Genomic DNA, 50,056 nt, shown 5'->3' with positions numbered 1-50,056 from the left:
ATTAAGCAATGATCTTGGCCACGACGCCAGCGCCCACGGTACGGCCGCCTTCGCGGATAGCGAAGCGCAGACCTTCTTCCATGGCGATGGGGTTGATCAGCTTCACAGTGATCGACACGTTGTCACCAGGCATGACCATTTCCTTGTCGGCTGGCAGCTCGATGGCGCCAGTCACGTCGGTCGTGCGGAAGTAGAACTGGGGACGGTAGTTGTTGAAGAAAGGAGTGTGGCGACCGCCTTCGTCCTTGCTCAGCACATACACCTCAGCCGTGAAGTGGGTGTGGGGCTTGATCGAGCCGGGCTTGCACAGCACTTGGCCACGCTCCACGTCTTCGCGCTTGGTACCGCGCAGCAGCAGGCCGACGTTGTCGCCAGCTTGGCCTTGGTCCAGCAGCTTGCGGAACATTTCCACACCGGTGCAGGTGGTCTTTTGCGTGTCGCGGATACCCACGATTTCGATTTCTTCGCCGACCTTGATGATGCCGCGTTCCACGCGACCGGTCACCACGGTGCCACGGCCGGAGATGGAGAACACGTCCTCCACAGGCATCAGGAAGGCACCGTCCACAGCGCGCTCTGGCGTGGGGATGTAGGTGTCCAGGGCTTCGGCCAGCTTCATGATGGCTTCTTCACCCAGCTTGCCCTTGTCGCCTTCCAGGGCGAGCTTGGCAGAGCCACGGATGATGGGGGTGTCGTCGCCTGGGAAGTCGTACTTGTCCAGGAGTTCGCGCACTTCCATTTCGACGAGTTCCAGGAGTTCTTCGTCGTCCACCATGTCGCACTTGTTCAGGAACACGATGATGTAAGGCACGCCCACTTGGCGAGCCAGCAGGATGTGCTCGCGGGTCTGGGGCATGGGGCCGTCAGCAGCGGAGCAGACCAGGATAGCGCCGTCCATCTGGGCAGCGCCGGTGATCATGTTCTTCACATAGTCGGCGTGGCCGGGGCAGTCCACGTGAGCGTAGTGGCGGTTGGCCGTTTCGTATTCCACGTGGGCGGTGTTGATCGTGATACCGCGGGCCTTTTCTTCGGGCGCAGCGTCGATCTGGTCGTAGGCCTTGGCTTCGCCGCCGAACTTGGCGGACAACACGGTAGCGATCGCTGCCGTCAGCGTCGTCTTGCCATGGTCCACGTGACCGATCGTGCCCACGTTCACGTGGGGCTTGGTCCCGAACTTGGCGGACAACACGGTAGCGATCGCTGCCGTCAGCGTCGTCTTGCCATGGTCCACGTGACCGATCGTGCCCACGTTCACGTGGGGCTTGGTGCGTTCAAACTTACCTTTTGCCATTTCAATTCTCCAAAGAGCAATCCCTGTGTAGTGGTTTTACGTCTGCATCTGGTTGCTGATTCACTCCGCACAGGGAACAGAGTGGCACCGGATCGCAGACAAAACAAAGCCCGGACCACAAGGGCCCGGGCGAAGTGCTTACTTACTTGGCGCGCGCTGCCATGATGGCTTCAGACACGTTGCGAGGTGCTTCGCTGTAGTGCTTGAATTCCATCGTGTAGGTGGCACGGCCTTGCGACATGGAGCGCAGGGTCGTGGAGTAGCCGAACATTTCGGACAGGGGTACTTCGGCCTTGATGGCCTTACCGCCACCGACCATGTCGTCCATGCCCTGCACCATGCCGCGACGGCTGGACAGGTCGCCCATCACGTTACCGGCGTAGTCTTCAGGCGTTTCCACTTCCACGGCCATCATGGGTTCCAGAATGACCGGACCGGCCTTCTTGCAACCTTCCTTGAAGCCGAAGATGGCAGCCATCTTGAACGCCAGTTCGTTCGAGTCCACATCGTGGTACGAACCGAAGTGCAGCGTGACCTTGACGTCCACCACGGGGTAACCAGCCAGCACGCCTTGCGTCACAGCTTCGTTGATACCCTTTTCCACGGCCGGGATGAATTCGCGAGGCACCACACCGCCCTTGATCGCGTCCACGAACTCGATGCCCTTGCCGGCTTCGTTGGGTTCGATCTTGAGCACGACGTGGCCGTACTGACCCTTACCACCGGACTGGCGCACGAACTTGCCTTCGGCTTCTTCCACCGTCTTGCGGATGGTTTCGCGGTAAGCCACCTGGGGCTTGCCCACGTTGGCTTCCACGCCGAATTCACGCTTCATGCGGTCCACGATGATTTCGAGGTGCAACTCGCCCATGCCGCCAATGATGGTCTGGCCGGACTCTTCGTCGGTCTGCACGCGGAACGATGGATCTTCAGCGGCCAGGCGCGACAGGGCGATACCCATCTTTTCCTGGTCGGCCTTGGACTTGGGTTCCACAGCCTGACGGATCACAGGCTCAGGGAACACCATGCGCTCCAGCGTCACCACGGCGGCTGGATCGCACAGGGTTTCACCGGTCGTCACGTCCTTCAGACCCACGCAGGCAGCGATGTCACCGGCGCGGATTTCGTCCACTTCCTGGCGCTCGTTGGCGTGCATCTGCACGATACGGCCGATACGTTCCTTCTTGCCACGCACTGGGTTGTACACGGTGTCGCCCTTGGAGAGCACGCCGGAGTACACACGCACGAACGTCAGCTGGCCCACGAACGGGTCGGTCATCAGCTTGAATGCCAGGGCGGAGAACTTCTCGTTGTCGTCCGCCTTGCGAGTGACTTCCTTGTCGTCTTCGTCGAAGCCAGGCACTGGAGGCACGTCCAGCGGCGAAGGCATGAGTTCGATCACGGCGTCCAGCATGCGCTGCACACCCTTGTTCTTGAACGCAGTGCCGCACAGCATGGGCTGGATTTCACCAGCGATGGTGCGAGTACGCAGGCCTTGGGTGATCTCTTCTTCCGACAGATCGCCCTCTTCCAGGTACTTGTTCATCAGGTCTTCAGAGGCTTCAGCAGCGGCTTCGACCATCTTCTCGCGCCATTCAGTGGCAGTTGCCACCAGATCGGCCGGGATTTCTTCGAAGTTGAACTTCATGCCCTGGGAGGCTTCGTCCCAGATGATGGCCTTCATCTTGCGCAGGTCGACCACGCCCTTGAAGTTTTCTTCGGCACCGATCGGGATCACGATTGGCACAGGGTTGGCCTTCAGGCGCAGCTTCATCTGGTCCACGACCTTGAAGAAGTTGGCACCGGTGCGGTCCATCTTGTTCACAAAGGCCAGACGTGGCACCTTGTACTTGTTGGCCTGGCGCCAGACGGTTTCCGACTGGGGCTGCACGCCACCCACGGCGCAGTACACCATGCAGGCACCGTCCAGCACGCGCATGGAACGCTCCACTTCAATCGTGAAGTCCACGTGGCCGGGGGTGTCGATGATGTTGATGCGGTGCTCTGGGAAGGACATGTCCATGCCCTTCCAGAAGCAGGTCGTCGCAGCCGAGGTGATCGTGATGCCACGCTCTTGCTCTTGCTCCATCCAGTCCATGGTGGCCGCGCCGTCGTGCACTTCACCAATCTTGTGGTTCACGCCGGTGTAGAAAAGAATACGCTCGGTCGTGGTGGTCTTGCCAGCGTCAATGTGGGCCGAGATACCGATATTGCGGTAACGCTCGAGGGGGGTCTTGCGAGCCATGGTGGATCCTTGGATGGGTCGTGTTATTCGGGGGCGGGCCCAGCATTCTGGCGCTGCAACCCGTCAATTTTGTGACTGCCTGAAATCGACACAAGGCTGCAGGCAAAACGCCAGCAGCCTTGGGCCTATATCAGGGCAAATCCGCGTTTTAGAAGCGGAAGTGGCTGAATGCCTTGTTGGCTTCGGCCATACGGTGCACTTCGTCACGCTTCTTCATGGCGCCGCCACGGCCTTCGGTGGCTTCCAGCAGTTCGTTGGCCAGGCGTTGGGCCATCGACTTTTCACCGCGCTTGCGGGCGGCTTCCTTGATCCAGCGCATGGACAGGGCCAGACGACGGACAGGGCGCACTTCCACGGGCACCTGGTAGTTGGCACCGCCCACGCGGCGGGACTTCACTTCCACCATGGGCTTCACGTTGTTGATGGCAACGGTGAAGGCTTCCAGAGGGTCTTTATCGGGGTGCTTCTTCTCGATCAGTTCCAGGGCGCCGTAAATGATGCGCTCTGCAACTGCCTTCTTGCCGCCTTCCATGATCACGTTCATGAATTTGGACAGCTCTACATTGCCGAACTTGGGATCCGGCAGGATTTCACGTTTGGGGACTTCGCGACGACGTGGCATTTTTTACCTCTATCTTTGCTTCAGTTGGCATCTTTTCAGACACCGCGAGAGCCAATCTCTGGACTCCCACTTACTCGACCCGCGCAGAACACCTGCGTTTGGGGCCACTACGCTGCACCTCCGCGCCACGCGGAAAAACAGCACCGAAAATTCTTCAGACCGAAAGGGCCAGGGCTTACTTGGCCTTTGGCTTCTTCGCGCCGTACTTGGAGCGGGCTTGCTTGCGGTCTTTCACGCCTTGCAAGTCCAGCGAACCACGCACGATGTGGTAACGCACACCGGGCAAGTCCTTCACACGACCGCCGCGAACCAGCACCACGCTGTGTTCCTGCAGGTTGTGGCCTTCACCGCCGATGTAGGAGATCACCTCAAAACCGTTGGTCAGGCGCACCTTGGCGACCTTACGCAGAGCGGAGTTAGGCTTCTTAGGCGTCGTGGTGTACACACGAGTGCACACACCACGGCGCTGTGGAGAGTTTTCCATCGCAGGGCTCTTGGACTTGGTCTTTTCGACCTCGCGCCCCTGACGGACCAGTTGATTAATGGTTGGCATGAAATACGTCCCTAAACGTGAATTTGCTTCGTGAAAGCGAAAACGTGAATCCCTTCGGAAATTCCGAAAAGCCTTCTAATGTAGCAGGATGCCCCCTGAAAGGCAAGCCCACTGCGGCTTGCAGCAGTTTCTGGCACCTGCAGCCATCCCGGTGATCTGACAGGAACTGGCTGCAAAAGGAGCGAAAAACAGGCCCGGCATACGCCGGACCTGCGCAGCCAGCTATGATTTCAGAAGTGGTTCGCTACCTTCTGCGACGCAGGGTCACTTGATCCAGAGGCGGATGGCATCCCAGGCACGGCCCAGGATGCCGGCCTGTTCCACCGCCTCCAGCGCCACCAGGGGCACTTCGCCGATGGACTGGTCGCCCAGCATGACCTTGAGGGTGCCAATGGCCTGACCCTTGGTGTAAGGCGCCACCAACGGGTCGGGGCGGGCGATCTGGGTGGTGACCTTGCCAGCGCTGCCGGCGGGCACGGCGACCACGATGGCCTCCTCGCGGCCGATCTTCAGCACGCTGTCCTTGCCCTTCCAGACGGCAGGGGTCGCCACCGGCTTGCCTGCGTCAAACAACTTGACCGCCTCGAACGCGGTGTAACCCCAGTTCAGCAGCTTCTGGCTTTCGTTCGCGCGCGCGTTTTCGCTCGCGGCACCCAGCACGATGGACAGCAGTCGGCGCTGGCCCACGCCGGGGAATTCACGCTTGGACGTGGCCACCAGGCAGTAGCCCGCCGCAGCGGTGTGGCCGGTCTTGAGGCCATCGACCGTGGGATCGCGGAACAGCAGCGAATTGCGGTTGCTGCCGTTCGATGCCGGAGTACCCGGGTAGCTGTACTGCTTGGTGGAGTAATAGTGCATGTACTCCGGGAAGTCCTTCATCAGCCGCATGGCCAGCACGGAGAGGTCGCGCGCCGTGGTGGTGTGGCCGGGCTCCGTCAGGCCTTCGGGGTTCTTGTAGCTCGTGCCCTTCATACCCAGCGCCTGCGCCTGGTCGTTCATGAGCTTGACGAAGTTCTCAGCCGTGCCGCCCACGCCTTCGGCCAGGGCCATGGTGGCGTCGTTGCCGGACTGCACGATCATGCCCTTGATGAGGTCTTCGACCGGCACCTGCATCTTGGGGTCGATGAACATGCGCGAGCCGGGCATCTTCCAGGCGCGCACGCTCACGGGCAGCTTCTGGTCCAGCGCGATCTTCTTGGAGCGCAGCGCATCAAACACCAGGTAGCCCGTCATGAGCTTGGTGAGCGAGGCCTGCTCCACCGGCGCGTCGATGTCCTTGGCGGCCAGCACCTGGTTGGCGGTGACATCCACCAGCAGGTAGGTGCGCGCGGCGATTTCGGGGGGCTGGGGTGCCTGGGCCAGGGCGCCAAAGGCAGCCGGGGCCACCGCAGCAAAGACGGCCAGGGATCGCAACGCAGACAGGATTCGTTTCATGGGGCAGGAGGGGGCTGGAGAGGCTCGAAAAAAGGGTGGGAGAGTGGGCGGGAGAGGGAAGACGACGGACGGCCGGAGCCGGTCCGGGCGGCACCCCTCAGGCGCCCGATTGCAGGTGGCGGACCACCAGGTTCTTCAGAAGCGGTAATTGTCCGTGAAAGAAATGCCCCCCCGCGGGGACGACTGTGACAGGCAGTATCTGGGGCCGGGCCCAGTCCATCACGGCGGACAGCGGCACGGTGTCGTCCTGCTCGCCGTGCACGACCAGCGTGCGCAGGTGGGCATCGGGCGGCACCGGGGCCACCGTGAAGCGGCTGGCGGCCGTGCCGACCAGCACGACCTTCTCCACGCGCTGCGTGGGCCACAGTGCCTCCAGCGCATGGCTGGTGACAAATGCACCGAAAGAAAACCCCGCCAGCGCCAGGGGTTGCCCCTCGGCGGCGGGAGCCACCTGCTCCACCACCGCCAGCAGGTCCTGCAACTCACCCCGTCCTTCGTCGTACACGCCGGCCGTGGCGCCCACGCCGCGGAAGTTGAAGCGCACCGCCGTCCAGCCACACTGCACAAACGCGCGCGCCAGGGTCTGCACCACCTTGTTGTCCATGGTGCCGCCAAACAGCGGATGCGGGTGGGCGATGATGGCGACGCCACGGGGCGCCGCGCCATCGGCCAGGGTGGCGCTGTCGCGCACGGCCTCGATGGCGCCTGCGGGGCCGGACAGGGTCAGGCGTTCGGTCTGGGCATTCACGGATTTGCTACTCAATCAATAGCAACAGGGGCATGATCCACTAGCGCCTGCTGCCAAAATCGTTCCAAGACAGGGATGGAGCCGCGCTCAGCGGCCAAGTTCCGCTGGCGTGACCAGACGCTCCACCACCTGGCCGTTCTTGAGGTGCGATTCGACGATTTCGTCGATGTCCGCCGCATCCACATAGGTGTACCAGGTGCCCTCGGGGTAGACCACCGCCACGGGGCCACCCGCGCAACGGTCCAGGCAACCGGCCTTGTTCACACGCACCTTGCCGGCACCCGCCAGCCCGGCGGCCTTGACCTGGGCCTTGCAGCGGTCAAAACCCGCCTGTGCGTTGTGGTGCGCGCAGCTGTCTTCCCCGTTGGTGCGCTCGTTGAGGCAGAAGAAGATGTGGCGCTGGTAATAACCGGGCGCTGCGGCCGGTGCGGAAGGGGTGTCGCTCATCCCTGCATTTTAAGGACCCCTGCCTCTCCCAGCGGGCGAGGCCACGCCCCAAGCGCCTGCCCGGCCACACAGAAAGCCGGAGGCCATCGCACTGCGACTCAGGCCCCGCCCTCTCGCCGCGACACCCGAAACACCACATACAGCAGCGTCAGGTAGGGCCACAGCCAGCCCAGCCACTGTCCCAGACCATAAAAGCGGATGAAACGGCCCTGCTCCCAGATCTGCAGCGTCTGGGCAAAGTAGGCACTGGTGGGCGCCTGGTTCAGCAGTGCCAGATGCCAGGTGAGCGCCAGCAGCAGCACGGCAGCGCAGGCACGGCGCGGCAGGGCCAGCATCAGCAGGGCCAACGCCAGCGCCGCCCACACGCCCACGCGCACGGGCAGATCCATCCACTCCCAGGCGTGCACGGGGCCCCAGCTGAGTGCGGCGGACAGCGCGGTCAGCACAATGCCCACCCCCACCACCGCCAGCGCAAACAGGGCGCGCCGCCCCATCTGGCGGATCACGCAATACCCCAGCAGGCAGGGGATAAGCAGCCCCAGGGTGACGCACAGCAGCTCACCACTGGGTGACAGCGGGTCCAGCTCGGTCTCGCGCAGAGGCAGCCACTCCAGGAACGGCGTATCGGCCAGCAGATCGATGAGCGCGGCCTCCAGCCGTTCCAGCACCTGGCCCAGGCCAAAGGGCACCGCGGCCGGAAACAGCAGCGCCAGCGGCCACAGCGCCAGCAGCACCATGCCGCCCGAGGCGTCGGACACAAACCAGCGCGCCCGGAAGTCGCTCCAGCGGTCCAGCGCCCCCAGCCGCTCCAGCAGCGCGGCGCTCAGCGCACCGGCCAGCGTGCCCAGCGCGTTGAGCGCCAGGTCCAGGTTGGAGGGCACGCGCCGGGGCAGGTAGATCTGCAGAAACTCCATGCACAGCGACAGCAGCGTGCCCACCAGCGTGGCCAGCGCCACCGCCCACAGCACACGCCGCCAGCCCGATCGCAACAGGCCCAGCACCAGCAGGAAGCCCAGGGGCGCGTAGCCCACGAGGTTGGTGACCACGTCAAACCCCGTCCAGTACGGCGGGGGCAACCGGGCCAGCAGGAAGACCAGGGGGTCGATGCCCTGCTCGCGCCACCCGTCAAACGGGAACAGGCTGGCAAAAACGATCAGCGCCGTGTACGTTAGCGCGAGCGGCCAAGCAGAGGTTTTGTGCATGCGCCCTCTGCGTCTCCGTCAAAAGGGTTTGACCACCACCAGCACCACGGCCACCAGCAGCAGCAGCACCGGTGCTTCGTTGAACCAGCGGAACCACACATGGCTGCGGCGGCTGGTGCCGTCGGCCAGCTTGCGCAGCAGCACGCTGCACGCGTGGTGGTAGCCGATGACCAGCACCACCACGGCCAGCTTGGCGTGCATCCAGCCATTGCCCGGGCCCCGGCCAATGCCGTAGCCCAGCCACAGCCACAGCCCCAGCGCAATGGCGGGCACAGCCAGCAGGGTGGTAAAGCGCATCAGCTTGCGCGCCATGAGCAGCAGGCGGTCGCGCTCGGCGGCCGAGCCGGGCGCCACCATCGCCAGGTTGACGAAGATGCGCGGCAGATAGAACAGGCCCGCAAACCAGCTGGCCACGAAAACGATGTGAAAGGCTTTGACCCAGAGCATGGGGGCAGTTTACGGGCCTACGCCACTCCGACGGGACAACCCCAAAAAAAAGCCCGGCAGATCCGCCGGGCCGGGAAAGCCTGTGCCGCATCGCTGCAGCCCAGGTCCCGCTCAGGGAGGAAAAGCGGGGGGCGGCAAGCCGCCCGGCACCAATCTAGCACTGGGCCTGGGCGGTTACAAGCGGCTTTTCCACAGCGCGCCCGAAGCGCCAACCACCGCCGCACGTCCCCCTGCCACCGGGGCGCGAGCCGGGACACAGCGCCACAGGGAGGGCTTCATAATCCGATGATGCATCTCCAAAGCCCTGCCCCCTTCCCCCAGAACCGCCCGCGCCGCCTGCGCCGCGATGCCTTCACCCGCCGCCTGGTGCGCGAGAACGTGGTCACCGCGGACGACCTGATCTACCCTGTGTTCGTGCACGAGGGCACGAACCGCAGCGAGGCCGTGACCTCCATGCCCGGCGTGGACCGCCTGAGCCTGGACCTGCTGCTGCCCGTGGCCGCGGACTGCGTGAAGCTGGGCATCCCGGTGCTGGCGCTGTTCCCGGCGATTGACCCGTCGCTCAAGACGCCCGACGGCAAGGAAGCCCTGAACCCCGACGGCCTGATCCCGCGCGTGGTGCGCGCACTGAAGAAGGAGTTTCCCGACCTGGGCGTGATGACCGACGTGGCGCTGGACCCCTACACCAGCCACGGCCAGGACGGCGTGCTGGACGAGACCGGCTACATCATCAACGACGAGACGGTGGAGATCCTCACTGGCCAGGCGCTCACGCATGCCGAGGCAGGCGTGGACATCGTCGCCCCCAGCGACATGATGGACGGCCGCATTGGCGCGATCCGCGAGGCGCTGGAGGTGCAGGGCCACATCCACACCCGCATCATGGCCTACAGCGCCAAATACGCCAGCGCCTTCTACGGCCCGTTCCGCGACGCGGTGGGCACGCGCGGCGCCCTGGGCAAGGCCGACAAGAACGTGTACCAGATGGACCCCGGCAACAGCGACGAGGCCCTGCGCGAAGTGGCCATCGACATCGCCGAAGGCGCCGACATGGTGATGGTGAAACCCGGCATGCCCTACCTGGACATCGTGCGCCGCGTGAAGGACGAGTTCCACGTGCCCACCTTTGCCTACCAGGTGAGCGGCGAGTACGCCATGATCAAGGCCGCTGCCGCCAACGGCTGGCTGGACCACGACGCCGTGATGATGGAAAGCCTGCTGGCCTTCAAGCGCGCAGGCGCCGACGGCGTGCTGACCTACTTTGCGCGCGACGTGGCACGCAAGCTACAAAAATAATAGCTGTCAGCGCATATTCCACTAGCGCTACCGGCGCTTTTGACTGAAACCACGGTGTCCATGCGCATCTTTCACATCCACAGCAGCGGCGTGCAGGAGCTCACCGCCCTGCCCGCCCAGATGCCGGCGCAGGGTTTCCTCTGGATCGCCTGCGCGCGTCCGGCCTTTCAGGCGCGGCTCGCCGAGATCCAGGGCCGCCTGCAGGCGCTGATCGGGCTGCAGCTGGTGGACCTGCATGTGTCCGACCTGCTCAACGCCCAGCTGCCCTCGCACTACGACTACACCTCGCAGTACGACCTGCTGGTGTTCCGCCGCCTGGCCACGGTGCAGGGCGATGCTGCGCAGGCCGGGCAGCCCGGGCCTGCTGCCCCCGCCACACCGGCCGTTGCCGCCGAGCCCGACAACAACCCCAACGCCCCGGTCAAGCGCAGCGGCCCGCCCGTGCTGCGGCGCATCGACACCAGCCCCGTGGGATTTGCGGTGTTCGACCAGCTGCTGCTGACCGTGCACCCCACCGACTGCGCAGTGCGCGATGCCTACGCGACGCGGCTGCTGGCGGCCACCCCGGCCAATGGCAACGGCAATAGCAATGGCACCAACGCCACCGCCAGCCATGCTGCCGCCCACGGCAACGCCCACGCCAGCCCCGGCATGGGCGAGGGCCGCAGCAGCCCGATCTCGGGCGCACGCCTGCCCACCAGTCCCGCCGACCTGATGCTGCGCGTGGTCAACCAGATGGTGGACGGCTACCTGGACCTGCGCCGCGAGCTCACCCGCCAGCTGGACCACTGGCAGACCGAACTGCTCAAGCCCCGCGCGCGGTACGTGAACTGGACCTCGCTGCTCGAAGCGCGCCTGTCGCTGCACATGCTCGACGAGATCTGCGAAGACCAGCGCACCGCCGTGCAGGACTGGATCGACGCGCTGGAAACCTGGGCCCTGCCCGACACGCCGGCGGGCCTGCGCGAGCTGGACCTGCTCAAGGTGCGCAGCCGCGACGTGCTGGAGCACATCGAGCGCGTGGTGCACCACGTGCGGCGCCTGGAGCAGAGCACCGAAACCGCCGTGCAGATGCACTTTTCGGTGCAGAGCAACCGCACCAACGACATCATGCGCACCCTCACGGCGCTCACGGCCGTGTTTTTGCCGCTGAACCTGATTGCGGGCATTTTCGGAATGAACTTCGAGTTCATTCCACTGGTGCACAAGGCCGACGGCTTCTGGTGGGCCATGGGGTCGATGGTGTTCATCGCGCTGTCGCTGGTGCTGCTGTTCTGGCGCAAGCGGTATCTGGCGAGGACAAGATAGGAACATCCCCCTGAGGCCCTTCGGGCCTTCCCCCTTCTCTCGGCTTCGCCGGGAAGGGGGACGATGCCCTCGCTGCGGGGCGGCCCTTGCTTGGCATCCCTGGCTTGGGTCAGCGCCCGTATCAGCGTGCGTCACCCAAAAACAGGAAGGGTCATGCGTTCCAGTGCCTTATGGCCGGGCCACCCCAAACAACCCCGCCGCGTTGTCCCAAGCCACCTTGCGCGCCACATCGGCGGGCAGGCCGCCCAGCCACTGGCGGTAGCCCTGCATCAGGCTTTCGTAGTGCTGCCAGCGCTGGTTGACCCAGGTGTCCGAGCCGATCACGAAGCGCGTGGGGTACTTGAGCAGCAGCGCGCGCCAGGCGGGGCACAGCTGGTTGTCGTCGCAGACCAGGCCGGGGCGGTACGAGAGTTCGCCCACCAGGCCCGGGTAGCGGGCCATCAGGGCGTCCACCCGCTCCACAGGCGCGCCGCCAATGCCGGTGTGGGCCCAGATCAGCCGGGCCTTCTGACCTTGGGACGGGGTGTTAGCCATCAGCAGGTCGATGGCGGTGTCGTCCACATGGGCCAGCACCACCAGGTCACGCTGTTCGGCCAGGGCCATGAGCTTTTTGGCCACGGGGCCGTTGGCGTTGGCGCTGTCGTACAGGTGGAATTCGCCCAGGCCCCGGTACGGGCCGGCCGGCGTGCCTCGGGCCAGTTCGGTCTGCACCATGTCGTAGATGGTGTCGTCGGCAAACCAGCCGGTGTAGTCGGCGCGGTTGCGGTACAGCCGCACAAACGGCACCACCGTCACACCGGCCTCGCGGGTCTGCGGCAGGCCCGCCAGGGCGAGCGACCCGGCATTGGGCCGCGAGTTGGCCACGATGGCGCGCACGCCGCTGGCCTTCATGCGTGCCAGCACATCGGCGGGTGGGTGCGGGCCTGAGCGGCCGTCCCAGGCTTCCTCGTTGTAGTGCAGGTGGGCGTCGAACAGGGGGCCGGTGTAATCGGCCGCGTGGGTGGTGGCGCATAGCGCTATCAAAATAGTAGCTGCCAGCACATGACGGAATAGCGCTTGAGGCCGAAATTGCCTGAAATCCGCCATGACCACCCCCGTTGGTTGTTCGCAATCGTGTCGCCGTCTCTGTTACTGGGGCGGTTCAGCCCAGGTGCTTGGCAAAGAAGGCCAGGGTGCGCTCGCGGGCCGTGTTGGCGGCGGCCTCGTCGTAGCTGCCGCGCTGGTCGCAGTTGAAGCCGTGGTCGGCGGCGTACACATGCACTTCGACCTCTGGGTGGGCCTTGCCGAAGGCCTGCACGCTGTCCAGTGGGATCCAGTGGTCGCGCTCGCCAAAGTGGGCCAGCACCGGCACCTTGGGCGTGCGGGCCACTTCTTCCGGCGTGGTCACGCCACCGCCGTAGTACGGCACGGCGGCCGACAGGCCCTGCAGCAGGCAGGCCGAGCGCCAGGTCAGCAGGCCGCCCCAGCAGTAGCCCACGATGCCCACCTTGCCGCCGCTTTGCTGCGCGGCGTAGTCGATGGCGGCCTGGATGTCGGGCAACACGCCCGGCGCGGGCAGGGCCTCGACCGCAGCCTTCAGGCCCATGCCGGCCTGCATGTCGTCACCGGTGTAGCCCAGCTCCACCCCTTGCTTGACGCGGTGAAAGGTGGATGGCGCCACGGCCAGGTAGCCGCTGGCGGCGTAGCGGTCGGCCACCGAACGGATGTGCGAGTTCACGCCAAAAATTTCTTGCAGCACCACCACAGCGCCACGGGGCGTGCCCTCGGGCCTGGCGACCCAGGCGGGGGCCACAAAACCGTCACTCGACGTCAGATCGACAAACTGTCCCATGCTGAATGCTCCTTGGATTTGGTACGTATGGTGCGCAGAGGGTCCGCGCTATGGGTGCGGGCGCTGCGCTGCGGGGGGCAGAACCTGTTCCAATGCGCCATTCTTGCAGGAGACCCCACCCCATGGAGAAGATCGCACTAATCACTGGCGCCAGCCGGGGCATTGGCGCCGCCACCGCACGGCTGGCCGCAAAACATGGCTGGGCCGTGGCCGTCAACTACCTCGCCAACGAGGCCGCTGCGCAGAGCGTGGTCGATGCCATCCGTGCAGAAGGCGGCACCGCCATCGCGGTGCAGGGTGACGTGGCGAGCGAGGCCGACATCCTGGCCATGTTCCAGGCCGTGGACACCCAGCTGGGCCGCATCAGCGCCCTGGTCAACAACGCCGGGGTGGTGGACGTGACCGCCAGGGTGGACGAAATGAGCACCGAACGCCTGCGCCGCATGTTCGACACCAACGTGATCGGCAGCATCGTCTGCGCCCGCGAGGCCGTGCGGCGCATGAGCACGCGCCACGGCGGCAGCGGCGGTGCCATCGTCAATGTGTCCAGCGCCGCCTCGCGCCTGGGCTCGGCCCATCAGTATGTGGACTACGCGGCCGCCAAGGGCGCCATCGACACCTTCACCATCGGCCTGGCGCGCGAAGTGGCGGCCGAGGGCATCAGCGTGAACGCCGTGCGCCCGGGCCTGATCGAGACCGACATCCACGCCAGCGGCGGCCTGCCCGACCGGGTGCGCGACCTCTCGCACCAGGTGCCCATGCAGCGCGGCGGCACGGCCGATGAGGTGGCCGAGGCCATCGTCTGGCTGATGTCCCCTGCAGCGAGCTACACCACAGCCACCTTGATGGATGTATCGGGCGGACGCTAGGGCGCGCAGGGCATCGCACAACCCAGTAGCAAGCACGCTGCAGCGCAGCATGCCCGACCGCCAAACGGTGCAGAAAACACCGCATACTCGCGCACAGCCCGGGCTGCGCCACCTTCATCTGCCGTTGGCCTGAGCCCCCCGAAGAACCACCCTGCCCACTTGCCCTTGGGAGCGCCTTGATGGACCTCAAACCCCTGATCACCCTGCTGGCCATCGTGAACCCGCTGGCCATCGTGCCGTTCTTCATCCACTACACGCAGGGCTTTTCGTACCCGCAGCGGCGACGCACCATACAGGTGGCCAGCTTCAGCGTGTTCTGCGTGATTGCAGCCTGTGCGCTGCTGGGCCTGCAGATCCTCGACTTCTTCAACATCTCGCTGCAGAGCTTCCAGGTGGGCGGCGGCATGCTGCTGCTCATCAGCGCGATGAACATGCTCAACGCCCAGCCCGCCGAGGCAAAGCCCAGCACAAACGAATACGAAGAAGGCGCCGAAAAGGCCGCCGCCGGCAGCAGCATTGCCGTGGTGCCGCTCACCATTCCGCTGCTCACCGGCCCGGCCAGCATGTCCACCGTGGTGATTTATGCCGACCGCGCCCAGACCTTCTGGCAGCACGCCGCGCTGGTGGGCTACGGCGTGGTCATCGCGCTGGCCACGGCCGTGTGCTTTGCGCTGGCCGACCCGATTGCGCGCGTGCTGGGCAAGACCGGCATCAATGTGATGACCCGCCTGATGGGCCTGATCCTGGCCGCGCTGGCGGTGGAGGTGATGGCGGACGGGCTGGGCAAAATCTTCCCGGTGTTGATCGCCCGCTGAGCCGCCTCAAGAACCTCATGCCACGTTTTGCCTGGTTTTTGATAGCGCTCATTTCGCTTCAACCGGCCTCCCCCCTCATGGCCGCAGAAAGCCAGTGCTACGGCACAGTGAGCAACGGCCGTTTGGAAGGGGGCGTAAAGCTTCCTAGCCAAGGGCCAAACTTCACCTCTTACAGTGTCTTGGGTGCAACTGCGGGTCGAACGTACGTTCACTCCACAGTTGCAAAGATCATCATTTCTTCCTACGCAGCACTGGCCAAAGAAACACCTTCCAATCGGTATGTCTATGGAGAGACTGGGTGGTCTTCGGGAGGCCGCATTCGTCCACATCGCACCCACCAGAACGGCCTGTCAGTGGATTTTTTTGTTCCGGTTCGAGATGCCGCAGGGAAATCTGTGCCACTTCCTACACGCGTTTCCAACAAGCTTGGCTACGACATAGAGTTCGACTCCAACGCGAGGTATGAGAACTACACCATCGACTTCGAGGCTACGGCGGAGCATCTGTACCAACTGCAGCTTGCGGCAAAGGCCAATGGTGCAGGAATCACACTCGTGATCTTCGATACAGAGTTCTTGCCAAAGCTGTTTGCCACCAAACACGGCGCCTATCTGCAGAACGAACTACCCTTCATGAAGGGGAAACCGTGGGTCCGACATGATGAGCACTACCACATCGATTTCCGCATTGCGTGCAAGCCGAAAGTCGGATAACCCGTCAGTTTATGGAACCCGCTGGAGTCTGCTCCACGGTCGCAATGACGGCGCCTGGCAGCACCCTATCCACACACGGCTGGCGAACCAGGGTGAGGCACGATTGAGATGACCGCCCGGCTTCTATTACTTGAAGACGACCCCGCCATCGCCCGCACCGTGGCCTACGCGCTGGAGCGCGATGGCCTGACCGTTACACACAGCCTGCTGGTGCATGACGCGCGCCAGCAGCTGCAGCGTGCGCGGTTTGACCTGCTGGTGCTGGACGTGGGCCTGCCCGACGGCAGCGGTCTGGACCTGCTGCGCGATGTGCGCCATGCGCCGCCCACCGCCGCCCTGCCCGTGCTGATGCTCAGCGCCCACGGTGAAGAGATCGACCGCGTGCTGGGCCTGGAGCTGGGCGCGGACGACTACCTGACCAAACCCTTCAGCCCGCGCGAACTGGCCGCCCGCGTGAAGGCGCTGCTGCGCCGCGCGGGTCACGGCAACGGCCACCCGGCAGCGCCCGCCGCCACGGCCGCCGCGCTGTTCCACGACGACGAGGCCGGCCAGCGCATCAGCCTGCGCGGCCAGGCCCTGCCGCTGACCCGGCGCGAGTACCGCCTGCTGTCCCACCTGCTGCGCGGCGCAGGCCGCATCCACTCGCGCGACACCCTGCTGGCCGCCGCCTGGGGCGACGACAGCGAAAGCACCGACCGCACGGTGGACACCCACATCAAGACCCTGCGCGCCAAGCTGCGCGAGCTGGACCCGGCGCGCGAGTACATCAGCACGCACCGGGGCATGGGGTATTGCCTGGACATCTGAAGCCCAATCGGCCACTAGCGCTCATCGCTCAAGCGCTGGCAGCTATTGTTTTTGAAGTAACGCACCATGCGCCTCGGCATCCGTCTGCTGTTCGCCTTCTTCCTCATCAACGGCATCGCCGCGTTCTTTGTGCTGCGCGTGTTCATGGCCGAGATCAAGCCCAGCGTGCGCGAGGTGATGGAAGACATGATGGTGGACACGGCCAACATCCTGGCCGAGCTGGCCAGCGAGGACCTGGCCGCCGGGCGGCTGGCGGCACAGGCCAACAACAGCAGCACCAGCCCGTTTGCGCAGCATGTGCGGCGCTATGCCGCGCGGCCCATCGATGCGGCCATCTGGGGCTTTTCCAAGCAGTCGCTTGACTACCGCATCTATGTGACCGACACCACGGGGCGCGTGCTGTTCGACTCGGAAAACCGTGCCATCGGTGCCGATTATTCGCAGTGGCGCGACGTAGCCCGCACGCTGCGCGGCGAGTACGGAGCGCGCTCTACGCGCGATGTGGAAGATGACGACACCAGCGGCGTGATGCATGTGGCCGCGCCCATCTACGTCAAAAGCCAGATCGCGGGTGTGCTCACCGTGGCCAAGCCCTCGCGCACGGTGCAGCGCTTCATCGACCGGGCCGAGCGCAAGGTGTTCATGGGCGGGCTTTTGCTGCTGGCGCTCTCGGCCGCCGTGGGCGTGGCGGTGACGCTGTGGATGGTGTGGAACGTGCGCCGCCTGCGCGACTACGCCCTGAGCGTGCAGGGCCCGGCCGACGGCGAACGCCACGACCCAACTCTTCCGCCCCCCACGGCCCTGGCTGTGCCCGAGGTGCCCGGCGAGCTGGGCGACCTGGCCCGCGCCATGGACCGCATGCGCGCGCGGCTGGAGGGGCGCGACTACATCGAGGGCTATGTGCGCGCGCTCACGCACGAACTCAAAAGCCCCGTGGCCGCCATCCGGGGCGCGGGCGAGCTGCTGCAGGACGAGCTGCCCGCCGCAGACCGCGCCGAGTTTGCGACCCAGGTGGTGCAGCAAAGCGAACGCCTGCAGCGCATCATCGACCGGCTGCTGGAGCTGTCCAAGCTGGAGCAGCGCCAGCACGCCGAAGGCCGCGCGCCCGTGGCGCTGCACGACTGCGCCGAGGCCGCCATTGCCCAGACCCGCGCCCGCGCGGGGCAGCGCGGCGTCACGTTGGCACTGGAAGGGCACGGCACCAGCGGCCCGTGGGAGGCCGAACTGGTGACGCTGGCGCTGACCAACCTGCTGGACAACGCGATCGACTTTGCGCCCGCAGGCAGCACGGTGCGGGTAGAACTGGACGGCGCCACAGTGGCCGTGCAAGACAGCGGCCCCGGCGTGCCCGACTACGCGCTGCCGCGCCTGGGCGAGCGCTTTTTCACCACCGCACGGCCGGGCGGCGAGCGCAGCGGATCGGGCCTGGGGCTGGCGATTGTGCAGCGCGTGATGGCGCTGCACGGCGGGCAGATGGTGGCGCGCAACACAGCACCGGGGCTGCGGGTGGAGCTGGTGTACCGCGCCGCCTGAGCAGCGAAAGCCACCGCCAGCGATCCCCACTTCACACTGGCCTCACAAACTTCATAGCGCCCTCACAGCGCGCCACAACACTGCCTCCACAACAGTCACTTGTGGAGGATCTTTTGTTCAAACACCCCTTGTTCACCAAACTGGCGGCGCTGACCGCCATCACCGTGTTGCTGCTCTTTGGCTTGGGCCTGATCGAAGACGTGGTGCGCGACCGGCTGCGCTACCGCAGCATCACCGCGCAGAGCGTGGCCGAGAGCCTGGCCGGGCCGCAGACGCTGATGGGCCCCATGATCCACAGCGCCTGCGTGGAGAGCTGGGATGAAGAAGTCGGCAAGGGTGACGAGCGCCGCATGGTCGAAAAGCGCCGCGAGTTCATCCTGACCGCCATGCCCGAACAGCTCAAGCTCACCACCGGCGCCGCGATGGAAGAACGCGCACGCGGGCTGCACAAGGTGAACACCTACAACCTCAAGGCCAACGTGACGGCGCAATGGGGTTCGCTGGCCAGCCTGCTGCCGCAGAGCAGCATGAAGAATTCGCGCATGCACTGCGGCGCACCCATTGTGATGATGGCCGTGGGCGATGCACGCGGCATCCGCACTGCGCAGTTCACCATGGGCAGCCAGGCGCTGGCGCTCAAGCCTGGCACCTTCCACCCCACCTACAGCCGGGGCCTGCACGCGGTGCTGCCCGAATCCGTGCGTGGCAAGGCCGACGGCCTCACGGCCACGCTGGACCTGGAACTGGTGGGCACCGAGCGCCTGGCCATCGTACCGCTGGGCGGCAACACCGAGGTGCTGATGACCAGCAGCTGGCCCCACCCGTCGTTTGCCGGGCGCTTTCTGCCATCGGAACGCGAGGTCAAGAAGACCGGCTTTTCGGCCCAGTGGCGCCTGTCGTCGCTGGCCACCACGGCGCAGGCCGACATTGCGAACGGCAAGCGCATCTGCCTGGGTGCGGATGAGGGCAGCGACTATGCACACAGCGGGGCCACGCCGGGCGACTGCGCCGACAGCTTCAGCGTGGCCTTCATCGACCCGGTGAATCCCTATTCCCTGTCGGACCGCGCGACCAAGTACGGTGTGCTGTTCATCGCCCTCACCTTCGTGGCCGTGGGCCTGTTCGAGCTGATGAAGAAGCTGCGCGTGCACCCGGTGCAGTACCTGCTGGTGGGCAGCGCGCTGTGCAGCTTCTTCCTGCTGCTGGTGAGCCTGTCGGAGCACCTGCCGTTTGGCATTTCGTACGCGGTGGCCGCGAGCGCGTGTGTGCTGCTGCTGGCCTATTACGCCAGCCACATGCTGGGCGGGCTCACGCGCGGTGTGCCACTGGGGGCGGGCATTGCGCTGCTGTATGGCCTGCTATACGTGCTGCTGCAGCTGGAGCAGACGGCGCTGGTGGTAGGTGCGATTGCGCTCTTCCTGGTGCTGGCAGCGGTGATGGTGCTGACGCGCAAGGTGAACTGGTACGGCCTGTCGCAAGGCGGCACGCCCCCGCGCCCCACCATGCCGCCCATGCAGCGCCCCGCAGCCCCCCGCGCGGAGGCTGCATGAACGCCGCCGCGCAGACCACCCGCTGGGCCCAGTACCTGGCGCAGGCCCAGGCCCTGACGCCGCCCGCCAGCACCGACCCCGCAAGGGGCCCTGCGCTGACCGCCGCCGAATCGGCCCGCGTGCAGCGCCACCGCGACCAGTTGATGGCGGCCCTGCGGTCGCAGGACCGGCTGGCCTTGCACTGCGCCAAGCAGCAGGTGCTGGACGCAGCCTTTTGCCCCCACCGTGCCGAGGCGGACCACAGCCACGGAGGGCCTGCAAGCGGCGCTGCAGATTCGCCCGCCCTGCGCCGGGCGCTGCGCGACCTGGCGTGGCGCACCGCGGCCTTGCTGTTGCCGCGCCGCCCGGAGTTCTGAAGGTGTCCCGGGGGCCGTGCGCAGGCCCCTGGGACACAATTTTTAGTAAAAACGGGTGGTAGCGCTAGTGCAATATGCGCCAGCAGCTATCAAAAGCAGAGCATTTACACCACCACGGTGCGGCTGCGCCCCTCGCGCTTGGCGGTGTAGAGCGCAGAGTCCAGCAGGCGCAGGGTGATGTCCAGCGGCCGCAGCGGGTCGAACAGGGTGAGCCCCATGCTGACCGACAGCACTAGCGCCGGCTCGATGCCGGGCAGCGGGTGGGCGGCCAGCGCCGCATGCACACGCTCGGCCACCACCTGTGCCTGGTCGAGCCCGGTGGCGGGCAACAGGGCCAGAAACTCCTCGCCCCCCCAGCGCCCCAGCACATCGGCCGCCCGGAAGACGTCGCGGCACAGGGTGGCAAACAGCTGCAGGGCCTGGTCACCCACATGGTGGCCGTACACATCGTTCACGCGCTTGAAGTGGTCCAGGTCCATCATCAGCAGGCTGGCTGGCTCATTGCCCCGCTGCAGCAGTGCCCATTCCTGGCGCAGGCGATCGGTGAACGAGCGGCGGTTGGCCAACCCGGTCAGCACATCGGTGTGGGCCAGCACCGCCATCTGGTGGCGCGCCGCCTCCAGCTCCATCAGCATCTGGCCCTGGCGGTCGTTGGCACGCTTGAGCTCCAGCAGCCGGATCACCTGGCGCGCCAGGGCGGACAGCAGGTCCTGCACCTTGGCTGACAGCTCGCGCGGCCGGTGGTCCAGCACGCACAGCGTGCCCAGCACAAAGCCATCGGGCGTGACCAGCGGCGCCCCGGCGTAAAAGCGCAGGGGGTTCTTCTGCGTGACGATCGCATAGTGCGCAAAGCGCGGGTCTTGTGCCAGGTCGGGCACGATGAAGACGCCGGACTGGCGGATGGCATAGCGGCACACCGACTCGCTCAGCGGGGTTTCGCGCAGCGCAAACCCCCGGGCGGCCTTGAACCACTGGCGCTGGCTGTCCAGCAGGCTGATCAATGCCACCGGCGCTTCGCACACGTAGCCCGCCAGGTCGGCCAGCTCGTCGTAGGCGGGCTCCATGGGCGTGTCGAGAATGCCGTAGCGCTGCAGGGCCTGGAGACGGGCCGTGTCGTCGCAGGGGTCGTCGGGAGGGGTGGTGTCGGCCATGATGCGAAGCGGCCGCGCCGCCCCCAATTGCCTTGAGATGGGGCAGCATGCCACACAAGCAGGACGGCTGCACGGGTGAAAGCCCGATGGCCCCCGGGTCACGCCAGGGCGGTGCTCTGGCCGTGCCGTGCCTGCCTCTGGTTTGTTCGTTCAGCGTCTGCTGGCGCTTGCCGCTGCGGGCGGACAGCGCAGCTGCGTCGCGGTCAGGCAGCCACAGCGGGCGCGATATCGCGTTGGGCAGCGGGCTCGCTCGCACCCGGGGCGTCGGTGTCCGAACACGTGGCCCCACCGCAACCGTGGATCAACGCACCCGGTAACGCGCCGGGAGCGTGCACCACGCCGGTCACAGGGTCAAACCCCACACGGCGCAGGTGCAGGGCCAGCGAGGCATCCATGCTCTGCGCATGCTGCGGAAACCACAGCGCCAGCTCGCTGGCCATGACGCGCAGCACCTTCAGGTCGCCCTGTTCGGCGCGGGCCGTGCCTTCACGCATCACCTGCAGCACCACCTTGTGCTGCATGCTGTGGCAGTTGCCCGATGCAAATCGGGTGGAGGCCATCCAGTCATCTTCCTGCCCGAAATGCTGCTCGGTGTGCTCCACCAGCGCGCACCAGCGGGGCAGCAGGTCGGCGTCACCGGCCTGGTCCACGGCGGCCAGCAAGTCGACGAACTCCCGGTGGGTGTCATCCATCAGGGGCAGGTCGAGGTTCAACGCATCAGACCATTCGAGGTGGGCCATGGGACTCCTTGGGCGGGCAGATCAAACGAAGGTGCGAGCTTAGAAGCCCCGGCCCGGCCGGGTGTTGATGCAGGTCATGGCAACGCCATACGCAGCCAGGCCCTGCACCGCGCGCGGCGGGCAGGGCCTGGTAGTGCAAGGGATTTAGGCGCTCAGCGCCCGCCCCATCAGCTCTGGCCGTACATGCGCTTGGCGTCGTCCACACACTTGGACTTGAGGTCGCCAGTCATCGTCTCGCAGCGCTCCTTGGCAGCCTTGTAGTTGGCTTCGTTTTTCTCGGCGGTGGCGTCCTTGCGGGCCTCGGCCACGTTGGCGGCCTTCTCGGCCGCTGTGTCTGCAGGCTTGGCCTGGGCGGCCGCCACCTTGGCGTTCTCCTTGGCCTTCACATGCTCAGCCTTGGCATCCTTAACGCATACGTCCTTGGCGTTGCCGGTCAGGTCGTCGCACTTTTCCTTGGCGACAGCGTAGGCGGCGTCGGCACGGGCTTCAGCCACCTTCTGGCTGGCCTTGGCGCTGGGCTTGTACTGGGCTTCGAGCTCGGCCTTGGCCACGTCTTCGGTGCCCTTGGCTTCCTTCATACAGATGTCCTTGGCGTTGGCCTTGAGAGCATCGCATTTTTGCTTGTTCATCTTGTAGTCCGCCGAGATGCTGTCCTTGGCGGCCTTGTGCTCTGCGGGGGTCATGGCAAAAGCGGTGGTGGCCATCAAACCGGCGGCGCAGGCGGCGATCAGGGTGCGTTGGAATGTCATGGTTTTCTCCTCGATGAAATTGAATGCAATGGGTGTGAATCTTGTAGGGGCGGTGCGCCAGGGGTGGCCTGGCGGGGGCGGGGCGAAAGCCCCGCAGCGCGGTCGCGCTATCAGTCGTTGAAGCGGAAGTCGGGGTGGCGGTCTTGCCATTCCTTAAGCTGCTTTTCGGCCACGTCGCGGGCGATGCCCTGGCGCTCTTGCAGCTTGCCCAGGAACTGTTCGCGCTTGCCGTCGATGACATCGAAGTCGTCGTTCGTGAGCTTGCCCCACTGCTCGATCATCTTGCCCTTGAACTGCTTCCAGTTGCCCTTGATGGTGTCTTCATTCATGGTGTGACTCCTCAAAAAACTTCGCTTCAGCCATCCACTCGGAGTGCGTGGAACCTTTGCGTGATGCGATGGAATTCACTGTAAAAATGATCCGGCGACGGCGCCGTAGTCCATGCCACGCAGCACACGTCAGCACAGGACTACGGGCGTGACGGACATCGCCGATGAAGTCGGCTCCCACCCTCTGGCGAAGACGAGCGAGGGCTCCATGCAAGGTACAAAGTGTTGCAATGGCCCATCATTCAGGCCGTTGGCACAGCGGGCATTGCATAGGCGTGTTTCGCTTGGTAACACTTGTGTTTCCAGGCGGGCGTGGCGTGTGATTTAGTCATGGCTGTGCTGCCAGCGGCAGACTTTTGACCACGACCACCATGACACATCCATATGAGGAGACTCTGACAACTGCGGTTGCAGAGGCACCTGAGGGCCAGCCCCTTCCCACCGAATCAACAGCCACCAGCAGCCGGGCCCATGCGCCCCTGCTGACGGCGCTGTTCGCGTCCACTGCCTTGGCCGCCTGTGGCGGCGGCGGGGGCGACAGCACCCCAGGTACGGGCGCACCCGGCACGCCAGGCACACCCGCACCCACCACCCCTTCCCTGGGCAACTACGCACACCCTTCAGCCACGTCGGACAACGAGGCCGCCCGCTTTCTGCTGCAGGCCCAGTTCTCAGCATCGACTGCCGAAATCGCGGCGCTGCGCACCACCACCTACGCCGACTGGCTGGAGAGCCAGTTCAATGCGGGCCCCAGCCAGGGCGGCTGGGACTGGCTGAACCAGCGCGGCTACGCAGACATCAGCAACGACACGGCGTATTACGACAACTCCTACCCTGCCGACTACATGATCTGGTACCAGCTCATGAAGTCGCCGGACGGTCTGCGCAAGCGGGTGGCGCTGGCGCTGTCTGAGATCTGCGTGGTCTCGCTCAGCGGCGTGGACATCACCTGGCGCTGCCATGCCATGGCCTGGTACTGGGACCAGCTGGTGAACAACGCCTTCGGCAACTACCGCTCGGTGCTGGAGAACGTGACGCTGAACGCGGCCATGGGCTACTACCTCAACACCCGTGGCAACCAGAAGGAAAACGCCGCCACGGGCCGCCAGCCCGACGAAAACTATGCCCGCGAGGTCATGCAGCTCATGTCCATCGGACTGGTCGAGTTGAACCTGGACGGAACCCCCAAGAAAGACGGCGCCGGCAAGCCCATTGACAGCTACACCATGAACGACGTGACCAATCTGGCACGCGTGTTCACTGGCTACGACTACGACCAGACGCAGAACGTACCCACCACCGTGCCAGGCACCACGCGGGTGGTCTCCAACACCACCTTTGCGCGGCTGCCCATGGCGCTCAATGCCTCGCGCCACTCCACGCTGGCCGCCACCTTCCTGGGCACCACCGTGCCCGCCAACACGCCCGGCGCCGCAGCACTCAAGACCGCGCTGGACACCTTGTTCAACCACCCCAACGTTGGGCCCTTTATTGGCAAGCAGCTCATCCAGCGGCTGGTCACCAGCAACCCGTCACCCGCCTACGTGGCGCGCGTGGCAGCCGCCTTCAACAACAACGGCGCCGGCGTGCGGGGTGACCTGCGCGCAGTGGTCAAGGCCATCTTGCTGGACGACGAGGCACGCTCGCCCACCGGGCTGACCCAGCCCGGCTTTGGCAAGCTGCGCGAACCCATGCTGCGCTTTGTGCAGTGGGGCCGCACCTTTGGCATCAACTCGGTGCAGGGCAGCTGGAAGATCGGCGACCTGAGCGACCCCGGCTCGCGCCTGGGCCAGAGCCCGCTGCGTTCGCCCTCGGTGTTCAACTTCTTCCGCCCAGGCTACGTTCCACCATCCACGGCCCTGGCGGCTGCGGGCGCCGTGGCCCCTGAATTCCAGCTGGTCAACGAGAGCAGCGTGGGGGGCTACCTCAACTACATGCAGGGCGTAATCCGCAACGGAATCTTTGTGAATGCCCCGGAGCTGCCCAACAATGCCAGTAGTTCCAACAACGGGTACGACATCAAGGCCAGCTACGCCAACGAGCTGGCCATCGTGGCGGATGCGGACGCACTGGTCGCACGCATCAACCTGCTGATGTGCGCAGGCCAGCTGTCCGCAGCCACCGTCAAGCTCATTGCGGACGCGCTGAAGGCAACGCCCGTCACCGCCGCCAGCACCGACGCAGTCAAGCTCGACCGCGTGGCGGCCGCCGTCTTCCTGGTCATGGCTTCGGCCGAATACCTCGTTCAAAAGTAAGCCCTGCCATGCACCTGCTTCAACCCGAACTCCACACCCGCCGCGCGTTTCTGCGCCGCTCCACCCAGCTGGGCCTTGCGGGCACGGCCCTGCCCTTTGCGCTCAACTTGGCTGCCATGGGCGAGGCGGCGGCCTTCAACGCCACCGACTACAAGGCGCTGGTCTGCGTGTTTCTGTACGGCGGCAACGACTATGCCAACACCGTGGTCACCTACGACGACGACAGCTACAACCGCTACAACACCATCCGCGGCGGTGGCTCAGGCCAGACGGCGGGTGGCATTGCGTTGGCCAAGGCAGCCCTCGCCCCCACGCTGCTGACCCCCACTACGCCGCTGCCTGGCGGCCGCCAGTACGCGCTGCACCCGGCCATGACGGGGCTGGCTGGCCTGTTCAACAGCGGCAAGGCGGCCGTGCAGCTCAACGTGGGCCCGCTGGTGGTGCCGCTAACCCGCGCGCAGTACAACAGTGCCGACCGCGCCACCTACCCCGTGCCGCCCAAGCTGTTCTCGCACAACGACCAGCAGTCGGTGTGGCAGTCATCCTCGCCCGAGGGCTCCACCGTGGGCTGGGGCGGCAACATTGGCGACCTGGCGCTGTCCTCCAACGGCAATTCGCTGTTCACCTGCATCTCGGTCACGGGCAATGCGGTGTTCCTGTCGGGCGACTCGGCCCTGCAGTACCAGGTCAGCACCAATGGGGCAGTGGCCATCAACGGTATGAAGAACCGGGTGTACGGTTCTTCAGCGGTGCAGAGTGCGCTCGCGTCGCTCATCCAGCAGCCACGCACGCAAACGCTGGAGAACGAATACAACCGCGTGACCACCCGCGCCGTGACGGCCGAAAGCCAGATCACCAACGGCCTCGCGGGCGTGACGCTGGCTACCACCTTCCCCAACAACAACTCCCTGGCCAACCAGCTCAAGATGGTGGCGCGCCTCATTGGCGCACGCACCAGCCTGGGCAGCAAACGCCAGGTGTTCCTGGTGTCGCTGGGGGGGTTTGACCTGCACGACAACCTGATCGCGCAACAGCCGGTGCTGATGCAGCGCGTGAGCGAGGCCATGACCGCGTTCTACAACGCCACGGTGGAGTTGGGAGTGGCCGACAAGGTCACGGCGTTCACCGCCTCCGACTTTGGCCGCACGCTCAGCTCCAACGGCGATGGCTCGGACCACGGCTGGGGCAGCCACCACCTGGTGGTCGGCGGCGCCGTCAAAGGCAAGGCCTTCTATGGCAGCGCGCCGCCGGTCAGCATCACCAACACGGCCGCCCCCGAGGACCAGTGGCATGTGGGCCAGGGCCGCCTGCTGCCGTCCACCTCGGTGGACCAGTACGCCGCCACCTTGGCCAAGTGGTTTGGCGTGGCCGACAACGAAATGGCGGGAGTGCTGCCCAACATCACGCACTTTGGCGCAGCGGCGGGGCGGCCGGACTACCCGGTGGATCTGGGGTTCCTGTAACTCGATGGAGCCCCCGTGACCCAGGGGCCTGCAGGTCGCGACCACGGCAAGGGCCTGGGCCACCACCCGGCTCCCCAATAATGGCAGCATGACGACTCCCTCTGCTTCCTCGCTTCGCCCCCGCGTGGTCATCATCGGTTGCGGGTTCGGCGGCCTTGAAGCCGCCCGGGCTCTCAAAAGCGCGGCGGTGGATGTGACCCTGGTGGACAAGACCAACCACCACCTCTTCCAGCCCCTGCTCTACCAGGTGGCCACGGCCGGGCTGTCGGCCCCGGCCATTGCGGCGCCCATCCGGCATCTGTTCCGGCAGCAGCGCAACGTGACCACCTTGCTGGGCGAAGTCATCCGCATCGACGTGGGCCAGCAGTCCGTGCATCTGGCAGACGGCGCCACGCTGCCGTATGACCACCTCATCGTGGCCGCCGGCGCCACACACAGCTACTTTGGCCGCGACGACTGGGCGGCCCACGCGCCAGGGCTCAAGACGCTGGACGACGCGTTCGAGATCCGCCGCCGCGTCCTGCTGGCGTTCGAGGCGGCCGAGAAGGAGCCCGACCCCGCACGCCGCGCAGACTGGCTCAACTTTGTGGTCGTGGGCGCAGGCCCCACGGGCGTGGAGATGGCCGGCACGCTGGCAGAGATTGCGCGCCACACGCTGCCTGGCGAGTTCCGCCACATCGACCCCGCGAGCGCGAAGATCATCCTGCTCGAAGGCGGTGCACGCGTGCTGCAGGCCATGCCCGAGGCTCTGAGCCAGCGCGCCAAGGAACAACTGGAAAAGCTGGGCGTGGACGTTCGCCTGGGCGCCCGCGTCACCGCCATCGACAGCGATGGCTTGAAGGTCGAATCGCCTGCAAGCGTCAGTACATCAAGCGCAAATAGCTATCAAATAAATAGCAAATGCATTGTATGGGCCGCCGGTGTGGCTGCGTCACCCCTGGGCCGCCACCTGGCGGATGCCACCGGCGCCAGCACCGACCGCGCGGGCCGCGTGGTGGTGGAGCCCGACCTGACGCTGCCCGGCCACCCCGCGATCAGCGTGATCGGCGACCTGGCGGCGGCCAAGAGCCACGTGGCCGGCCACGAGCCCACGCCCGTGCCCGGCGTGTCGCCCGGCGCCAAGCAGATGGGCCGCGCCACGGCGGCCAACATCCTGCGCCGCCTGGCAGACCAGCCCACCCAGCCGTTTCGCTACCGCGACTACGGCAACCTGGCCACCATCGGCCGCAACTCCGCCGTGGTGGACCTCACCTCGCCCGCCGGGCCAGTGCGGTTCTCAGGCTACTTTGCGTGGCTGTTCTGGCTGTTTGCGCACGTGTACTTCCTGATCGGCTTTCGCAACCGGCTGGTGGTGCTGCTGGACTGGGCCTGGGCGTACTGGAGCTTTGCGCGTTATGCGCGGGTGGTGACGGGCATTGAACGCCATGAGACCGCGCCCCCGTCCCCGACACCGCCGGGCACCTGACGGCCACGCGCGCTGCGTGGCGCAACGGCCAAAGCCAGCGCCTTGCCTGCAGGCTCTCGCCACAAAGACCTGTTGCGTTACTGCCCCACCTGCTCCACCCACGCCGCCAGCTCACTGGCCAGCTGGCCCGACGCCGCTGCCAGAGCGGCCACGCCGCCCGCCGCATCGGCCGACTTGGCGGGCTGCTGCACGATGAACACGCGCTGGCCGCGCAGCGATTCGCCCGCCGGGGTCAGCTCGACCACCGTGGCGCGCAGGCGCACCACCCCGGCGCTGTCGCTGGGGCTGGTGAACAGGTGGCTGAACTCCTCCAGCTCGGTGCGCAGCACCAGGGGCAACTTGTTGCCCTGGGCGGACTCGCGGGCCTGGGCGGCGCCGTCGTCGGCCTTGAGCACGGCGCGGCGCTGGCCCAGTTGCTCGCGCAGGCGCTGCTGCAGCAGCTGTGCAGGCGGCTGGCTCCAGCGGGCCTGGCTGTAGGGGCGCAGCTGCTGGGCGTCGGCATAGGCCAGGCGGTACAGCACGGCGTTCCCCCCCTCGGGCAGGCCGGGGGCATCCATATCGGCCATCGCCAGCGGAGGCAGGGGCGCACGGCGGTCGGTAGGCACGGTGGCCAGCGGGCCGGGGCCAAAGTCATACAGCACGGGGCGGGCCGGAGGCGCTGGCAGGGCTGAGCAGCCCGTGAGCAGCAGCACCGCCGCCAAACCACAGCCCCACAGCACGGTAGCGCTAGATGAATATGGCTTGGTTGCTATATTTTTAATAGTATTCATGTTCACTCCTCACAGAGGGCCTGCGCCACCAATGCAGCGCGGGAGGGGGTCCAGCTCACGGGGCGCTGCCAAAACCTGGCTCGCCCGGCCCGGGCGGGATGCGGCCCGAGCCGTAGATGAACAGCTGCGGGTTGTCGCTGATGCCCCCGGCCGCGCGGCCCATCTGGCGGGCAGCGCGGGCCGTGTCGTCGGCGGCGCGGTTCACCCGGGGCAGGGTGGCGGTGCTGAACTGGTCGGCGGCGCGCGCCAGGGACTGGGTGCCAGCGGTGATCTGGTCGATGGCGCCGCCCTCGGCGTTGAGCCGCTGGTTGGTCTTGCCTAGGTCCACCGCCAGGGCCGACACACTGGCGCCAGCCTGCTGCAATGACTGCAGGGTCTGGCGCGCATCGCTGGCCAGGGGCGGCAGCGCGGCCAGGGCCGGGTCCAGGCGCTGGGCCACGGTGGCATCGAGCCGCTGGGTCAGGGTGTTGACGCTGCTGGCGGCCTGGCCGATGCGGGACAGCGCCTCGGTGAGCTTTTGTTGGTTGTTGTCGCCCAGCAGCTGGTTGATGCGGCGCGTGGCTTCTTCGACTTGGCCGAGGATGGCGGGCGCCTGTTCGGCCAGCTTGCCAAACGGCGAGGGCTTGAGCGGCAGGCGCGGCAGGCCGCTGGGGCCGGGGGGCAGCTCGGGGTAGGGCTTCTCGGCATCGTCCAGTTGCACGTGTGCCAGGCCGGTGACGCCCTGGTAGCCCAGCACCGCAAAGGTGGTGGGGCTGATGGGCGCCTGTTCGTTGACCGCAATACGGATCAGCACGTTGCCGCTCACCTGGGGGTCGAACCCGATGCGCGTGACCTTGCCCACGGCCACGCCCTTGTAGCGCACGGTGGCCTGGGGCTGCAGGCCACTCACGCCGTCGCGGGTGGAGAGTTCGTACTGCTCGTAGTTGGCGTTGTCGCGCGTGAGCCAGATGGCCAGGCCTGCCAGCATGGCGGCCACCACCAGCACAAAGATGCCTGCGGCGAGGGCGTGGGATTTGTTTTCCATCAGGGATGTTCCTTGTCGGGCGCAGGCACGGCTGCGGTCTGCACCGGGGCCTGCTGCACAGGGGGCACGGGGGCCATGGCGCGTTGGCCACGTTCGCCCATGAAGAAGTGCTCGATGAACGGATGCGAAAAGTGCGCCACCTCGTGCGGCGGACCAGTGACGATGACCTTCTTGTCCGCCAGCACCGCCACGCGGGTGCTGAGCGCGAACAGCGTATCCAGATCATGCGTGACCATGATGACCGTGAGCCCCAGCGCCGCGCGCAACTCGCGCAGCAGCGCGCAGAAGTCGTCAGAGCTGCTCGGGTCCAGGCCCGCCGTGGGCTCGTCCAGCAGCAGCAGCGGTGGATCCATGATGAGCGCGCGGGCCAGCGCCACGCGCTTGACCATGCCCCCCGACAGGTCCGCCGGCATGCGCGTGGCGTGTTCGGGCTGCAGGCCCACCATCTGCAGCTTGACCAGCGCGGCATCGCGCACCAGCTCGGGCGGCAGCGTGCCCTGCTCGCGCAGCGCAAAGGCCACGTTGTCGAGCACGTTGAAGGCCGAAAACAGCGCACCGTGCTGGAACAGCATGCCCACCCGGCTGGCTGCCCCCTCGCGCCCCATCTCGGACGCGGGACGGCCCAGCACGGTGACTTGCCCGCGCGTGGGCCGGGCCAGGCCCAGGATCTGGCGCAGCAACACCGTCTTGCCCGTGCCCGACCCGCCCACCAGCGACAGCATCTCGCCGCGCTGCACGGTGAAGTTCAGGTCCTGGTGCACGGTGAAGGTCTCGTTGCCCTTGCCAAACTGCGTCCAGAGGCCTTGCACGTCCACGATGGGCGGCTCGCCGGGCGCGACGGCGATGTGTTCGGGCTTGGCGATGCGCTCAGTCATATGCCGATGTTCTTGAACGCTATGGCAAACAGCGCGTCCACGATGATCACCATGGTGATGGACGACACCACCGACGCCGTCGTGCCTTCACCCAGGCTCTGGGTGTTGGGCTTGACGCGCAGGCCCCAGTGGCAGCCGATGAGCGCAATGAACGCGCCAAACACCACCGACTTGGCCATGGCCAGGCCCAGGTTGCCGATCTTCACCGCAGCAGGCAGTGCCTGCACAAAGTACGACGGCGAGATGTCCATGGAAATGTCAGCCGCCAGCATGCCGCCTGCCAGTGCAGCCAGCGTGGTCCACACGCTGATGAGCGGCATGGCCAGCGCCAATGCCAGCGTGCGCGGCATCACCAGCCGGAACCCGTGCGGGATGCCCATCACGCGCATGGCGTCCAGCTCCTCGGTCACCCGCATCACACCGATCTGCGCGGTGATGGACGAGCCCGAGCGGCCCGCCACCAGAATGGCCGCCAGCATGGGCCCCAGCTCGCGGATCAGCGAGATGCCCAGGATGTTGACGATGAACGACTCGGCACCGAACTGCCGCAGCTGCAGGCTCATCAGGTAGGCCAGCACCACCCCGATGAGGAACCCCACCAGCGCCGTGATGGGCAGCGCCGTGGCGCCCATGCGATACAGGTGGCCGGACACATCCCGCCACGGCCCCTTGCGCGGCGCACGCACCAGGCGGCCCAGGTCCAGCACCAGCTGACCCACCATCTCCAGCAGGTGGCGGGCATGGTCCACCCCATGCAGCACCAACACGCCCAGGTGGTCGATCTGCTCGCCCAGGCGCCAGGGCTCGGGCGGCGGTGCCACGCAGGTGAACTGGGCCACGCGCGTGAGCATGGTGCGCTGGCTGTCGGTGCAGGCCAGCTGGGCGGGCCAGGCGTGCTGCCAGTGGTTCCATAGCAGCTGCGCGCCCACATGGTCCAGCCACTGCAGCTCTCGCAGGTCCCAGCCCAGAGTAGGGGCAGGCGGTGCGTCACGCAGCTGGTCCGACACGGCCTGCCATTGCGCTGCGTTGCCCAGCTCGGCCGCCCCCCAGCGCCCACGCAGCTGCGCACACGGCCCTTGGGGCGTATCGGCGCGAACGATGTGGGGAGCGTGGTCGGTCATGGGTCTGGCCGCCAGGGCAGCCGCAGGGGTGGGGTCGTCAAGAAGCAGCAAGGAAGAGCGTGCATGGTAGCGGAGCGAATCCTGCACGCGCTGTCGGACACGAGCCTGTCAAGCACAGACAGGCGGCGAAGCGTGTAATTATTATCAAATCAGCGCCAAGCGCAATCAATTCAGGCATTAGCAGCTACCAAAAGTGTAGCAATAGGCACACACCCTATCGACAGGGCCTGCCCCATCCGCACAATGGCCCACCGTTACCACCTTTGATCGGCACCGCCCCTCCTCCATGAGCGACACCACGTTTGACACCATCATCATCGGCGGAGGCACAGCCGGTGCCTTGCTCGCCAACCGCCTGAGCGCCGACGGCCGCCACCGCGTGCTGCTGATCGAGGCCGGCCGCAAGGACGACTACCACTGGATCCACATCCCCGTGGGCTACCTGTACTGCATCGGCAACCCACGCACCGACTGGCTCTACAACACCGAGCCCGACGCGGGCCTGAACGGCCGCACCCTGCGCTACCCACGCGGCAAGACGCTGGGCGGCTGCAGCAGCATCAACGGCATGATCTACATGCGCGGCCAGGCGCGCGACTATGACCAGTGGGCCGCGCTGACGGGCGACGCCAGCTGGCGTTGGGACAGCGCCCTGCCCTACTTCCGCCGCCACGAAGACCACTGGCGCCTGGACCAGCCCGGAGGCGTGAACGAAAATTTCAAACGCCTGCACGGCAACAAGGCCACCGGCAGCACCGGCGAGTGGCGGGTGGAGAAGCAACGCCTGCGCTGGGACGTGCTCGACGCCTTTGCCCACGCCGCGCAGCAGGCCGGCATCCCCGCCACCGAAGACTTCAACAGCGGCAGCAACGAAGGCGTGGGCTATTTCGAGGTCAACCAGAAAAGCGGCTGGCGCTGGAACACCGCCAAGGCCTTTTTGCGCCCCACCTGCTACGGCCGGCCCAACTTCGAGATGTGGACCAGCGCGCAGGCGTCCAAGCTCATCATCGAGACCCAGCCCGATGGCAGCCAGCGCTGCACCGGCGTGTTGGTGTGGGACGGCCACGAGATGGTCACGGCCCGCGCGGCGGGCGAGGTGATCCTGAGCGCAGGCGCCGTCAACTCGCCCCAGCTGCTGCAGCTGTCGGGCATCGGCCCCGCCGCACTGCTGCGCCAGCATGGCATCGATGTGGCGGTGGACCTGCCCGGCGTGGGCGCCAACCTGCAGGACCATCTGCAGATCCGCGCGGTGTTCAAGGTGCAAGGGGTGCAGACGCTCAACACCATGGCCAACTCGCTGGTCGGCAAGGCCAAGATCGGGCTCGAATATGCGCTCAAGCGCAGCGGGCCCATGAGCATGGCGCCTTCGCAGCTCGGTGCGTTCACCCGCAGCAGCCCCGACCAGCCCTATCCCAACATCGAGTACCACGTGCAGCCCCTGTCGCTCGATGCGTTTGGCGAGCCGCTGCACAGCTTTCCGGCCTTCACCGCCAGCGTGTGCAACCTCAACCCCACCAGCCGGGGCACGGTGAACATCAAGAGCGCCGACTTCAAGGTCGCGCCCGCCATCGCGCCCAACTACCTCAGCACGCCCGAAGACCGCCAGGTGGCCGCCGACAGCCTGCGCGTCACGCGCCGCATCGTGGCCCAGCCCGCGCTGGCCAAATACCGGCCGCAGGAGTGGAAGCCCGGCGTGCAGTTTGAAAGCGACGAAGACCTGGCGCGCCTGGCGGGTGACATTGCCACCACCATCTTCCACCCCGTGGGCACCACCAAGATGGGCCGCGAGGGCGACCCCATGGCCGTGCTGGATGCTCAACTGCGCGTGCGCAATGGGCGCGGCGGCGTGGTGGCCGGCCTGCGCGTGGTGGATGCGGGCGCCATGCCCACCATCACCAGCGGCAACACCAACTCGCCCACGCTGATGATGGCGGAGAAGGCGGCGGAGTGGATCATCCAGGCAAGGCGGGCGGCGTGAGTACCATCGCGCCGATGTACTCCTCCACTTTCATCTTTGCGACCAAACAGTTCGACGACGCCTTTCACCGCCTGGACGAGGCGATCGCCACCGCCGCCCGTTCCATCGACGGCTACCTGGGCGAGGAGTCCTGGACGGACACGGGCAACGGCCTGGTGTCCAACGTGTACTACTGGCAGTCGCTGGAAGCCTTGCAAACGCTGATGCAACACCCCGCGCACCTGAAGGCCAAGGCCGCGCAGGCGCAGTGGCTCAATGGCTACCAGGTGGTGATTGCGCAGGTGCTGCGCACCTACGGCGACAACCAGCTGACCGGGCTGCTTCCCACGGCCGGGCTGTTCACACAGGGCACTGCGCCCCACTGATCTTTGCAAGCCCCGGCGCCCAGGTCGCTGCAGCGTTCAGCGGATGCCGCCCACATAGCGCGGCACCTCGGGGGCGGGCTCAGGCGTCGGTGCGGGGCGCGAGCGCACAGCCTGCGCCGCCGCGTCCAGCAGCGGACGGCGCGGCGCTGCAAGGGGAGTGGCGTGCAGGGCGTGCTCCAGGCGGTCGGCCCACTCGGCCAGATCGGGCGCGTTGTCATCCACAGCGCGCTGGCGCGCGAACCGCACGATCTCCTGCGCATAGTCCGCGTTTACCGCCATCCATTCGGTATCGGTCACGCGACCCGTTTTGCGCCGCAACAGCACATGCAGGTGGGCGGCAATTGCCAGCTTGTCGGAATCGGACATGGTCGGCTCCTTAATGCATTGGGGTCATCCATCGGACTGCATTCGCTGGCCCGCATGGCACAGCGATGCGGGGGCCCATTCAGCCGCCCAGGCGCTCGCGGTGCTGGGCAATGTCCAGCCCCGTCTGTTCGCTCTGTTCGTCCACCCGCAGGCCCATCGCAAAGTTGATGACCCACAGCAGCGCGGCCGTCACCACCAGGCTGTAGGCCGCCACGGCGCCCACGCCGATGGCCTGGGTCAGCAGGCTGCCCGCCACCCCGCCCACGGTCTTGCTGGCCAGCACACCGGTGAGCAGCGACCCCACGATGCCGCCAACGCCATGCACGCCAAACACATCGAGCGAGTCATCCACCCGCAGCAGCCGCTTGAGCCCCGTCGCGCCCCAGTAGCAGGCCAGCCCGGCCACCAGCCCAATCACCACGGCCGAGCGCAGCGTGACAAAACCGGCGGCAGGTGTGATGGCCACCAGCCCCGCCACCAGGCCGGAGCACAGCCCCAGCAGCGACGGGCGCCCGCGCACCACCCACTCACCCAGCATCCACGACAGCGCACCGGCCGCAGCGGCCAGGTGCGTCACTGCCATGGCCAGCCCGGCACGCCCATCGGCCGCGACCGCAGAGCCCGCGTTGAAGCCAAACCAGCCCACCCACAGCATGCCCGCGCCCGCCATGGTGAGCCCCAGGTTGTAGGGTTCAAACGGCTCGCGCCCATACCCAGCGCGGCGGCCCAGAAACCAGGCGCACACCAGCCCCGCCACGCCCGCGTTCACGTGCACCACCGAGCCGCCCGCAAAATCCAGCGCGCCCATCTGCGCCAGCCAGCCACCCGGCTCCCACACCCAGTGCGCCACGGGCGCATAGACCACCAGTGTCCACAGGCTGATGAAGACGAGCATGGCCGAAAACCGCATGCGCTCCACAAACGCGCCCACCAGCAGCGCGGCCGTGATGATGGCAAAGGTGAGCTGGAACATCGCGTACACCGACTCCGGGATCAGCGGCGCAATGTGGCTCACGGCCAGCTTGCCCGCCTCCAGCTGAAAGTCGAGCCCGGCAAAGCCGGCGCGGTCCCAGCCGCCGAGCCAGGCGCTGCCCGGTGTGAAGGCCAGTGAATACCCCGCCGCAAACCACAGCAGGCTCACCAGCGCTGCAATGGCCACCACGCTGGCCATGGTGTTGAGCACGTTCTTCCTGCGCACCATGCCTGCGTAAAACAGCGCAATGCCTGGCAGCGTCATCAGCAGCACCAGGGCGGTGGAGGTCATCATCCAGCCGGTATGGGCTGCATTCACCGTGTCCTGGGCCACCAGGGCGGGGCGCGTGAGGGGCGCCGCGACTGCAGGAGCCTCTGGCACGCCCTGGGCCAGCGCGCAGGTGCACAGCCCCAGACACAACGACACGACCGCAAACACCCGGTGGTTGACTGCACGCATGCACGCTCCCTTTCGCAATTTGTTACAAGCGCATTGCACGAGCCATGCCAGCCAGATGCCCCCGAATCGGGGCACAGAGCGCCCCCGCAAGCTGTCCGGCGCCCAACAACGGGGGGCGGGAAACCCCCAATGCACCAGCAGGGTGCAGCCGTTACAGTCACGGCACTCGAAAGCGCGCTTCGGTGTGCCAAGCGAGGGGCCCGAGGAGACAACCTTTCTACCAAGAACCACATTCAAAACACCCAACGAGGTGTGAACCCTTTCAGGCGCTGGCGATCCCAGCGCCTTTTTCTTGCCCGCTCGATCCTGAGCGGTCCTGAATCGATAGCAGGCCCGGTGCGACAATCCTGCGATGGAATGGATTTTGATGACCCTGGCCTCGCTGCTCGCGGGCTTTGTGGATGCGATCGTGGGAGGCGGTGGACTGGTGATGGTGCCCGCGCTGTTTGCAGCTTTTCCGGGGGCGCCCCCAGCAACCCTGCTGGGCACCAACAAGGCGGCCTCGGTCTGGGGCACCGCCATGGCCACCTGGCAGTACAGCCGCAAGGTGCAGATCCGCTGGTCGGCCATGCTGCCGGCCGCAGCCGCCGGTTTTGCCGGCTCGTTCGTGGGCGCCTGGGCCGTCACCGTGGTGTCGGCCGAATTCCTGCGCAAGCTGCTGCCCCTGGTGCTGCTGGGCGTGTTGCTCTACACCCTGGCCAAGAAGGAGTTGGGGCGGCACCACACCCCCCGGTTTGCCGGCCGGGCCGAGGTGATCGCCGCCTGCCTGATTGGTGTGCTCATCGGTTTTTATGACGGGTTCTTTGGCCCGGGCACCGGCAGCTTCTTCGTCTTCTTGTTCGTGCGGCTGCTGGGCTATGACTTTCTGAATGCGTCGGCGTCGGCCAAGCTGCTCAACTGCGCCACCAACATCGCCGCCATTGCGCTGTTTGCCGCCAAGGGCCATGTGTGGTGGCACTTTGCGGTGACGCTGGCCGTGGCCAACGTGCTGGGCAGCCTGCTAGGCACCCACATGGCGCTCAAGCACGGCACCGGCTTTGTGCGGGGCATCTTCATCGTGGTGGTGAGCACCCTGATCCTGAAGACGGGGTACGACGCCTTTCTGCGGTAGGCCTGCTCTTCACGCACCGGGTGTCGGTCGCCAGGGTGGCACCCAACTTGCAACGCCCCGCAAGGCCTACCACCAGGGCGCCCCGAGGTCATCGGGGTTGCCCTGCATGGCCCGAATGTGAACGCGCGTCCTATAATTTCCGCACGTTTCCGTTTGATGACGAGGCCCATCGCCAATGGCGATGTCCGCATCCACCCGCTCCGGCCTGCCTACCCGCAGGCCGGATTTTTTGTACCTGAACCACCCCCACAGGAACCTGTCATGCAATTTTTCAAGTCTGCCGTTGTCACCGCCGTGGCGCTGTGCGCTGCCCTCGCCGTCCAGGCCCGCACGCTGGACGAAGTCAAGAAGGACGGCAAGATCATCGTGGCCACCGAGGGCCAGTTCGCTCCCTTCAACTATTTCGAAGGCACCAAGCTGACGGGTTTTGAGGTGGAAGTGGCGGAGCTGGTGGTCAAGAAGATGGGCCTGAAGCTCGAATGGAAGACCCTGGGCTTTGACGCCCTGCTGACCGGCCTGGGCCAGAACCGCTGGGACGCCGTGATCGCCTCGCACGGTGTGACCGACGAGCGCTCCAAGGCCGTGACCTTTGCCAACCCCCATTACTGCTCGGGCGGCATCATCGTGGCCATGGACGACAAGATTCGCAACGCCAAGGACCTGACCGGCAAGGTCGTGGCCGTGCAAACCGGCACCAGCTACCTGGAGCAGGTCAAGAAGGTCAGCGGCGTGAAGGAAGTGAAGAACTTCCCGCAAGACACCGACGCCCAGCGTGCCCTGATCTCCAAGCGCGTGGACGCCTGGGTCAGCGACAAGTTCGTGGCCAAGGAAGCCGCTGCCAAGAACGCCAAAGCCGGCTTCAAGCTGGGCGACATGCTGTTCATCGAGCGCATCGCCCCCGCCATGGCCAAGGGCAACACCGGCCTGGCCGATGCCTGGAACAAGGCGTTCACCGAAGTGCTGGCCGATGGCAGCTACGCCGCCGTCTCCAAGAAGTATTTCAACGAAGACGTGCGCTGCAACTGATGTGATGGCACATGGGGTGCGCAGAGGGCTCGGGCCAGCTGCGCACCCTTTGCCGTTTCTGGTGGCGGGCGCATGATCGCCCTGCCCCAGTCCGATTTCCAACCAAGACCTTCTGGTCGTCTGATCCATGCTTCTCGCTCTTTGGCCACAAAGCTGGTCCCGACAGCAGCGCAGCAATGCCACGCTGGTCGCTGCACTGGTGGTGATGGTGCTGGCCCTCTCGTTGCTGGGCCAATTGCTGTCGTTCTTCCCTGACCCCATCGGCCCCAATGCCCAGGCGTTTTCTGAAGGTGCGCGCACCACGCTGTGGCTCACGCTGGTCAGCGGTGCCGTGGGCCTGGTGCTGGGCACAGCTGCGGCGCTGGCCCGCACCGCCCGCTGGACGCCCGTGCGCTGGATTGCTGGCGTGTACATCTGGGCGATTCGCGGCACACCGCTCTTGGTGCAGATCCTGTTTGTGTACTTTGCGCTGCCGGTGCTGGTGCCAGGGCTGAACCTGCCCGACTTTGCCGCCGCCGTCGTGGCGTTGGGACTCAATGTGGGCGCCTACAACGCCGAAGCCCTGCGCGCGGGCCTGCTGGCCGTGCCACGCGGGCAGACCGAGGCCGCCCGGGCGCTGGGCCTGGGCCGCATGCATGTGTTCATGGACGTGGTGTTTCCGCAGGCGTTCAAGATCTCGTTGCCGCCGCTGGTGAGCAACTTTGTGGCGCTGCTCAAGGACTCTTCGCTGGCCTACGCCATCGGCGTGGTGGAGCTGACCAACGTGGGCAACCGCATCCAGTCGGCCACGTTCCAGCCCATCGCCACGCTGACCACGGTGGCCATCACCTACCTGCTGCTGACCACACTGGTCACACAGATCTCCAACGCCGTCGAGTACCGCTTTGACGTGGAGGGCCGCAACCAATGAACTCCAACGTTCCACCCAAGCCCTACATCGTGGCCGAGCGCGTGTGCAAGTCGTTTGGCGCGCACCAGGTGCTCAAGGACGTGTCCACCGTGTTCCACACCGGCGAGGTGACGGTGATCATTGGCGCCTCGGGCTCGGGCAAGAGCACGCTGCTGCGCGCCATCAATCGCCTGGAGCCCCACGACAGCGGGCGCATCACCATCGATGGCGTGGAGGTGTGCGACGACCTCACCACCCTGCAGCGCCAGCGCTGCGAGGTGGGCATGGTGTTCCAGCAGTTCAACCTGTTCGGCCACATGAGCGTGCTGGACAACGTGACGCTGGCGCCCCGCCGCATTCGCCGCACCCCGCGCACCCAGGCCAACGACGAGGCCATGCAGCTGCTGCGCCGCGTGGGCATGCAGGACCATGCGCACAAGTACCCCTGGCAGCTGTCGGGCGGGCAGCAGCAGCGGGTGGCCATTGCCCGCGCACTGGCCATGCAACCCAAGGTGATGCTGTTCGACGAGCCCACCTCGGCGCTGGACCCCGAGATGGTCAAGGAAGTGCTGGACGTGATGCGCGGCCTGGCCCGTGGCGGCATGACCATGATCGTGGTTACCCACGAAATGGGCTTTGCGCGCGAGGTGGCAGACCGGGTCATGTTCTTCGACCAGGGTCGCATCGCGCACGATGCGCCGCCGCAGGAGTTCTTCAGCAACCCGGCCAACGACCGCATCCGCGCGTTCCTGGGCCAGGTCAGCCACTGAGCCCCGTCCGCACCGGACTGCACTGCAACGCAGAGGCCGCCGGGCAACCGGCGGCCCTTTTTTCTTTTTTGGTATTTAGGAATTTGTCGATGCGTACTGAACGCTGGGGCCTGATGGCCCTGCTGGCTGTGACCGTGGTGTGGGGCACCACCTTCCCGGCGATGAAACTGCTCTCGGCGCACCTCGACGCACTGCAGATCATCTGGCTGCGGTTTGTGATCGCACTGCTGGTGCTGGCGCCGCTGTGGCGCGGCATGCTGCGCCACGAGCGGCGCTGGGGCTGCGCGCTGGGGTTGCTGCTGTTCCTGGCGTTCTGGCTGCAGATCGAGGGCCTTGCACGCACCAGCAGCAACCGCAATGCCTTTGTCACCGGGCTCAACGTGCTGGTGGTGCCGCTGATCGCCATGGCAGCGCTGGGGCGGCGCTACGGCTGGCGCCTGTGGGGCGCCTGCGTGATGGCGCTGGCAGGCATGGCGCTGATGTTCCACGAGAACGAGCCCTGGAACCTGGGCGATACGCTGACGCTGGCCAGCACCGTGTTCTATGCGCTGTACATCCTGGCGCTGGAGGAATGCGCGCGCCGCACGGCCGCACAGCCCCTGCGTGCCACCCGCATGGCCGCCGCGCAGGCCACAGTGATGGCACTGGCCTCCACTGCGCTGTTGCTGGTGCAAAGCGGCAACATGGAGTGGCTGCACTCTGCCGCCCAGCTGCCGGTGGACGCCTTGCTGGCCTTGCTGTACCTGGGCCTGCTGGCCAGCGTGGTGGTGGTGACGCTGCAGGCCTGGGGCCAGCAGCGCGTGGACGCCATGCGCAGCGCTATTGTGTTCGGGCTGGAGCCGGTGTTTGCCGCACTCACGGCGTGGATGTTGCTGGGCGAGCAGCTGGGCTGGGCCGGGCTGAGCGGGGCGGCGCTGATTGTGGCGGCGCTGGTGTTCAGCCAGCTTCAGCCGTCACCGCGCGCTGCCGGTGCCTAGCAGGCGCTTTTGAAGCAAAAACAGCTTGTAGCGCTAGTCGATACCGCGTCAATAGCTATCAATTTGAGAGCAACCCAGTGCCGGATCAAGGAGCGACCAACGGCACCTCGCTGGCCTTGCGGGGCTTGCCCATGGGCGCACTGGCCAGGCCCTTTTGCACGGCGGCGATGTCTTCTTCGCTGGGGTACTCGCCCAGCAGCCAATAGTCAAACACGCGCCGCGCAATCGGAGCGGCGTGGGCAGCACCAAAGCCTGCGTTCTCCACAATGGCGGCCAGGGCGATGGTGGGGTTCTCGGCCGGGGCAAAGGCCGCAAACAGCGAGTGATCGCGCTGGTGCTCCTCCAGCGCCTTGGCGTTGTACTTCACGTTCTGGCCCATGGTCACGGCCTGGGCGGTGCCCGTCTTGCCGGCCGAGGTGTAGGGCGCGCCCATGAACACCCGCGTGCCTGTGCCGCCCTTGTTCACCGCCACCAGGGCATTGCGCACCAGCTCCACGTTTTTGGCCTGGTAGCCCAGGTTGATGCCAGGGGGCTGCACGATCTCGGTGATGGCGCCGGTGACCGCATTCTTCACCGCCTTGGCCATGTGGGGGCGATAGCGGATGCCCCCATTGGCCAGCGTGGCCTCGGCCAGTGCCAGCTGCAGCATCGTGAAGTTGTTGTAGCCCTGCCCAATGCCCAGCGACACCGTTTCGCCCGGGAACCAGCGTTTCATGTCGGCGCGTTTGTAGGTGTTGCGCTTCCACTCGGTGCTGGGCAGCGTGCCCCGCACTTCGCCGTTGAGGTCGATGCCCGTGGACTGGCCGAAACCCAGCGGCTTCATGAAGTCGTGGATGGCATCCACACCCATGTCCACGGCCAGCGAATAAAAGTAGGTGTTGCTGGAGAACTGGATGGCACGGTGCATGTCCACGCCCCCCAGCCCGCCCTCGTGGCTGCGGAAGGTGTGGCCGCCGAAGGTGTAGAAGCCGGGGTCGTTCACCACCAGGCTGGGCGAGCGCTTGTTCAGCTGCAACGCCGCCAGCGCCATGAAGGGCTTGTAGGTGGAGCCGGGCGGGTAGGTGCCGCGCAGGGCGCGGTTGAGCAGCGGCTTGTCGATGGACTCATTGAGCGCGGCCCAGTTTTCGGCGTCAATGCCTTCGACAAACAGATTGGGGTCGAAGGTGGGCTTGCTCACCAGCGCCAGGATCTCGCCATTGCGCGGGTCGATCGCCACCAGCGCTCCGCGGCGGCTGCCATACAGCTCTTCGATGAGTTTTTGCAGCTTGATGTCGATGGACAGCATCACGCTGTCGCCGGGGGTGGCGGCGTGGCTGGAGAGCTTGCGCACGGCACGGCCACCCGCCGAGGTTTCCATCTGCTCCACACCTGTCGCGCCATGCAGGGCCGACTCAAAACTGTGCTCGATGCCGAGCTTGCCGATGTACTCCGTGCCCCGGTAGTTGGCCTCGTCCTCCGAGTCCTGGATGCGGGCCTTCTCGGTCTGGTTGATGCGTCCGATGTAGCCAATCGCATGGCTGGCCACGTCGCCCAGCGGGTAGTTGCGAAACAGCCGCGCCTTGATGTCCACACCCGGAAAGCGGTAGCGCTGGGCGGTGAAACGCGCCACCTCCTGATCCGTCAGGCGGGTGCGGATGGGCAGGGATTCGAAGTTGCGCGACTCTTCCATGAGCCGCTTGAAGCGGCGGCGGTCACGCGCCTGGATGTCCACCACCTTGGCCAGGGCATCGATGGTCTCGTCCAGCACGCCGGCACGCGAGGGCGTGATCTCCAGCGTGTAGGCCGAATAGTTGGTGGCCAGCACCACGCCGTTGCGGTCCAGGATGAGCCCCCGGTTGGGCACGATGGGCACCACGGCCGTGCGGTTGCTCTCCGCCTGGGCTGCCAGGTCCTCATGGCGCACCACCTGCAGGTACACCAGGCGCGCCGCGACCAGGCAGAACGCCGCCATCACCACCAGGCCCACCACCAAGGCGCGCACCCGGAACCGCGAGGCGTCGGCTTCGCTGCTGCGCACCTCGGTCATGGCCTCACCCCTGAAACCACGGCCCAGAAGCTGGCTGCCTGTGTGACTGGCGCGGCCCAGGCCAGGGGACGCCTAGCAAGGGTCGCCCCGCCGCGAGCGCGCCGCAGCCCTTCCCGCAGTGCGCAGCGCTGCGAGAGAGGGGTGAGGCAGCGCTGCCGCTCAGGGGGTTGTTGCCTCATGTTCACAACGGCCGGTTCTGGTCTTTGTCGGGCGGGCGGCGCTGGGGCGCCAGCAGCACCCAGCTGGCCAGGGGCCACAGCAGCGCCTCCAGGAACGGGGCCAGAAAGCTCCAGAACCCCGGGAAAATTCCGCCCGCCGCCATGCGCAGCAGCAGCTCGATGGCATGGGCAACGGCAAACAGCGGAAACACCTGCAGCGCCTGCGACGGCACACTGAACCACAGCAAACGGCGGTGGATGGCGATAGCTCCGAACGACAGCACGGTGTAGGACAGCGCATGCTGGCCCAGCAGCGCAGACTGGCTCACGTCCATGCACAGGCCCAGCACGAAGGCCGCCCCCATGCCAATGCGCAGCGGCTGGTGCACGCCCCAGAACACCAGCAACACCATCAGCAGATCAGGCATCCACACCACGCGGCCCAGCGGCAGCATGTTGATGGCCAGACCCGCAGCCAGACTGGCCCAGATGAACACCGGGTTCACCGGCATCAGCAGGGGCTCACCCCGCGGCATGATCATCGCGGGCCTCCTTGTGTCGGGGTCATCGGGGCAAGGCGGCGGCTCATTTGCGGCCCCCGCGTTTGTTCGCGGGCGCGGCGGGGGCCGCATCCGGGCGGGGCAATTCGTTGTCGGCCAGGGGCTTGAGCACCACCACATGGCGCGCACCCTGCACCTGCGCCAAAGGCACGCAGTAGATGCGCGCAAACGCGGAGTCGGCACGGCGCTCCACCTTCACCACGCGCGCCACGGGCAGGCCCGGCGCATACAGGCCGTCCACGCCGCTGGTGGTCAGCAGGTCGTCTTCGCGGATGTCCGCGTTGGCGGGCATGAAGCGCAGCTCCATGCCACCACCATGGCCCGCCACCGGGTCGCCATAGGCCACGCCGCGCACGCCGGTGCGGATGTTCAGCACCGGAATCGCCTGGTCACGGTCCACCAGCAACGTGACTTCGCTGACCAGCGGAAACACGCGGGTGACCTGGCCCAGCACACCGGCCTCGTCCATCACCGGAGCGCCCAGCTCCACGCCGCCCAGCTGCCCCCGGTCCAGCACCACACGGCGCGTGTAGGGGTCTGCGGTGTCGTAGATGACTTCGGCCGCCTGTGCGGGGGTCTGGAGCCGGTCGCGCAGCTCCAGCAGTTTGCGCAGCCGCTGGTTTTCCATGGCCAGCTGGTCGGCCTGGTTGGCGCGCTGGCCCATCACGGTCATCTTCTTGCGGGCGGCATCCAGGTCTTCTTGCGCGGTTTGCAACGACTGGAAATAGCTGCGCCCGTGGCTGGCGAGCTCCACCGGCTGCAGCATGAGCCACTGCACCGGGTACAGCACCGTGGCCACGGCCTGACGGAAGGGGCCGGTAATCTGAAAGCGTGCGTCGGCCACCATGAGGAACAGCGCCAGCGCACTGAACACGGCCAAACGCGACAGGGCCGAAGGGCCCTGTTTGAAGAAAGGGGGAGCGCTGCGCTCCAGAGTACCCAAGGGCATGGTGCGCAGCGGTCAGGATCTGCCGCGGGGAGCGGGCTCCACGGGCGGGTGCTCAGAAACAAGCATTGGAGCAGGTGCAGTCATGCAATTCAGAGCGCAAAAAAAGTGCCTGCAGCATACAGGCCTGCCGACTTACTCGCTCGTGAAAATGCTGCCCAGGCGGTCCATGCGCTCCAGGGCGATACCGCAGCCGCGCACCACGCAAGTCAGCGGGTCTTCGGCCACCAGCACGGGCAGGCCGGTTTCTTCGGCCAGCAGGCGGTCCAGGTCGCGCAGCAGCGCGCCGCCGCCGGTGAGCATCATGCCGCGGTCGGCAATGTCGGCGCCCAGCTCGGGGGGGGTTTGTTCCAGCGCGTTCTTCACGGCCGAGACGATCTGGTTCAGCGGGTCGGTCAGGGCTTCCAGCACTTCGTTAGAAGAAATGGTGAAGCTGCGTGGCACGCCTTCGGACAGATTGCGGCCCTTGACTTCCATCTCGCGCACTTCGGAGCCCGGGAAGGCCGAGCCGATGTTCTTCTTGATGGCTTCGGCGGTGGGCTCGCCGATCAGCATGCCGTAGTTGCGGCGGATGTAGCTGATGATGGCTTCGTCGAACTTGTCGCCACCGACGCGCACACTGCCCTTGTAGACCATGCCGCCCAGCGAGATCACGCCGACTTCGGTGGTGCCGCCGCCGATGTCCACGACCATGGAGCCGCTGGCTTCCGACACCGGCAGGCCCGCGCCAATACCGGCGGCCATGGGCTCTTCGATCAGGTAGACCGCCGTGGCGCCCGCGGCCTCGGCCGCATCCTTGATGGCGCGGCGCTCGACCTGGGTGGAGCCGCAGGGCACGCAGATGATGATGCGCGGGCTGGGGGTGAACAGCGTGCGCGGGTGCACCATCTTGATGAACTGCTTGATCATCTGCTCGGTGATCACGAAGTCGGCGATCACGCCGTCCTTCATCGGGCGGATGGCTTCGATGTTGCCGGGCACCTTGCCCAGCATGGCCTTGGCCTCGTGGCCTACGGCCTGGATGACTTTCTTGCCATGGGGCCCGCCTTCGTGGCGGATGGCGACAACGGAGGGCTCGTCGAGCACGATGCCTTTGTCGCGGGCGAAGATGAGGGTGTTGGCTGTGCCAAGGTCAATGGCCAGGTCGGTGGAGAAATACCGACGGAAAGCTCCGAACATTCAAAAATCCTCTCGGGCACGGCATGCGCGTCGGCCTGCCATCGCCAGGTATTCAGGGGGGTGTTTATGGGCTTTTTTCACGCAATTGACTCCCATTCCAGGAGCTTTGCGGCAAAGCCGGGATAATACCCCATCCCCTGTGAATAACTCCCTCCGGCGCAGCCCGGATCACAGCTTTACTTCTGGTTTCTCTAGATTCTCCTCCCTATGGCACTGACCCCCCAGGACATCGGCCGCATTGCCAACTTGGCGCGGCTTGAGCTGACGCCCTCCGAAAGTGAGCGCATGCTCACTCAGCTCAACGGCTTCTTTGACATCGTGGAACAGATGCGGGCTGTGGATACCTCGGGCGTCACGCCCCTGGCCCACCCCGTCGCAGCTATCCAGGACGTGGCCCTGCGGCTGCGCGAGGACGTGGCCAGCGAGCCCAACCAGCGCGAAGCCAACCAGCAAAGCGCCCCCGCCGTCGAACGAGGCCTGTTCCTCGTGCCCAAAGTGATCGAGTAAGAGCCCCGCCGCATGACTTCCACCGCATTGCATGACCTGGGCGTGGCCCAGCTGGCCACCGAGCTGCGCGAGCGCCGCGTCTCGGCCGTCGAGGCCGCCCAGCATTTCCTCGCCCGCGCACAGGCCCACCAGAACCTGGGCGCCTACGTGGCCGTGAACCCGGACATCACCCTGGCCCAGGCCGGCGCGCAAGACGCAGCCATCGCCGCAGGCACCGCCGGCCCGCTGGCGGGCGTGCCAATTGCGCACAAGGACATCTTTGTCACCAAAGGTTTCCCCGGCACCGCAGGCTCGAAGATGCTCGCGGGCTACCAGTCGCCCTTTGATGCCACCGTGGTCACCAAGCTGGCCGACGCGGGCGCCGTGACGCTGGGCAAGCTCAACTGCGACGAGTTCGCCATGGGCTCGGCCAACGAGAACTCCGCCGTCGCCCCCGTGGGCTTTGACGCCCCCGCCCCGGTGCGCAACCCCTGGGCCACAGACCGTATCCCGGGCGGCTCGTCCGGCGGCAGCGCTGTGGCCGTGGCCGCGCGCCTGGCCCCGGCCGTCACCGGCACCGACACCGGCGGCTCCATCCGCCAGCCCGCGTCGTTCTGTGGCATCACCGGCATCAAGCCCACCTATGGCCGCGCCAGCCGTTACGGGATGATCGCGTTTGCCTCCAGCCTCGACCAGGCCGGCCCCATGGCCCGCTCGGCCGAAGACTGCGCACTGTTGCTGTCCGCCATGTGCGGCCCGGACCCGGACCGCGACTCCACCAGCCTGGACGTGCCCGCCGAGAATTTCAGCGCCAAGCTCAACGACAGCATCGACGGCCTGCGCATCGGCATCCCCGCCGAGTTCTTTGGCGAAGGCCTGGCGCCCGACGTGCGCGCCGCCGTAGATGGTGCCCTGAAGGAATACGAGAAGCTCGGCGCCAAGCTCGTGCCCATCAGCCTGCCGCGCACGCAGCTGTCCATTCCGGTCTACTACATCATTGCTCCGGCCGAGGCGTCGTCCAACCTCTCCCGCTTTGACGGCGTGAAGTTTGGCCACCGCGCCAAGGACTACACCGACCTGGTGGACATGTACAAGAAGACCCGCGCCGAAGGTTTTGGCGACGAGGTCAAGCGCCGCATCATGATCGGTGCCTATGTGCTGAGCCATGGCTACTACGACGCCTACTACCTGCAGGCGCAGAAGATCCGCCGCATGATCGCCGACGACTTCCAGAACGCGTTCAAGAGCTGTGACGTCATCGCCGGACCCGTGGCCCCCACGGTGGCCTGGAAGCTGGGCGACCACGGCAACGACCCGCTGGCAGACTACCTGGCCGACATCTTCACCCTGCCCGGCTCGCTGGCCGGCCTGCCCGGCATGAGCGTGCCCGCCGGTTTTGGCGAGGGCGGCATGCCCGTCGGCCTGCAGCTGCTGGGCAACTACTTCCAGGAAGCCCGCCTTCTGAACGCTGCGCACCGCCTGCAGCAAGCCACCGACTTCCACCTCCGCCGTCCGGAGGGCTTCTGACATGACCGCCAAACTGATCCATGGCTACGAAGTTGTCATCGGCTTCGAAACCCACACCCAGCTCGCCACCCAGAGCAAGATCTTCAGCCGCGCTCCCACCGCCTTTGGCGCCGAGCCCAACACCCAGGCGTGCGCCGTGGACCTGGCCCTGCCCGGCACCTTGCCGGTGATGAACCGCGAAGCCGTGGCCTGCGCTATCAAATTGGGACTGGCCCTCGGCTCCCACATTGCGCCCGTGAGCGTTTTCGCGCGCAAGAACTACTTCTACCCCGATCTGCCCAAGGGTTACCAGATCAGCCAGTTCGAGATCCCGGTGGTGCAGGGCGGCGAGGTCGAGTTCTTTCTGGGCGACGAGAAGAAGACCGTGCGCCTGGTGCGCGCCCACCTCGAAGAAGACGCAGGCAAATCGCTGCATGAAGACTTCATCGGCCAGAGTGGTATCGACCTGAACCGCGCGGGCACGCCGCTCCTGGAGATCGTGACCGAACCCGACATGCGCTCGTCCGAAGAGGCCGTGGCCTACGCGAAGGAGCTGCACAAGATCGTCACCTGGATCGGCATCTGCGACGGCAACATGCAGGAAGGCAGCTTCCGCTGCGACGCCAACGTGTCGGTGCGCAAGCCCGGCGCCGAATTGGGCACGCGCCGCGAGATCAAGAACCTGAACTCGTTCAAGTTCATGCAGCAGGCCATCGACTACGAAATCCGCTGGCAGATCGAGCAGATCGAAGACGGTCATGCAATCCAGCAAGCCACCGTGCTGTTCGACCCCGACACGGGCGAAACCCGCGCGATGCGCACCAAGGAAGACGCGGCGGACTACCGCTACTTTCCAGACCCCGACCTGCCTCCACTACACATTTCAGAGCAGTGGGTGCAGGATGAACGAGCGCAGATGGCTGAATTGCCTCGCACCATGGCCGCCCGTTTTGTGGCGGACTATGGCCTGCCCGAGTACGACGCCACCACGCTCACGCAGAGCAAGGCCATGGCGGCATACTTTGAAGCTGCCGCCAAAGCCTGCAGCCAGCCCAAGCTGGCCAGTAACTGGATCATGGGAGAGGTGTCGCGCCGCCTGAATATGGCGGAGACCGGTATCGAGCAAGCTCCTGTGACTGCAGCGCAGCTGGCCGCATTGATCGGCCGCATTGCCGACGGCACGATCTCCAACAACGCCGCCAAGCAGGTGTTTGATGCGCTGTGGACCGGGGAGTCGAGCGACGTGGACGCCGTCATCGAATCCAAGGGCCTCAAGCAGATGAACGACTCCGGCGCGCTGGAGAAGATCATCGACGAGGTGATTGCCGCCAACCCCGACAACGTGGCGCAGTTCCGCGCGGGCAAGGACAAGGCCTTCAACGCGCTGGTCGGCCAGATCATGAAGGCCAGCAAGGGCAAGGCCAATCCGACGCAGGTCAACGAACGGTTGCGCGCCAAGCTTGCGGGCTGACGCGCACGCCGACTGGCAACAAAACCAACAACAAAGGGCCGCGAGGCCCTTTGTTGTTTGGATCTTCTCAATGGGGTGGCGGACGTCGCAGGCCAAGGGCAATGGAATTGCGCCCCGCCCGCGCGGCCCTCACCGCGTGGCGGCTGGAGCGGAGGCGTCGCTGGCAGGCGTTGTGCCCGGCAGCGGCATGCGCTGCGCATCCCACAGCTTGCGCAGCTGGGCCAGCTCCACGTCAAAGCGCTGGTGCACGCGGCGCTTTTCCTGGTCCTGCCCGGCAATGAAGCGCTGCTGCTCGGCAATGCTGTCTTCGTTCTCGGCAATCTTGCGGCGCAGCGCCATGGGGGCTTTGTTGGGGTCCTTCTTGTAGAACTCCATCTCCACATCGAAGGCTTTGCGCTGCTGGGCCAGTTCGACCAGGCGCTTTTCGGCGGTGGCGGTCACGTCATCGACGAGCTGAATGGCCGCAGCGCGCTCCACATCGTGCGTGGCCTTGTCGGGATAGCGGGCCGTCAGCGCGCGCTCGCGGCGGCGTTCTTCCAGCTCGCGGGCACGGGCTTCGGCCTCTTTGCGGCGCTGCGCCTCTTGCGCGGCGCGTTCCTGCTCGGTCAGCGAGGGGCCAATTTGCCGCCGTACGATGCCCGAGGGCCCAAGTTCCCGCTGCTCGCGGTCCAGGCATTCCGCGATCGGACGGTCGGCCGTCAGGCGCCGGCCATTGCGGTCCACGCAGGTGTAGATGCCGCCGGATGTCCCGGGGGCTTGCGCCCGCGCCCAATCAGCGCCCAGGGTGGCCAACAGAACCCC

At 66.2% G+C, this 50,056-nt stretch carries 48 protein-coding genes (1 of these 48 cut by a window edge); 22 read left to right on the top strand and 26 right to left on the bottom strand.

The features are described 5' to 3' along the window. Window position 1 precedes the first annotated feature (1 nt). The 9 genes from tuf to ASC83_RS02735 form a co-directional block, all read right to left on the bottom strand. A complete protein-coding gene (gene tuf, locus ASC83_RS02775) occupies window positions 2–1,291 on the bottom strand; it encodes an elongation factor Tu (protein ID WP_156379399.1) in 1,290 nt (429 codons plus the stop codon). Between the two features lie 142 nt (window positions 1,292–1,433). Further along, window positions 1,434–3,536: an elongation factor G gene (gene fusA / locus ASC83_RS02770; protein WP_056057548.1), complete on the bottom strand. Its 2,103-nt coding sequence runs from the start codon at window positions 3,534–3,536 to the stop codon at window positions 1,434–1,436. A gap of 148 nt (window positions 3,537–3,684) precedes the next feature. Next, window positions 3,685–4,158, bottom strand: coding sequence for a 30S ribosomal protein S7 (gene rpsG / locus ASC83_RS02765; RefSeq protein ID WP_005798541.1), 474 nt, complete (start codon window positions 4,156–4,158; stop codon window positions 3,685–3,687). A gap of 175 nt (window positions 4,159–4,333) precedes the next feature. Further along, window positions 4,334–4,711 carry a 30S ribosomal protein S12 gene (gene rpsL, locus ASC83_RS02760; RefSeq protein WP_015012185.1) on the bottom strand — a complete coding sequence of 126 codons (378 nt, stop codon included), beginning with the start codon at window positions 4,709–4,711 and terminating at the stop codon, window positions 4,334–4,336. Window positions 4,712–4,975: 264 nt separating this feature from the next. After that, entirely contained in the window at window positions 4,976–6,145 is a 1,170-nt protein-coding gene (locus ASC83_RS02755) for a D-alanyl-D-alanine carboxypeptidase family protein (RefSeq protein ID WP_056057545.1), read from the bottom strand. Window positions 6,146–6,242: 97 nt separating this feature from the next. Then, on the bottom strand, window positions 6,243–6,893 hold the full coding sequence (locus ASC83_RS02750; RefSeq protein WP_056057541.1) for an alpha/beta hydrolase: 651 nt from the start codon (window positions 6,891–6,893) through the stop codon (window positions 6,243–6,245). Window positions 6,894–6,980: 87 nt separating this feature from the next. After that, complete coding sequence (locus tag ASC83_RS02745; RefSeq protein WP_015012182.1) at window positions 6,981–7,340, bottom strand: ferredoxin; 360 nt, start codon at window positions 7,338–7,340, stop codon at window positions 6,981–6,983. Between the two features lie 98 nt (window positions 7,341–7,438). Beyond that, on the bottom strand, window positions 7,439–8,542 hold the full coding sequence (locus ASC83_RS02740) for a VanZ family protein (RefSeq protein WP_056057538.1): 1,104 nt from the start codon (window positions 8,540–8,542) through the stop codon (window positions 7,439–7,441). An 18-nt stretch (window positions 8,543–8,560) separates the two neighbouring features. Then, window positions 8,561–8,989 carry a CopD family protein gene (locus ASC83_RS02735; protein WP_015012180.1) on the bottom strand — a complete coding sequence of 143 codons (429 nt, stop codon included), beginning with the start codon at window positions 8,987–8,989 and terminating at the stop codon, window positions 8,561–8,563. A gap of 288 nt (window positions 8,990–9,277) precedes the next feature. On the opposite strand from ASC83_RS02735, the gene hemB reads away from it, so the two are divergent. Together hemB and ASC83_RS02725 are read left to right on the top strand one after the other, a co-directional pair. Further along, window positions 9,278–10,285 carry a porphobilinogen synthase gene (gene hemB / locus ASC83_RS02730; protein WP_056057768.1) on the top strand — a complete coding sequence of 336 codons (1,008 nt, stop codon included), beginning with the start codon at window positions 9,278–9,280 and terminating at the stop codon, window positions 10,283–10,285. Window positions 10,286–10,345: 60 nt separating this feature from the next. Next, window positions 10,346–11,593 (top strand): magnesium transporter CorA family protein, encoded by a 1,248-nt coding sequence (locus ASC83_RS02725; protein WP_200938875.1) that lies wholly within the window; start codon window positions 10,346–10,348, stop codon window positions 11,591–11,593. 168 nt (window positions 11,594–11,761) lie between these two features. Here the strand turns inward: ASC83_RS02725 and ASC83_RS02720 are convergent, their stop codons facing one another. Continuing rightward, window positions 11,762–12,679: an amidohydrolase gene (locus ASC83_RS02720; RefSeq protein WP_369816924.1), complete on the bottom strand. Its 918-nt coding sequence runs from the start codon at window positions 12,677–12,679 to the stop codon at window positions 11,762–11,764. A gap of 55 nt (window positions 12,680–12,734) precedes the next feature. Continuing rightward, window positions 12,735–13,424: a dienelactone hydrolase family protein gene (locus ASC83_RS02715; protein ID WP_056057531.1), complete on the bottom strand. Its 690-nt coding sequence runs from the start codon at window positions 13,422–13,424 to the stop codon at window positions 12,735–12,737. Window positions 13,425–13,546: 122 nt separating this feature from the next. Between ASC83_RS02715 and ASC83_RS02710 the strand changes: the two genes are divergently transcribed. From ASC83_RS02710 to ASC83_RS02680, 7 genes are all read left to right on the top strand, one after another. Then, complete coding sequence (locus tag ASC83_RS02710) at window positions 13,547–14,293, top strand: SDR family oxidoreductase (protein WP_056057528.1); 747 nt, start codon at window positions 13,547–13,549, stop codon at window positions 14,291–14,293. 179 nt (window positions 14,294–14,472) lie between these two features. Then, window positions 14,473–15,108, top strand: a complete 636-nt coding sequence (locus ASC83_RS02705; protein WP_056057526.1) for a MarC family protein — start codon at window positions 14,473–14,475, stop codon at window positions 15,106–15,108. Window positions 15,109–15,125: 17 nt separating this feature from the next. Continuing rightward, window positions 15,126–15,821 (top strand): penicillin-insensitive murein endopeptidase, encoded by a 696-nt coding sequence (locus ASC83_RS02700; protein ID WP_056057523.1) that lies wholly within the window; start codon window positions 15,126–15,128, stop codon window positions 15,819–15,821. Window positions 15,822–15,929: 108 nt separating this feature from the next. Further along, on the top strand, window positions 15,930–16,628 hold the full coding sequence (locus tag ASC83_RS02695; RefSeq protein WP_056057520.1) for a winged helix-turn-helix domain-containing protein: 699 nt from the start codon (window positions 15,930–15,932) through the stop codon (window positions 16,626–16,628). Window positions 16,629–16,694: 66 nt separating this feature from the next. Further along, on the top strand, window positions 16,695–18,161 hold the full coding sequence (gene creC / locus ASC83_RS02690) for a two-component system sensor histidine kinase CreC (RefSeq protein WP_056057517.1): 1,467 nt from the start codon (window positions 16,695–16,697) through the stop codon (window positions 18,159–18,161). Window positions 18,162–18,274: 113 nt separating this feature from the next. Beyond that, complete coding sequence (gene creD / locus ASC83_RS02685; protein WP_056057514.1) at window positions 18,275–19,711, top strand: cell envelope integrity protein CreD; 1,437 nt, start codon at window positions 18,275–18,277, stop codon at window positions 19,709–19,711. After that, window positions 19,708–20,067, top strand: coding sequence for a hypothetical protein (locus ASC83_RS02680; RefSeq protein ID WP_235509296.1), 360 nt, complete (start codon window positions 19,708–19,710; stop codon window positions 20,065–20,067). Before creD ends, ASC83_RS02680 begins: the two co-directional genes overlap by 4 nt. A gap of 104 nt (window positions 20,068–20,171) precedes the next feature. On the opposite strand, the gene ASC83_RS02675 is transcribed toward ASC83_RS02680, so the two are convergent. The 4 genes from ASC83_RS02675 to ASC83_RS02660 all read right to left on the bottom strand — a co-directional run bounded on the left by ASC83_RS02675 (window position 20,172) and on the right by ASC83_RS02660 (window position 23,036). Continuing rightward, window positions 20,172–21,218: a sensor domain-containing diguanylate cyclase gene (locus tag ASC83_RS02675; protein ID WP_015012168.1), complete on the bottom strand. Its 1,047-nt coding sequence runs from the start codon at window positions 21,216–21,218 to the stop codon at window positions 20,172–20,174. 203 nt (window positions 21,219–21,421) lie between these two features. Next, complete coding sequence (locus ASC83_RS02670; protein WP_056057511.1) at window positions 21,422–21,958, bottom strand: hemerythrin domain-containing protein; 537 nt, start codon at window positions 21,956–21,958, stop codon at window positions 21,422–21,424. A gap of 167 nt (window positions 21,959–22,125) precedes the next feature. Further along, on the bottom strand, window positions 22,126–22,707 hold the full coding sequence (locus ASC83_RS02665) for a hypothetical protein (RefSeq protein WP_056057507.1): 582 nt from the start codon (window positions 22,705–22,707) through the stop codon (window positions 22,126–22,128). Window positions 22,708–22,817: 110 nt separating this feature from the next. Next, on the bottom strand, window positions 22,818–23,036 hold the full coding sequence (locus tag ASC83_RS02660) for a CsbD family protein (RefSeq protein WP_056057504.1): 219 nt from the start codon (window positions 23,034–23,036) through the stop codon (window positions 22,818–22,820). Window positions 23,037–23,407: 371 nt separating this feature from the next. Between ASC83_RS02660 and ASC83_RS02655 the strand changes: the two genes are divergently transcribed. The 3 genes from ASC83_RS02655 (at window position 23,408) to ASC83_RS02645 (ending at window position 28,219) form a co-directional block, all read left to right on the top strand. Next, window positions 23,408–25,291, top strand: coding sequence for a DUF1800 family protein (locus tag ASC83_RS02655; protein ID WP_056057502.1), 1,884 nt, complete (start codon window positions 23,408–23,410; stop codon window positions 25,289–25,291). Window positions 25,292–25,299: 8 nt separating this feature from the next. Continuing rightward, window positions 25,300–26,754, top strand: a complete 1,455-nt coding sequence (locus ASC83_RS02650) for a DUF1501 domain-containing protein (RefSeq protein WP_056057500.1) — start codon at window positions 25,300–25,302, stop codon at window positions 26,752–26,754. Between the two features lie 88 nt (window positions 26,755–26,842). Then, window positions 26,843–28,219 (top strand): NAD(P)/FAD-dependent oxidoreductase, encoded by a 1,377-nt coding sequence (locus ASC83_RS02645; protein WP_056057497.1) that lies wholly within the window; start codon window positions 26,843–26,845, stop codon window positions 28,217–28,219. A gap of 77 nt (window positions 28,220–28,296) precedes the next feature. Here the strand turns inward: ASC83_RS02645 and ASC83_RS02640 are convergent, their stop codons facing one another. From ASC83_RS02640 to ASC83_RS02625, 4 genes are read right to left on the bottom strand one after another with little or no spacing between them, the layout of a single operon-like run. Beyond that, the gene (locus ASC83_RS02640; RefSeq protein ID WP_056057493.1) at window positions 28,297–28,989 is read right to left on the bottom strand and encodes an ABC-type transport auxiliary lipoprotein family protein; all 693 of its coding nucleotides are present in this window, start codon (window positions 28,987–28,989) and stop codon (window positions 28,297–28,299) included. 55 nt (window positions 28,990–29,044) lie between these two features. After that, the gene (locus ASC83_RS02635; protein ID WP_056057491.1) at window positions 29,045–30,013 is read right to left on the bottom strand and encodes an MlaD family protein; all 969 of its coding nucleotides are present in this window, start codon (window positions 30,011–30,013) and stop codon (window positions 29,045–29,047) included. Beyond that, complete coding sequence (locus ASC83_RS02630; protein ID WP_056057488.1) at window positions 30,013–30,888, bottom strand: ABC transporter ATP-binding protein; 876 nt, start codon at window positions 30,886–30,888, stop codon at window positions 30,013–30,015. The genes ASC83_RS02635 and ASC83_RS02630 overlap by 1 nt, the downstream gene beginning before the upstream one ends. Then, complete coding sequence (locus ASC83_RS02625; protein WP_056057759.1) at window positions 30,885–32,009, bottom strand: ABC transporter permease; 1,125 nt, start codon at window positions 32,007–32,009, stop codon at window positions 30,885–30,887. Before ASC83_RS02625 ends, ASC83_RS02630 begins: the two co-directional genes overlap by 4 nt. Before the next feature lie 286 nt (window positions 32,010–32,295). On the opposite strand from ASC83_RS02625, the gene ASC83_RS02620 reads away from it, so the two are divergent. After that, window positions 32,296–33,987, top strand: a complete 1,692-nt coding sequence (locus ASC83_RS02620; RefSeq protein WP_056057486.1) for a GMC family oxidoreductase — start codon at window positions 32,296–32,298, stop codon at window positions 33,985–33,987. 14 nt (window positions 33,988–34,001) lie between these two features. Then, window positions 34,002–34,352, top strand: coding sequence for an antibiotic biosynthesis monooxygenase (locus ASC83_RS02615; protein WP_056057483.1), 351 nt, complete (start codon window positions 34,002–34,004; stop codon window positions 34,350–34,352). Window positions 34,353–34,388: 36 nt separating this feature from the next. Here ASC83_RS02615 and ASC83_RS02610 read toward each other — a convergent pair whose 3' ends face one another. Next, complete coding sequence (locus ASC83_RS02610; protein ID WP_056057481.1) at window positions 34,389–34,718, bottom strand: hypothetical protein; 330 nt, start codon at window positions 34,716–34,718, stop codon at window positions 34,389–34,391. A gap of 79 nt (window positions 34,719–34,797) precedes the next feature. Then, window positions 34,798–36,150, bottom strand: coding sequence for an ammonium transporter (locus ASC83_RS02605; protein WP_099731499.1), 1,353 nt, complete (start codon window positions 36,148–36,150; stop codon window positions 34,798–34,800). Window positions 36,151–36,502: 352 nt separating this feature from the next. Here ASC83_RS02605 and ASC83_RS02600 point away from each other — a divergent pair, with 352 nt between their 5' ends. The 5 genes from ASC83_RS02600 to ASC83_RS02580 all read left to right on the top strand — a co-directional run bounded on the left by ASC83_RS02600 (window position 36,503) and on the right by ASC83_RS02580 (window position 40,923). Next, entirely contained in the window at window positions 36,503–37,261 is a 759-nt protein-coding gene (locus ASC83_RS02600) for a TSUP family transporter (protein ID WP_056057479.1), read from the top strand. A 261-nt stretch (window positions 37,262–37,522) separates the two neighbouring features. After that, window positions 37,523–38,287, top strand: coding sequence for an ABC transporter substrate-binding protein (locus ASC83_RS02595; protein WP_056057476.1), 765 nt, complete (start codon window positions 37,523–37,525; stop codon window positions 38,285–38,287). A gap of 127 nt (window positions 38,288–38,414) precedes the next feature. Then, the gene (locus tag ASC83_RS02590; RefSeq protein WP_056057473.1) at window positions 38,415–39,197 is read left to right on the top strand and encodes an amino acid ABC transporter permease; all 783 of its coding nucleotides are present in this window, start codon (window positions 38,415–38,417) and stop codon (window positions 39,195–39,197) included. Beyond that, a complete protein-coding gene (locus tag ASC83_RS02585; RefSeq protein WP_056057470.1) occupies window positions 39,194–39,946 on the top strand; it encodes an amino acid ABC transporter ATP-binding protein in 753 nt (250 codons plus the stop codon). The genes ASC83_RS02590 and ASC83_RS02585 overlap by 4 nt, the downstream gene beginning before the upstream one ends. 89 nt (window positions 39,947–40,035) lie before the next feature. Continuing rightward, the gene (locus tag ASC83_RS02580) at window positions 40,036–40,923 is read left to right on the top strand and encodes a DMT family transporter (protein ID WP_056057465.1); all 888 of its coding nucleotides are present in this window, start codon (window positions 40,036–40,038) and stop codon (window positions 40,921–40,923) included. A gap of 85 nt (window positions 40,924–41,008) precedes the next feature. Here ASC83_RS02580 and mrdA read toward each other — a convergent pair whose 3' ends face one another. The 4 genes from mrdA to ASC83_RS02560 all read right to left on the bottom strand — a co-directional run bounded on the left by mrdA (window position 41,009) and on the right by ASC83_RS02560 (window position 45,792). Beyond that, entirely contained in the window at window positions 41,009–42,949 is a 1,941-nt protein-coding gene (mrdA, locus tag ASC83_RS02575; protein WP_056057463.1) for a penicillin-binding protein 2, read from the bottom strand. A gap of 181 nt (window positions 42,950–43,130) precedes the next feature. Continuing rightward, on the bottom strand, window positions 43,131–43,649 hold the full coding sequence (gene mreD / locus ASC83_RS02570) for a rod shape-determining protein MreD (RefSeq protein WP_056057460.1): 519 nt from the start codon (window positions 43,647–43,649) through the stop codon (window positions 43,131–43,133). A 43-nt stretch (window positions 43,650–43,692) separates the two neighbouring features. Further along, on the bottom strand, window positions 43,693–44,616 hold the full coding sequence (mreC, locus tag ASC83_RS02565) for a rod shape-determining protein MreC (RefSeq protein ID WP_056057457.1): 924 nt from the start codon (window positions 44,614–44,616) through the stop codon (window positions 43,693–43,695). Between the two features lie 132 nt (window positions 44,617–44,748). Then, window positions 44,749–45,792: a rod shape-determining protein gene (locus ASC83_RS02560; RefSeq protein WP_008907364.1), complete on the bottom strand. Its 1,044-nt coding sequence runs from the start codon at window positions 45,790–45,792 to the stop codon at window positions 44,749–44,751. 207 nt (window positions 45,793–45,999) lie between these two features. Here ASC83_RS02560 and gatC point away from each other — a divergent pair, with 207 nt between their 5' ends. The 3 genes from gatC to gatB are packed head-to-tail and all read left to right on the top strand — an operon-like array spanning window position 46,000 to window position 49,255. Continuing rightward, window positions 46,000–46,299, top strand: coding sequence for an Asp-tRNA(Asn)/Glu-tRNA(Gln) amidotransferase subunit GatC (gene gatC / locus ASC83_RS02555; protein ID WP_008907365.1), 300 nt, complete (start codon window positions 46,000–46,002; stop codon window positions 46,297–46,299). A 12-nt stretch (window positions 46,300–46,311) separates the two neighbouring features. Then, window positions 46,312–47,805: an Asp-tRNA(Asn)/Glu-tRNA(Gln) amidotransferase subunit GatA gene (gene gatA, locus ASC83_RS02550; RefSeq protein ID WP_056057455.1), complete on the top strand. Its 1,494-nt coding sequence runs from the start codon at window positions 46,312–46,314 to the stop codon at window positions 47,803–47,805. 1 nt (window position 47,806) lies between these two features. Further along, window positions 47,807–49,255: an Asp-tRNA(Asn)/Glu-tRNA(Gln) amidotransferase subunit GatB gene (gene gatB / locus ASC83_RS02545; RefSeq protein ID WP_056057453.1), complete on the top strand. Its 1,449-nt coding sequence runs from the start codon at window positions 47,807–47,809 to the stop codon at window positions 49,253–49,255. A 129-nt stretch (window positions 49,256–49,384) separates the two neighbouring features. On the opposite strand, the gene ASC83_RS02540 is transcribed toward gatB, so the two are convergent. Further along, window positions 49,385–50,056, bottom strand: partial view of a DUF4124 domain-containing protein gene (locus tag ASC83_RS02540; protein WP_056057449.1) — the 3' portion only. 6 nt of this gene lie beyond the right edge of the window; the window shows 672 of its 678 coding nt (coding positions 7–678); its start codon lies off the right edge, out of view; the stop codon is at window positions 49,385–49,387.

It is taken from the genome of Acidovorax sp. Root402, assembly GCF_001425125.1.
Taxonomy (GTDB): Bacteria; Pseudomonadota; Gammaproteobacteria; order Burkholderiales; family Burkholderiaceae_C; genus Acidovorax; species Acidovorax delafieldii.
This window is presented reverse-complemented; position numbering and strand designations above follow the sequence as displayed.

Coding starts and splice junctions, on each gene's coding strand:
- ASC83_RS02715 (WP_056057531.1), bottom strand. CDS start 13,424: ATGGGACAGTTTGTCGATCTGACGTCGAGTGACGGTTTTGTGGCCCCC.
- ASC83_RS02605 (WP_099731499.1), bottom strand. CDS start 36,150: ATGCGTGCAGTCAACCACCGGGTGTTTGCGGTCGTGTCGTTGTGTCTG.
- gatA (WP_056057455.1), top strand. CDS start 46,312: ATGACTTCCACCGCATTGCATGACCTGGGCGTGGCCCAGCTGGCCACC.
- hemB (WP_056057768.1), top strand. CDS start 9,278: ATGCATCTCCAAAGCCCTGCCCCCTTCCCCCAGAACCGCCCGCGCCGC.
- ASC83_RS02615 (WP_056057483.1), top strand. CDS start 34,002: ATGTACTCCTCCACTTTCATCTTTGCGACCAAACAGTTCGACGACGCC.
- mreD (WP_056057460.1), bottom strand. CDS start 43,649: ATGATCATGCCGCGGGGTGAGCCCCTGCTGATGCCGGTGAACCCGGTG.
- rpsG (WP_005798541.1), bottom strand. CDS start 4,158: ATGCCACGTCGTCGCGAAGTCCCCAAACGTGAAATCCTGCCGGATCCC.
- ASC83_RS02705 (WP_056057526.1), top strand. CDS start 14,473: ATGGACCTCAAACCCCTGATCACCCTGCTGGCCATCGTGAACCCGCTG.
- ASC83_RS02695 (WP_056057520.1), top strand. CDS start 15,930: ATGACCGCCCGGCTTCTATTACTTGAAGACGACCCCGCCATCGCCCGC.
- ASC83_RS02660 (WP_056057504.1), bottom strand. CDS start 23,036: ATGAATGAAGACACCATCAAGGGCAACTGGAAGCAGTTCAAGGGCAAG.
- ASC83_RS02645 (WP_056057497.1), top strand. CDS start 26,843: ATGACGACTCCCTCTGCTTCCTCGCTTCGCCCCCGCGTGGTCATCATC.
- ASC83_RS02755 (WP_056057545.1), bottom strand. CDS start 6,145: ATGAAACGAATCCTGTCTGCGTTGCGATCCCTGGCCGTCTTTGCTGCG.
- ASC83_RS02630 (WP_056057488.1), bottom strand. CDS start 30,888: ATGACTGAGCGCATCGCCAAGCCCGAACACATCGCCGTCGCGCCCGGC.
- ASC83_RS02735 (WP_015012180.1), bottom strand. CDS start 8,989: ATGCTCTGGGTCAAAGCCTTTCACATCGTTTTCGTGGCCAGCTGGTTT.
- ASC83_RS02650 (WP_056057500.1), top strand. CDS start 25,300: ATGCACCTGCTTCAACCCGAACTCCACACCCGCCGCGCGTTTCTGCGC.
- ASC83_RS02720 (WP_369816924.1), bottom strand. CDS start 12,679: ATGGCGGATTTCAGGCAATTTCGGCCTCAAGCGCTATTCCGTCATGTG.
- tuf (WP_156379399.1), bottom strand. CDS start 1,291: ATGGCAAAAGGTAAGTTTGAACGCACCAAGCCCCACGTGAACGTGGGC.
- ASC83_RS02620 (WP_056057486.1), top strand. CDS start 32,296: ATGAGCGACACCACGTTTGACACCATCATCATCGGCGGAGGCACAGCC.
- ASC83_RS02610 (WP_056057481.1), bottom strand. CDS start 34,718: ATGTCCGATTCCGACAAGCTGGCAATTGCCGCCCACCTGCATGTGCTG.
- gatB (WP_056057453.1), top strand. CDS start 47,807: ATGACCGCCAAACTGATCCATGGCTACGAAGTTGTCATCGGCTTCGAA.
- ASC83_RS02655 (WP_056057502.1), top strand. CDS start 23,408: ATGACACATCCATATGAGGAGACTCTGACAACTGCGGTTGCAGAGGCA.
- ASC83_RS02625 (WP_056057759.1), bottom strand. CDS start 32,009: ATGACCGACCACGCTCCCCACATCGTTCGCGCCGATACGCCCCAAGGG.
- ASC83_RS02640 (WP_056057493.1), bottom strand. CDS start 28,989: ATGAATACTATTAAAAATATAGCAACCAAGCCATATTCATCTAGCGCT.
- ASC83_RS02665 (WP_056057507.1), bottom strand. CDS start 22,707: ATGACATTCCAACGCACCCTGATCGCCGCCTGCGCCGCCGGTTTGATG.
- ASC83_RS02700 (WP_056057523.1), top strand. CDS start 15,126: ATGCCACGTTTTGCCTGGTTTTTGATAGCGCTCATTTCGCTTCAACCG.
- ASC83_RS02600 (WP_056057479.1), top strand. CDS start 36,503: ATGGAATGGATTTTGATGACCCTGGCCTCGCTGCTCGCGGGCTTTGTG.
- fusA (WP_056057548.1), bottom strand. CDS start 3,536: ATGGCTCGCAAGACCCCCCTCGAGCGTTACCGCAATATCGGTATCTCG.
- ASC83_RS02740 (WP_056057538.1), bottom strand. CDS start 8,542: ATGCACAAAACCTCTGCTTGGCCGCTCGCGCTAACGTACACGGCGCTG.
- ASC83_RS02745 (WP_015012182.1), bottom strand. CDS start 7,340: ATGAGCGACACCCCTTCCGCACCGGCCGCAGCGCCCGGTTATTACCAG.
- ASC83_RS02560 (WP_008907364.1), bottom strand. CDS start 45,792: ATGTTCGGAGCTTTCCGTCGGTATTTCTCCACCGACCTGGCCATTGAC.
- ASC83_RS02710 (WP_056057528.1), top strand. CDS start 13,547: ATGGAGAAGATCGCACTAATCACTGGCGCCAGCCGGGGCATTGGCGCC.
- ASC83_RS02590 (WP_056057473.1), top strand. CDS start 38,415: ATGCTTCTCGCTCTTTGGCCACAAAGCTGGTCCCGACAGCAGCGCAGC.
- ASC83_RS02725 (WP_200938875.1), top strand. CDS start 10,346: ATGCGCATCTTTCACATCCACAGCAGCGGCGTGCAGGAGCTCACCGCC.
- rpsL (WP_015012185.1), bottom strand. CDS start 4,711: ATGCCAACCATTAATCAACTGGTCCGTCAGGGGCGCGAGGTCGAAAAG.
- ASC83_RS02670 (WP_056057511.1), bottom strand. CDS start 21,958: ATGGCCCACCTCGAATGGTCTGATGCGTTGAACCTCGACCTGCCCCTG.
- ASC83_RS02635 (WP_056057491.1), bottom strand. CDS start 30,013: ATGGAAAACAAATCCCACGCCCTCGCCGCAGGCATCTTTGTGCTGGTG.
- gatC (WP_008907365.1), top strand. CDS start 46,000: ATGGCACTGACCCCCCAGGACATCGGCCGCATTGCCAACTTGGCGCGG.
- creC (WP_056057517.1), top strand. CDS start 16,695: ATGCGCCTCGGCATCCGTCTGCTGTTCGCCTTCTTCCTCATCAACGGC.
- ASC83_RS02675 (WP_015012168.1), bottom strand. CDS start 21,218: ATGGCCGACACCACCCCTCCCGACGACCCCTGCGACGACACGGCCCGT.
- ASC83_RS02585 (WP_056057470.1), top strand. CDS start 39,194: ATGAACTCCAACGTTCCACCCAAGCCCTACATCGTGGCCGAGCGCGTG.
- mrdA (WP_056057463.1), bottom strand. CDS start 42,949: ATGACCGAGGTGCGCAGCAGCGAAGCCGACGCCTCGCGGTTCCGGGTG.
- ASC83_RS02680 (WP_235509296.1), top strand. CDS start 19,708: ATGAACGCCGCCGCGCAGACCACCCGCTGGGCCCAGTACCTGGCGCAG.
- ASC83_RS02595 (WP_056057476.1), top strand. CDS start 37,523: ATGCAATTTTTCAAGTCTGCCGTTGTCACCGCCGTGGCGCTGTGCGCT.
- ASC83_RS02580 (WP_056057465.1), top strand. CDS start 40,036: ATGCGTACTGAACGCTGGGGCCTGATGGCCCTGCTGGCTGTGACCGTG.
- mreC (WP_056057457.1), bottom strand. CDS start 44,616: ATGCCCTTGGGTACTCTGGAGCGCAGCGCTCCCCCTTTCTTCAAACAG.